The sequence below is a fragment of the Methylobacterium frigidaeris genome, from assembly GCF_022179185.1.
Classification (GTDB): Bacteria; Pseudomonadota; Alphaproteobacteria; order Rhizobiales; family Beijerinckiaceae; genus Methylobacterium; species Methylobacterium frigidaeris.
Window position 1 is genome coordinate 57,672 of record NZ_BPQJ01000010.1, and the last position, 57,671, is coordinate 115,342.

Genomic DNA, 57,671 nt, shown 5'->3' on the forward strand with positions numbered 1-57,671 from the left:
GCTCCTTCTCGGCCATGGACTGGATCCTCAGCCCGGACGCCTGGGCGGTGGCGACCGCGATCCGGCTCGGCGTCGCCCTCCTGGTCCTGCTGCCGGCGACGCTCCTGCTCACCCGGCCGGGCGCCCGCCCCTTCGCGGAGCGGATCTACCTCGTCTACTGCGTCGTGCCGGGCTGCATGCTCAGCGTGATCTACGTCTTCCTGCGCCCGAGCTTCGACCACGGCGCCGCCGGCATGATCGTGGTGATCCTGTTCGTGTCCACGCTGCTGCCCCTGCGGGTGCCCTCCTTCGCGATCTTCGCCGTCCTGACCTGGACCTGCTTCGCCCTGTTCGAGACGATCGCCACGCACGACAATCCCGGCCTGACGCTGGTGAACAACGCCGAGATCGGCGCGGCCTACGCGCTCTCGCTCTACGGGGTCGGCGCCCGGGAATTCCGCGCCCGACGCCAGTTCCGCACCACGCAGGACCTCCAGGTCGAGACGGAGCGCTCGGAGGCCGCGTTGGCCGAGCTGCGTGCAGCGCAGGCGCACCTGGTCCAGGCCGAGAAGCTCGCGGCTCTGGGCCAGTTGGTGGCGGGGGTCGCGCACGAGATCAACACGCCGATCGGCCTCGCGCTCACCACTTCGACGGCGTTCGACCACCACCTCGGGGAGTTGCGCCGCAGCGTCGCCGCGGGACAGATCAGCCGGTCGCAGCTGACGCGAAGCGTCGAGCAGCTCAGCGAGGGGACGCGGCTGATCTTCTCCAACCTGACCCGGGCCGCTGACCTGGTCCAGAATTTCAAGCAGGTCGCGGTCGACCAGGCGATCGAGGACCGGCGCCGTTTCGACGTGCGCGACTGGCTCGTCGAGCTGATGAGCACGCTCGGGCCCCTGCTGCGGCGCAAGGGCCACGAGGTGCGGCTCGCCTGCGCCGAGGGGATCGTGCTCGATTCCTATCCGGGGGCGCTCGCGCAGGTCGTCAGCAACCTGGCGCTGAACGCCGTCCTCCACGCCTATCCCGACGGCCGCACCGGCACGCTCGCGATCGACGTGACCCGGCTCGACGAGGCGCGGATCCGGATCGTGTTCCGCGACGACGGCCGGGGCATTCCGGAGGAGAACCGCTTACGGATCTTCGATCCGTTCTTCACCACGCGGCGCGACAAGGGCAGCACGGGCTTGGGGCTGCACATCGTCTACAACCTCGTCACCTCGACCCTGCAGGGCCGGATCGAGCTGGAGAGCGGCGAGGAGCAGGGGACTGCCGTCACGATCGAGCTGCCCGTGGCGGTGGCATAGCGTCCGGCCTCCGAGGCTGGAACCGACTTTCCGGCGACGCGGGAACGGCCGCCTTCATCCCACGCTCACTGGATATTTTTGGAAACGATCGGTTTCGATCGTTTCTGTTTCCATCCGGAAACACCGCAGACATACTCCCCCCATCGAAACAGCGCCGCACCGGCCGCCACGATGGAGACGACCATGACGAAGCCGTACAACCGCCTCGACCTCGACCAGGCCGTCGTCCTGCTCGTCGATCATCAGGCCGGCCTGATGTCGCTGGTGCGCGACTTCGACCCCGACCGCTTCAAGAACAACGTCCTGGCGGTGGCCGACCTCGCCGCCTACTTCAAGCTTCCCACCATCCTCACCACCAGCTTCGAAGACGGGCCGAACGGCCCGATCATGCCGGAGCTGAAGGCCAAGTTCCCGGACGCGCCCTTCATCGCCCGGCCCGGCCAGATCAACGCCTGGGACAACCCCGATTTCGTCGCCGCCGTGAAGGCGACGGGCCGCAAGCAGCTGATCATCGCCGGCGTCGTCACCGAGGTCTGCGTCGCCTTCGTCGCCCTGTCGGCCATCGCGGAGGGCTACGAGGTGTTCGCCGTCACCGACGCCTCCGGCACCTTCAACCCGGTGGTGCGCGACGGCGCCTGGAACCGGATGTCGGCGGCCGGCGTGCAGCTGGTGAACTGGTTCGCGGTCGCCTGCGAGCTGCACCGCGACTGGCGCCGGGACGTCGAGGGGCTGGCGACGCTGCTCGGCGACCACATCCCGGATTACCGCAACCTGATGACGAGCTACGGCGCGCTCCGGGGCACGAGTCCGAACGCGAAATCCGGCGCCTGAGCCTATCGCGACGCGCCATGACGGTGCGGGAATTTCGTGACAGACACGGCCTCGTGCGCCGGTCCGCCCTCCCCCGTCCGGGATGGCGGACCGGCATCGGTCACGGGCTCCCGGCATGGCGAAGATCGTCGCTCTCCACTACTTCGCGGTCGTCACCCGCTGCACGTCGCTGCGCGATGCCGCCACCCAGCTCGACATCCATCCCAACGTGCTGGCGCGGCACATCTCGCAGCTCGAATACTACATGGATGCGCCGCTGCTCGAGCGCGGGCCGCTCGGCATCCGGCTGACCGCGGCGGGCGAACTGCTCGCCGCCAAGCTCGACCGGACGATCAACGAGCTCGACCACGTCGTGCGGCTGATCGACGACCTGAAGGGCCTGCGCGGCGGCCTCGTCGGCGTCCACGCCGCCGAGGGCGTCGCCTCGGCGATCCTGGTGCCGGTGCTCTCCGCCTTCGCAGCCCGCCACCCGCATGTCCGCGCCCGGTTGCGCACCGGGACCGCGAAGGACGCGGTGCGGGCGATCGAGGACGCCTCCTGCGACCTCGCCCTCACCTTCTTCGCCCCGGCCTCCGACGCGATCGCGGTGGTCAAGCGGGTGCGGCTGCCGCAATTCATCATCGCGCCGCCGGACCACCCGGTGACGAAGTCCGGCGGCGCGGCCTGCGCGGCGCTCGAGGGCTATCGCTGGGTGCTGCCGGGCCCAGAATTCGGCGTGCGTACCTTCATCGACCGGGCGGCGGCGGAGGCCGGCTGCCGGATCGTGCCGACCTTCGAGGCCGCCTCCCTCGACCTTCAGCGCACGCTCATCGTGCAGGCCGGCGCCCTCGCGGTGCTGCCGCGCGCCGCCTTCGCCGACGAGATCGCCGCCGGCACGATGGCGGCGGTGCCCTTCCCCGACACGATGCCGGTCGAGACCTCCCTCGACCTCTGCGTCCCGGCCGACCGCCAGCCGAGCTTCGCCGCCGAGCGCCTGCGTCGGGAGCTGGAGGCCGCGCTGCTTCACGTCAGAGCCTGACGGGACGGGGAGTGCCACGAAAAGCGGTGCACCCCTCGCATGATTTCGTCGTAGTCAGCCCCGCTGCCCTCCCGCATCCTGCATCGGTCTGCGGCGGCATGGTCGCGTCAAGACCTGCGCGGCCCCACCTCTGCTGTCCCGACACTTGAAGTGAGCCGAATTCTTCGGCGCAACCGACTGGCTTCGGCTTCAGCCGGGGAGCTGGTCTGTCGATTGCATACCCGGCCCCGCGGGCACCTTGAGCCCGCACCCTGATGGCATCGCCGCCCGGACGGCGAGACTGCGAGGAGACAACTTGATGGCGTTCCGTCGGTCCGTTCTCGGCCTCGTCGCCGCAACCGCGGCCCTGCTCGCCCCCGGAATCGCGCCGGCGCAGACGCTCAAGGCGGTGATGCATTCGGACGTCAAGATCGTCGATCCGATCTGGACCACCGCCTACATCGTCCGCAACCACGGCTACATGATCTACGACACGCTGTTCGCGCTCGACGGACAGGGCGAGGTCAAGCCGCAGATGGTCGACACCTATACGATGTCGCCGGACAACCTGGCCTACACGTTCACCCTGCGCGACGGCCTCAAGTGGCACGACGGCAAGCCGGTCACGGCGGAGGATTGCGTCGCCTCGATCAAGCGCTGGGGTGCCCGCGATTCGCTCGGCCAGAAGCTGATGACCTTCGTCGAGGGCATGAGCACCGACGACGCGAAGCGCTTCACCGTGAAGCTGAAATCGCCGACCGGGCTCCTGCTGTTCGGCCTCGCCAAGCCGTCCTCGAACGTGCCGTTCATGATGCCGAAGCGGGTCGCCGAGACCGACCCGAACCAGCAGATCTCGGACTTCACCGGCTCCGGCCCCTTCGTGATGAAGACCGACGAGTGGAAGCCCGGCGACAGGATCGTCTACACCAAGTTCAAGGACTACAAGCCGCGGCCTGAGCCGGCCTCGGGGCTGGCCGGCGGCAAGGTGGTCAAGGTCGACCGGGTCGAGTGGCTGGCGATCTCGGACCAGCAGCAGGCGGTGAACGCGCTGCTGGCCGGCGAGATCGACCTGATCGAGCAGCCGGCCTACGACCTGATCCCGCTGCTCAAGAGTGATTCGAGCGTCAAGCTCGTCGATTACAACCCGCTCGGCCTGCAATACGCGATGCGGCCGAACCACCTGATCAAGCCTTTCGACAACCCGAAGGTGCGTCAGGCCCTGACCTACGCCCTCAACCAGACCGACTTCCTCCAGGCGGTGGTGGGCGATCCCGACTACTACAAGACCTGCAAGGCCCTGTTCGTCTGCGGCTCGCCGCTCGCCACCGACAAGGGGATGGACGGGCTGCTCGAGTCGAACTTCGCCAAGTCGAAGCAATTGCTGAAGGAGGCGGGCTATGACGGCACGCCGATCGTCCTCCTGCACTCGACCGATCTGCAGACCCTGACCAATCTCGGCCCTGTCGCCAAGCAGCTCCTCGAGAAGGGCGGCTTCAAGGTCGATATGCAGTCGTCCGACTGGCAGACCGTGGTGTCGCGGCGGGTGCGCAAGGATCCGGCCGACAAGGGGGGTTGGAATCTGATGAACACCTCCTGGGTCTCGGCCGACATCCTGAACCCGGTGATGTCGAGCTTCATGAACATGAGCTGCGACAAGGCCCCGTTCGGCTGGCCCTGCGATGCCGAGATGGAGAAGCTGCGCGACGACTTCGCCCGCGAGGTCGACCCGGCCAAGCAGAAGGCGCTCGCGGAAGCCGTGCAGATGCGCTGGCGCGAAGTGGTGCCCTACGTCCATCTCGGCCAGTTCTACATCCCGATCGCCGCGCGCAAGAATGTCACCGGCATCCTGACCGCCGCGGCGCCGGTGTTCTGGAACGTCGAGAAGACGAAGTAGGCCGCGGGCCATGCTCGGCTACGTCCTGCGGCGGCTCCTCGCCGCCATCCCGGTCCTGGCGATCGTCGCGGTGCTGGTCTTCCTGATGCTGCGGCTCACCCCCGGCGACCCGGCGGCGGTGATCGCCGGAGACAACGCCTCGAGCGAGCAGATCGCCCAGGTCCGCAGCAAGCTCGGCCTCGACCAGCCGCTGCCGGCGCAGTTCGCGATCTGGATCGGCAACTTGGCGACGGGCAATCTCGGCGAGTCGTTCTTCTTCAAGAAGAGCATCGGCGAGCTGATCCTCGGGCGGATCGAGCCGACCCTGTCGCTCGCGGCCGCCACGATGCTGATCGCGGTCTGTCTGGCGATCCCGCTCGGGGTCGTGGCGGCCTACCGCCACGGCTCCTGGCTCGACCGGATCGTGATGGGCGTCTCGGTGCTCGGCTTCTCGGTGCCGGTCTTCGTGATCGGCTACCTCCTGATCTACATCTTCGCGATCACGCTCGGCTGGTTCCCGGTCCAGGGCTACCAGCCGCTCTCCGGGGGCCTCGGTGGCTACCTGCACCGGCTGGTCCTGCCCTCGCTGACCCTGTCGGTCGTCTACATCGCGCTCATCGCCCGGATGACCCGGGCGAGCGTGCTGGAGGTGCTGAACGAGGATTACATCCGCACCGCCCGGGCCAAGGGCCAGGTCGAGCGCAAGATCCTCTTCCGCCACGCGCTGAAGAACGCCGCGGTGCCGATCGTCACCGTGGTCGGCATCGGCATCGCGCTGCTGATCGGCGGCGTGGTGGTGACCGAGAGCGTCTTCGCGATTCCCGGCCTCGGCCGCCTTACCGTCGATGCGGTGCTGGCCCGCGACTATCCGACGATCCAGGCGCTGATCCTCATGTTCTCGGGCGTCTACGTCCTCATCAACCTCCTGATCGACCTGACCTACAGCCTGTTCGACCCGAGGATTCGTCATTGAGTGCCGAGCCGACCCTGCTGGCGCCCGCCGTCGCGGCGCCCCTGCCCCTGGGAAGGACGCTCGCCGCCCGCCTCCTGCGCAACCCCGTCGTGGCCCTGGGCGCCGGCTTCCTGCTGCTGATGGCGCTGGTCGGCGCCCTCGCGCCGGTCCTCGGCACCCTGGATCCGACCGCGATCAACCCGGCCACCCGCAACCGCCCGCCAGGCTTCGAGCGCACGATCCGGGCCGAGGACGGCACGACCACGACCTACCGCCACCGGATGGGCACCGACAGCCTCGGGCGCGACGTCTACAGCCGGGTGCTCTACGGCGCCCGGATCTCGCTCCTGATCGCCGTGTCGGTGGCGGCCCTGTCGCTCGCCATCGGCCTCCTGCTCGGGCTGGTGGCCGGGTACATCCGCCCCCTCGACGGGCCGATCATGCGGCTGATGGACGGGCTGATGGCGATTCCCGGCATCCTGCTCGCCATCGCGGTGGTGTCGCTGTTCCGGGCCGGGCTCCCGGCGGTCATCGCGGCAATCGTGGTGCCGGAGATCCCCCGGGTGGTGCGGCTGGTGCGCTCGATCGTGCTCTCGGTGCGGGAGGAGCCCTATGTCGAGGCCGCGATCATGGCCGGCACCCGCCTCCCGCTGCTGATGGCGCGCCACATCCTGCCCAACACCGTCGCGCCGCTGATCGTGCAGGGCACCTTCATCGCCGCCTCGGCGATCCTGGTCGAGGCCGTCCTGTCCTTCCTGGGCATCGGCATCCCGCCGGAGACGCCGAGCTGGGGCAACATCATGGCGGAGGGCCGCAACCTGTTCCGGGTCTACCCCCACAACATCCTGTATCCGGGGATCTTCCTCGGCCTGACGGTGCTCGCCGTGAACATGCTGGGCGACGGCCTGCGCGACACCCTCGATCCGAAGATGACCGGCCGATGAGCGACGCCACCGCCCCCGTCCTCGAAGTCGAGAACCTCGCCATCGCGCTCCCGGGCGGCGGCGACCGGCTTCGCGCCGTCGACGGCGTCTCCTTCGCGGTCGCCCCCGGCGAGATCGTCTGCGTCGTCGGCGAATCCGGCTCGGGCAAGTCGGTCACCGCCTTCTCGGTGATGGGGCTCCTCGCGAAGGTGCTGAAGCCGGTCGCCGGGTCGATCCGGCTGCTCGGCGAGGACATCCTGACGGCGAGCCCGCAGCGCCTGCGGGCGCTTCGCGGCGACCGGATGGCGATGATCTTCCAGGAGCCGATGACGGCGCTGAACCCGGTGCTGACCGTCGGCGACCAGATCGAGGAGGTCCTGCGCATCCACACCGACCTCGGGCCCAAGGAGCGCCGCGCCAAGGTGCTGGCGATGCTGGAGGCCATGCATCTGCCCGACCCCGAGCGGATGCACGCCTCCTACCCGCACCAGCTCTCCGGCGGCCAGCGCCAGCGGGTGATGATCGCCGCGGCCCTGATCCTCGACCCGGCCCTGCTCATCGCCGACGAGCCGACGACGGCGCTCGACGTCACCACGCAGGCCCAGATCCTGAAGCTCATCCGCGAGATGCAGGAGCGCCGAGGCACCGGCGTCCTGTTCATCACCCACGATTTCGGGGTGGTGGCCGAGATCGCCGACCGGGTGGTGGTGATGCAGCGCGGCCGCATCGTCGAGCAGGGGCCGGCGGCTCAGGTACTCGGCAACCCGGAGCACCCCTACACCAAGATGCTGATCGCCGCGGTGCCGACGATGACGCCCGCCCGGCGGCCTCCGGTGACCGGAGCGCTGGCGCTCGAGACCGCGGGCCTCGCCAAGACCTATCGCAGCGGCGGTCTGTTCAAGAAGGCGAGAGAGGTCCACGCCGCCGCCGACGTGGCAATCAGGATCCATCGCGGCGAGACGGTCGGCATCGTCGGCGAATCGGGCTCGGGCAAGTCCACGGTCGCGCGCTGCATCGCCCGGCTGATCGCCCCGAGCGCGGGGCAGATCATGGTCGGCGATCGGGACATCGCCCGCCTGCCCGAGCGCCGGCTCCGGCCGCTGCGCCGGACGATCCAGGTGGTGTTCCAGGACCCGTTCCGCTCCCTCAACCCGCGCCGCACCGTCGGCAACTCGATCATCGAGGGGCCGGTGAATTTCGGCGCCACGCCGGAGGCCGCGACGGCGCGGGCCCGCGAGCTGATGGGCCTCGTCGGCCTCGATCCGTCTGCACTCGCCCGCTACCCGCACCAGTTCTCCGGCGGCCAGCGCCAGCGCATCGCCCTCGCCCGGGCGCTCGCAATGGAGCCCGAGATCCTGATCGCCGACGAGGCGGTCTCGGCCCTCGACGTCTCGGTGCAGCGCCAGGTGCTGGCCCTGCTCGACGACGTGCAGCGGCGCTTCGACCTCGCCATCCTGTTCATCACCCACGATCTGCGGGTGGCGGCGCAGATCTGCGACCGGCTGATCGTGATGCAGCGCGGCCGGATCGTCGAGCAGGGCCCGACGGCGGAGGTCTTCGCCCGGCCGGATGCTGCCTACACGCGCGCCTTGATCGAGGCGGCGCCGGGACGTGAGTTCGGGCGGGGGGCGGGCCAAGTTCAGGAAGCGGCTTCCGCCTGATGAAAGCCAATACAGATGAATCGCGGGATCCCCTCTCCCACATGGGAGAGGGGAACGCGCATTGTCTTGAATCAGTATCTGTAATCACAGCAGGACCAGTACGATGACCCTCGCCATGACTTGGGAGGAATGGGCGCAGCACGATGCCTGCGCGCTCGCCGCGCGGGTGCGCGCCGGGGAGGTGACGGCGGCCGAGCTCGCCGCCCAGGCGGCGGCCGGGGTGGCGCTGACGAATCCGGCGACGAGCGCCGTGATCGAGCTGTTCGATGACGCGATCGCGGATCCGGCCCGGGACGGCACCAACCTCGACGGTGCCTTCGCGGGCGTGCCGTTCCTGATGAAGGACCTCGGGCCGACCCTGAAGGGTCGGTTGCAGGAGATGGGCTCGCTCCTGATGCGCGGCAACCGCGCCGACAGCGACAGCCATCTCACGGGCAAGATGCGGCAAGCCGGGCTCAACCTCGTCGGCCGCACCACCACGCCGGAATTCGGCGTGTGCAGCTCGGCCGAGAACCCGGCGGTCTACGTCACCCGCAATCCCTGGAACCTCGACTACACCACCTGCGGCTCCTCGGCCGGCTCGGCGGCCGCGGTGGCGTCGGGCGTGGTGCCGATGGCGCATAGTACCGATGGCGGCGGCTCGATCCGCATCCCGGCGGGCGTGAACGGCAATCTCGGGCTCAAACCCTCCCGCGGCGTGTTCTCGATCGCGCCCTACGGGTCCGACCTCACCAGCATCGTGTCGATCCAGGGCTGCCAGTCGCGGACCGTGCGCGACACCGCCACCTTCGTCGACGTGTGCCGCGGCGGGGCACCCGGCGAGTTCATGCCGTACTGGACCGCCCCCGAACCCTACGCGACGCTGATCGGGCGCGACCCGGGCTCCTTGCGCATCGCGCTGTCGCACGAATGGGGCGAGTATCGCGCCGTGCCCCACCACGTCGCCGAGCTGGAGCGGATCGGGCGCTTCCTCGAGGGCCTCGGCCATCACGTCGACTGGGCCCTGCCGGACGTCGACCTGCCCGCCGCCTTCCGGGCCCAGACCACCTGCTACATCACCAACTTCGCCCAGACCATCAACGGGCTGATCGCCGCCAAGGGTCTCGAGCGGCCGCCCGAGGACCTCATCGAGCCGATGAACATCCGGATCTGGGAGGCGGGACGTCACGCGACCTATACCGAGCGCGCGGCGATGCAGGCGGCGTTCAACACCACCGCCCGCGGCTTCGGCGCCTTCTTCGCGGAGTGGGACATCATCCTGACGCCGATCACCGCCCTGCCGACGCCGCGCGTCGGCACGACCGAGTACCTGACGATCAGCGACAACCCGTCGGTCCATGGCTGGTTCGAGAACCTGTGGCGCAACTTCGCCTACACGCCGCTCGCCAACCTGTGCGGCATCCCGGCGCTCTCGATGCCGCTGGCGTGGAACGAGCACGGCCTGCCGCTCGGCATCCAGGCCCAGGCGCGCCAGGGCCAGGACGGCCTGCTGCTGCAGCTCGCCGCGCAGGTAGAGAGGGCGATCGGGGGGAAGTGGAACGATGGTCGGCGGCCGGGGGTGCATGTGACGGCGGCCTGAGGTCCGGGAGAGTCCATTCGACGGGCTCGACAGGGTTGGCACGCTTCATGTCAGTCCGGGCCGCGGAAGCGGAGCCCGGAATCCAGCACTGCATGAGGTGCACGATGAATCCGATCGCGTCGGTTCCGGATCCCGGGATCTCGCCCTCGGCAAGCTCCGGGATGACGCGGAGAGCATGAGGTGCGCCGGTTCGATCCGGCGCTCTTCTTCAAGACATCCCCCAGAGGAGAACCACCCGTGAAGCTCTTCATCGCCGCGCTCGGCACCGAGACCAACACCTTCTCGCCGATCCCGACCGGGCGCGCGGCCTTCCTGGACGACCTCTACGTCGAGACCGGCGCCTCCGGCCGCTCCGACCACTGGTTCGCCGGGCCGCTCAAGGTCTGGCGCGAGATGGGCGAAGCCGCCGGTTACGAGGTCGTCGAGAGCCTGGCGGCCTTCGCGCCGCCCGGCGGGCCGACGCGCCAGGACGTCTGGGTGGAGCTGCGCGACCGCATCCTGGCCGACCTCCGCGCCGCCGGCCCGGTCGACATCGCTCTGTTCAACCTCCACGGCGCGATGATCGCCGAGACCGAGGACGATTGCGAGGGCGAGCTCGTCGCCGCGGCCCGGGAGATCTTAGGAAGCGCGGCAACGATCGGGGTCGAGCTCGACCTGCATTGCCATCTGACCGACCGGATCGTCGCAGCCGCCGACGTGCTGCTCACCTACAAGGAGTACCCGCATATCGACGTCGACGACCGGGCGCGCGACCTTTTCCGCCTCTGCGACGACGCTCGGGCCGGGCGGACCCGGCCGACCATCGCCGTCGCCGATTGCCGGATGCTGGCGGTGTGGCGCACGCCGAACCAGCCCACCCGCGGCTTCGTCGACCGGATGAGCGCGGCGGAGGGGCGGGACGGGATCCTCTCCCTGTCGCTGGCCCACGGCTTCCCCTGGGCCGACATCCCGGATGTCGGCGCCAAGGTGGTGGCGGTCACCGACGGCGACCCGGACTTGGCCCGCCGCAAAGCCGAGGCTCTGGCCCGCGAGTTGTGGGAGATGCGCGAGGCCACCACCGACCGGCTGCTGAGCCTCGACGAGGCGGTGCGGGTGGCGCTCGAGCCCCCGGCAGGCGTGACGGTGCTCGCCGACGTCTCCGACAATGCCGGGGCGGGCTCGGCGAGTGATTCGACCTTCCTGCTGCGCGCCCTGGTCGAGGCCGGCGCGACGGCTTGCGCCATCGGCAGCTTCTGGGATCCGGTCGCGGTCCGGCTCTGCCGCGAGGCCGGCGCCGGCGCGCACTTGGCCCTGCGCATCGGCGGGAAGACCGGGCCGATGTCGGGCGATCCCGTCGACCTCACGGTGCGCGTCGTCGGTATCGTGCCCGACGCGGTCCAGACCTACGGCAACGGCAAGCAGCCGATGGGCGATTGCGTGATGGTCGAGGTGGGGGGCCTGCACATCGTGCTCAATGCCTTGCGCACCCAGGTCTTTCAGCCGAGCGTGTTCGAGCAGTTCGGCCCGCGCCTGACCGACTACGCCACCGTGTTCGTCAAGTCGGCGCAGCACTTCAATGCCGGCTTCGCCCCGCGGGCCGACCGCATCCTCCATGTCGCCGTGCCGGGCAGCGCCAATCCCGATTTCGCGCGCCTGTCCCTGCCGAAGGCCGCCCGCCCGCTCTGGCCGATCGTCGCCGATCCCTTCTGACGGGCGGGGGCGGGGCTTACGCCGCGTCGAGTCGAACCCCCTCCGGCTTCAGGGCAGAGACGAGTTTATCGAGTTGCGCCCTGACATGCGCCCGGATCTCCTCACTGGACGCGGTCGTGGCGCTCTCCGAGAAGTCGAACATGCGCCGTGCCTGAACCGTCATCGCGTTGACCCTTCTCGATACAGAGAAAACCGTTACGTCTACGCCACCCGCTACAGCACGGAAACGGATCTGTCTCATCAGAATGATGCACGCCTAATACATCAAATAAGAGACAAATGCGGTACGCTACCTTCCAGCCCCCATAGTGGCGGAGGTTTGTTGCGCCAGTATTGCGTGTATGATGACCGAAAGGACCGATCGCGCAAGGGCGATTCACCGTCGTCCGGACGAGGAGCGACGATTCCGGCCGCTGGTGTCCTGCGTTTGAAGTTTGTGGCAGAGACGTTGGCTCTGGCTCAGCTTCGAGTGCTCCCAGGCAGAAGCGTTTGACGCTGGCCAGGATGGCGTCGGCCGACTTCACCCATCGGAACGGCTTGGGGTCGGCGTTCGTCGCCTCGATGAAGGCGCGAATGTCGCGCTCAAGCTCGGCGACGGAGCAATGGACGCCACGTCGGATCGCACGCTCCGTCAGCAGGCCGAACCATCGTTCGACCTGGTTGATCCACGAGGCGGAGGTTGGGGTGACGTGCACGTGATAGTGCGGGCGCTTCGCCAGCCAGTCGCGGATCAGCTTGGTCTTGTGCGTCGCCGAGTTGGCGAGCACCAGATGCACGTCGAGGTCAGCCGGCACCGCGGCTTCGATCTCATCCAGGAAGCAGCGGAACTCGCTGGCGCGGTGACGCGGGTAGCACTGCCCGATCACCGTCCCAGCCTGCACATCGAGGGCGGCAAACAAGCTGGTGGTGCCATGCCGGGCATAGTCGTGGGTGCGCCGCTCGGCCCGTCCGGGCCGCAGCGGGAGTAGCGGCTGCGTGCGGTCGAGCGCCTGAACCTGGGACTTCTCGTCTACGCACGGCACCAGGGCGACCCGACGATCACCCTTCGCTCGCCTCACCAGCCAAGCGACCTGAGCTGCTGCATTCGCCAGCAGTATCAAAAACCGGGCAATCCCAGAGGGACGGCCTGCGCCGCTTCCGTGGCCACTACGAGAGCCAGAACACCCAGGATCAAGCACCGCATCGTCTGCCCCCGTCTCTCCGAGACCGAAGCGTAGCGCCGCGCCGCCGCCGCGCCGCCGTCTCGGGTGGTTCAGCATCGGGGGCCGTGTCGTATCCGAACGGGGTCGGCACGCCGCCGTCATGCAGCGCGTCGGCGGGGCGATCCGGTGATCGCCGTCCCGGGCTCGAAGACCGTCGGTGAACCGTCACCCGCCGCACCGCACCCCCACCACCGCCCCGGCGAAGCGCCCGGCGATCGTCCCGACGGTGAGCGGCGGGGTGCCGCCGGCGGGCGCTGTCGAGGCCTCCGGGCCGAGGAAGGCCTTGAGCGCCGCGAGGCCCACGAGCGGATGGGTGAGCGGCGGCAGCACGCCGGCGACGAGGCGGGGTTGTGCCGGCAGGCGGGCGACGAGGCCGAGGAGGCGGCCGGAGCGATCGAGGACAGGGGCACCGACGGCGCCGGGCTGGAGCGGGGCGATGAGGCCGGCTGCCGCGACCTCGCCGGTCGTCACGGTCGGGCCATCCACACCCGCCGCGAGCACGATCGTGGCCTCTCCCGGGGTGGCCGGAGCCGGCGCGAGGACGGGAGAGGGTCCGGGTGGGGTGGCGCCGTCGAGGAGCGCGAGACCGCTGGATTCGTCGCGCCGCAGTACCCGGGCCGGCTCGCCGGCCACACGGGGGGCCGGACAGGAGCCGGGCAGCACCGCGACGATCCGGCGGGGGCCGGCGACGAGGCCGGTGACGGTCGCAGGTCCGGCCGCCGGCGCAATCGGGTCCGGCACCGTCGCGGCCGGACGCGGCGGCGGCGGCATCGGGGCTTCGCCCGGGAAGGGCACGAAGCTGTTGGCGACCGCGATCACCAGCCGGTCCATCTCCCGGGACGAGGCCTTGTCGTAGGAGAGGGTGAAGCCGCGCACGCCCGCGGGACCGGCGGCGTGGCGGATGTAGAACTTGCCCGACGGCGTCTCGCCGGTGACGACCGTGAAGTCCGGGCGCTTGAGGGAATAGGTCACCTTGCGCTCGGGCGTCGTCGCGGCACTCTGCGCGAACAGGGCGTCGAGATCGGTCTCGCCGGGGGCGTAGGCCTTGGTGTCGAGGGTGACGCGCCCGTCGGTGCTCTGCCAGCGGGTGCCGCCGGCAATCCGGCTGCGCCTCGACAGCAGTCGCTCCGGCACGCCGATGACGAGGCCGGTGGCGGGGTCCGGCGCCGCGGTGAACCGGGCCGCCCGACGCGCCGCTTCGCCGGCGGCCAGCAGGGCGGCACGGGCGGGGTCGTCCAGGATCCCGGTCGCGGCGGCGCCCCCGGGCTTGCCTCCTTCCTTCACCTGCCAGGCGCTGATCGCCTCGTATGTGCGCCGGCCGAAGGCGCCGGTGACGACGCTGTTGTAGCTGCCCGCCCAGACCAGGGCGTCCTGCACCGCCCTGCGCTCCGCCTCGGGCCGCGCCTCGAAGGCGGCGCGGGCGGCCTCGAAGGCGGGGTCGGGCGTGGCCGGGGCCGCGGGGCGGGGTGCTGGCCCCTTCGCGGCGGGCGCGCCCGAGCCGGGCGCAGAGGGGCCGGGCATCTGCGCGATGGCCGCCGGTGCGAGGCCGCCGCAGGCGAGGAGCGGCAGCAGGCCGGCGGCGAGCAGGCGGGCGGGTCGCGGCATCGGAACTCTCCGAAGAACGGCGCCAGACCTTGGCAGAGGCGGGGCCGGACTTCCAGGCGCGTTCCGCGTCGTGCCGGATCCGGGGCTGACCGAACCGCGTCCGCACCGACGTGCAAGACGAGTCGGTGCAGGTCGGGTCGGTGCAGGACGGGGGCGAAATCGATCGCTCCGGGGCGACGTCGGATTGCACCGCGACCGGGCGCTGCTTAGGCTCCGCCCGCGCGGGGAATCGCTGCGAGGCCGGACATGTCGCTCATCACACGAGTCGGTCGCGTCGCCGTCGGCCTGGCCGGCCTCCTGGCCCTGCTCCCCGGCGCCGAGGCCCAGCAGCCCCCGAACCCGGCGCCCCGCCGCGCCGCCCTGGTGCAGCCGACGACAAAGCCCAAGAGCTTCGTGCGTCAGACCCTCGCCAGCGAGGCGGTGCGGCTCGAGGCGCGGGTGAAGGAGGAGGGCGGCGCGAGCGGGAAATCCGCCGCGCAGTGGCGCCGGGAGGCCGAGGCCCTGAAGGCCAAGGACGAGACCGACGGGGCGCTCGCCGCCTCTCGCCGCGCCGCATCGGCCGATCCGGCGGAGTGGCGCAACTGGTACGCCCTGGCGGAGACCGCCGGCGATGCCGAGAACGACGATTACGACGCCAACCAGAAGCTGAAGGCGGAGGCCCGGGCCGGCGCCTACCTGGCCTATCAGCGAGCCGTCGCCCCGGCCGACGAGGCGCGGGCACTGGCGCTCCTCGGCGCGGTCCTGGCCAAGCAGGAGAGCTGGCGCCCGGCGCTGGAAGCCTACGCGGCGAGCCTCGCGCTCGCGGGCGATGCGGAGATCGCCAAGACCTACGAGGCCTTGCGCGACGCGCACGGCTTCCGGGTGCTCGACTACAAGGTCGATTCCGACGCACCCGCCCCGCGGGCCTGCTTCACTCTCTCGGAGGCGGTCGACCCGAAGGCGGACGTGGCGCCCTTCGTCGCCGTCTCGGGCGCCGCCGGCACGGCCGTGACCGCGCAAGGCCAGCAGGTCTGCGTCGACGGCCTGCGCCACGGCGAGCGCTACGGGGTGGTGCTGCGCCAGGGCCTGCCCTCCAGCGTGGGCGAGTCTCTCCGCAAGGCGGCCGATTACGAGATCTACGTCCGCGACCGCAGCCCTCAGGCGCGCTTCACCGGCCGCAACTACGTGCTGCCCCGCACCGGCCAGGCGGGCGTGCCGCTGGTCTCGGTCAACGCACCGAAACTCGACGTCGAGGTCGTGCGCATCGGCGACCGCGGGCTGCTGCCGGCCCTGCGCACCGACGAGTTCCTGTCGCAGCTCTCCGGCTCCGGCCTCCGCACCATCGCCCGCGAGCGCGGTGTCCAGGTCTGGAAGGGGACGCTCGACACGGCGCCTGCGGAGATCAACCGTGAGGCGGTGACGGCCTTCCCGGTGCTCCAGGCGGTCGGCAAGATCGAGCCCGGCCTCTACGTGATGACGGCGCGGCCGAGCGGCAGCGCCTCGCTGGCCGACGAGGAGGGCGGCTACGAGAGCGAGGCGACGCAGTGGTTCGTGGTCTCCGACCTCGGGCTCACCGCCTTCAAGGGCCGGGACGGGATTCACGTCCTCGCCCGCTCCCTCGCCTCGGCTTCCGTGCTGAAGGGGGCGGAGATCCGGCTCGTCGCGCGCAACAACGAGGTGCTGGCGACCCGCAGCACCGACGGGCAAGGCCACGCCGCCTTCGATCCCGGGCTCGCCCGCGGCGAGGGCGGTGCGGCGCCGAGCCTGGTGGTGGCGCGCCTCGGCGACGATTACGGCTTCCTCGACCTGTCCCTGAGCGCCTTCGACCTCGCCGATCGCGGCGTGAAGGGCCGGCCGGCGCCGGGCGGGGCGGAGGCCTACCTGTTTCCCGAGCGCGGGGTCTACCGCTCCGGCGAGACGGTACAGCTCACCGCGCTCCTGCGCGACGCCAAGGGCGCGGCGATCCCGACCCTGCCCCTGACCCTGGTGGCCAGGCGCCCGGACGGGGTCGAGTATCGCCGGGCGCAGGTGCCCGATGCGGGCTTGGGCGGCCGCGCCTTCTCCCTGCCGCTCCTGCCCGGGGCCCAGGCCGGGACCTGGCGGGTCACGGCCTATACCGACCCGAAGGCGCCGTCGGTCGGCGAGGCGACGTTCCTCGTCGAGGACTACGTGCCGGAGCGCCTGGACGTGACCCTGACGCCGGCCGAGGCCGCCTTGAAACCGGGCGAGCCCGCGACGGTCGCGGTCGCGGCGCGCTACCTGTACGGCGCCCCGGGGGCGGGCTTGAGCGTCGGCGGCACGGTGGCGGTGCAGCCGGCCGCCCGCAGCGGCATCAAGGGCTTCGAGGACTTCTCCACCGGCCTCGACGACGAGCGCGTCGAGCCGGCGACGGCGGAGCTGGACACCGCCGTCACCACCGACGCGCAAGGCCGCGCCACCGTGCGGGCGCCAGTGCCGGGGGTCAGCGGGCCGCGGCCGTTCGAGGCCAAGGTCTCGCTCCAGGTCGGCGAGCCGGGCGGCCGGGCGGTGCAGCGCAGCCTGACCCTGCCGATCCTGCCGGCCGGCCCGGTGATCGGAATCCGCAAGACCTTCGGCGAGCTGCGCGAGGGCGCGACCGCGAGTTTCGAGGTGGCGGCGGCGCGGCCCGACGGCACGCGGCTCGCGGGCGAAGCGACCTGGACCCTGCTGCGGGTCGACCGGCGCTATCAATGGTACCGGGCCGACGGGCGCTGGTCCTACGAGCCGGTCAAGACCACCGCCAAGGTCGCCAATGGCCGCGTCGCGCTGGAGGCCGGTGCGCCGGCCAGGGTTGCGATGCCGGTCGAGCTCGGCAACTATCGCCTGGAGGTGCGGGCCCCCGGCTTCGAGGCGGCGAGCCTGTCGTTCAACGTCGGCTGGAGCGGATCGGAGAGCGCCGACGCGCCCGACCTCCTCGACCTCACCCTCGACCGCGACGCCTACGCGTCGGGCGACACGCTGAAGGCAAGCTTGCGCCCGCGCTTTGCCGGCACCGCCACCGTCGCGGTGGTGAGCGACCGGGTGCACGAGATCCGCACCCTCGACCTGCCGGCGAACGGCGCCACCGTCGAGATCCCGGTGAGGCCGGATTGGGGCGCGGGCGCCTACCTCGTCGCCACCGCCTACCGGCCCCTCGACCAGGCGGCCAAGCGCCTGCCGGGCCGGGCGATGGGCCTCGCCTGGTTCGGGATCGACCGCGACGCCCGCACCCTCGGCGTCACCGTGGACGCTCCGGCGAAGGTCCGGCCACGGGGCGAGCTGCGCCTGCCGATCCGCGTCGCGGGGCTGAACGCCGGCGAGGAGGCGCGGGTGACCGTGGCGGCGGTCGATGTCGGCATCCTGAACCTCACCCGCTACGCCAACCCGGACCCGTTCGGGTTCTTCTTCGGCCAGAAGGCGCTCTCGGCCGAGATCCGCGACCTCTACGGCTACCTGATCGACGGCATGCAGGGCACGCTCGGCGCGATCCGATCCGGCGGCGATGCCGGCGGGGCGGAGCTGGAGGGCGCGCCGCCGGCGCAGGAGCCCCTCGCGCGGTACTCGGGCGTCGTCACGGTCGGGCGGGACGGCCGAGCCGAGGTGAGCTTCCCCCTGCCCGCCTTCAACGGCACCGCCCGGGTGATGGTGACGGCCTGGAGCGCGGCGCGGGTCGGGGCGGCCTCGGCCGACGTGGTGATCCGCGATCCGGTGGTGGCGAGCGGCACCCTGCCCCGGTTCCTCGACGTCGGCGACCGCTCGCGCCTGCACGTCGCCCTGGACAACGTCGAGGGGCAGGCCGGCGACTACGCGGTCGATGTCGACCTCGCCGGGCCGGTCCTGGTGCCGGCCGGCGCGCTCAGCCGCACCTTGCGCCTGGAATCCGGTGGGCGCGGCGCGGTCGAGATCCCGCTCACCGCCGCCGGCCCGGGCCTCGCCCGCATCGACCTTCGGCTGACCGGCCCGGGGCTCTCCGAGCCCGCCGGCCAGAGCTTCGCCCTGGGGATCCAGCCCGGCACAGGGGCGCTGCTGCGCCGCGAGGTCCGCACCCTCGCGCCCGGCGCGAGCCTGACCGTGTCGAACGACCTCCTCGCCGACGTGATCCCGGGCACCGGTTCCGTCACGCTGGCGGCCTCGCCCTTCGGGGGCATCGACGTGCCGGCCCTGCTCCAGGCCCTCGACCGCTATCCGTATGGCTGCACCGAGCAGGTGGTGAGCCGGGCCCTGCCGCTCCTCTCGGTCAACCGCCTGGCGGCACTCGCCCAGCTCGGCCTCGACGGCAGCGCCGACGAGCGGGTGCGGGGCGCCATCGACCGGGTGCTGTCCCGCCAGGATGCGAGCGGCGCCTTCGGGCTGTGGTCGGCGGGCAACGCCGAGGATCTGTGGCTCACCGCCTACGCGACCGACTTCCTGACCCGGGCACGGGAGCGCGGCTTCTCCGTGCCGCCGACCGCGCTCTCCCTCGCCCTCGACCGGCTGCGCAACAGCGTGGCGAACGCCAACGAGGTCACCGATGGCGGCCTCGACCTCGCCTACGCGGCCTACGTGCTCGCCCGCAACGGCCGGCCGGTGATGGGCGACCTGCGCTACCTCGCCGATACCAAGCTCGCCTCCTTCGCGACACCGCTCGCCCGCGGCCAGATCGCCGCAGGCCTGGCGCTCCTCGGCGACCGGGCCCGGGCCCGCACCGCCTTCGAGGCCGCCGTGGCGGCGCTCCGGGCCGAGCGCGACAGCGGCGCCTACCGGGCCGATTACGGCTCGCGCCTGCGCGACGGCGCCGGGCTGATCGCGCTGGCCGCCGAGACCGGGGTGGCGCGGGACGCCCTCGGCTCCCTCGGCACGGTGGTGGGCGAGGAGCGCGAGTCCGGCCGTCCGACCAGCACCCAGGAACAGGCCTGGATGGTGCTGGCGGCGGCCGAGCTCGCCAAGGACGCGGGCAAGGACGCGGGCAAGGATGCGCCATCGCTCGCCCTCGACGGCACACCGGTTCCGGGGACGCTCTACCGCACGTTCCCGGGCGCCGCCCTGGCGGCGAAGCCGGCGACGGTGACGAATCGCGGCACCGCCCCGGTGCAGCTCGCCCTCGGCGTCTCGGGCAATCCGGCGGTGCCGGAGCCGGCGGACGCGAAGGGCTACACGCTCGAGCGCAGCTACCACCGCCTCGACGGCAGCCCGGCCGATCTCGCCGCCTTGCGCCAGAACGATCGTCTGGTGGTGGTGCTGAAGGTGACCGAGGCCAAGGCCAGCGCCGGCCGCCTGCTCCTCGTCGACCGCCTGCCGGCCGGGCTCGAGATCGACAACCCGAAGCTCCTCGACGCCGACGCGACCGCCGGCCTCGCCTGGGCGAAGTCGGACGTGAAGCCCACCCACACCGAGTTCCGCGACGACCGCTTCGTGGCGGCCTACGACCGGGATCCCAGCCAATCCGCCTTCTTCAGCGTCGCCTACACGGTGCGGGCGGTGACGCCCGGCCGCTACGTCCACCCGGCGGCGACGATCGAGGACATGTACCGGCCGGAGCGCTACGGGCGCACGGCGTTCGGGACGCTGGAGGTGGGTGCGGCGCGGTAGGAGGTGACCGACGACGCGACTGTGAGAGCCTGTGCGACTCGACGATCGAGTCGGTCTGCCGCACGGACCGACCACTCTCCCCGTCATTCCGGGGCCGCGCAGGGGAGCCCGGAACGACCCTGCACGCGTCTACGACTTCACCGATGAAAGGTCCTGCGCGAGACCGGCTCCACCCCGGCGCGCCGACACCGGCCGCCTCGCATCGTGCCAGCGGCGATGACCGCGGCGATGACCGCGGCGGCGCGTGCCTCCTGCCGCAGAGAAAGAACCGCATTCGTCGCAGAGGAGCAACAGATCTCCTGTGGAGCACGGCTGGCCCGACGCGTAGAACAGGCTCGTCCGTGCCGTCGACCTCGCGATGTTCCCTGTCCTCCGCAGCTCATCCGCATCCCGGGCTCTGCCCGCCGTCGCGCAGGACGGGCGCCTTACGGCCCTCGACCGGCTGCGGGGCGCCCTCGTCGGACTCGTCGTCCTGCATCACGCCGTCCTCGCCTACTGCACCTTCGGGCACATCAATCGGGCCCATTACGCCCTGTCGACCGCGCCGATCGTCGATGCGCAGCGCTGGCCCGCCTTCGATGTCCTCGTGCGGCTCGATGACGGCTTCTTCATGCCGCTGCTGTTTCTGCTGTCGGGCCTGTTCGTCCGGGAGGGGTTGAGCCGCAAGGGGGCCGGCCCCTACCTGCGCGGCCGGATGCGGCGCCTCGGCCTGCCCTTCGCCGTCGCCGTGCTGACCCTGATGCCGCTCGCCTATTACCCCTCGTTCCTGCAAGCCGGCGGCCGGGCCGGCTTCGCGGCGTTCTGGATCCGGACGGTGACGACCGGACCCTGGCCGAGCGGGCCGCCCTGGTTTATCGGCGTGCTCCTGGCGTTCGACACGGCCGCCGCCCTCCTCTTCGTCCTCGGCGCCCGCGACCGGCCGGAGCCGGGCCGGTCCCCCGCGCCGGGCAGCGGCTTCCTCCTGCTCGTCGCCCTCTCCGGCCTCGCCTACCTCCCCCTCCTCCTCGCCGTCGGCCCGACGCGCTGGGTCGGCCTCGGACCGCTCGCGATTCAAGCCAGCCGCATCGGGCTCTACGCGGCCTATTTCACCGCCGGCGTCGCGCTGGGACGGAGCGGGACGCCGGCCGTTCCTGCGCTTCGGTCGAGCCCTCGTCCCGCGCTGGCGGCTCTGGGGCCTCCTGGCCCTGCTCTCGGGCGCAGCCCTCGTCGCCGCGGGGGCAGTCGGGGGCCGGCTGCCCCCGCGGGACGCGCTCGCCCTGGAGGGCGCCGCCAGGACGATCCTCTGCGCCGCCGCAGCCTTCGCGCTTCCGGCCCTGGTCCTCCGTTTCGGCGGGGGCCGCTCCGGCGCCTGGGACAGCCTGTCGGCGAACGGCTTCGCCATCTACCTGCTTCACTACCCGATCGTGACCTGGGCGCAGGCCGGCCTCCTGGCCGTGCCGCTCGGCGCCCCGCTCAAAGGCGCGATCGTGTTCGCCGCCGCATTGTCGGTGAGCTGGGCCGGCGCGTGGGCGTTGCGCCGTCTTCCTCCTGTCCGGAGGGTGCTCTGAGCGATGCCACGGCGTGATCCGGGCGCGCCCGGCCCGGGCGTGACCCGGCGATGGTCGACCCTCCTCGACGGATCGGCCGTCCGGCACGACGGCGCGCGATTGCCTGCCCACCCCCGAGGCCGCCGGCTGCCGCGCTATCCGTCGACCTGCATCGAGGTCGCCGCCGCGTTGCCGGTGAGATGAGGGCCGCCCTGGCTTGATGGCGCAACCCCAGACCCCGTCGCGCCGGGTCCGGCGGTCCATGCCGCAGGAGCGGGCGGCGCTGGTGCGATCGACGCTCTCCAGCGCCTGGGCGAGCGCCAGCCTGCGCCAGGCCGCGGGAACACTGGCCGCCTTGGAGGCCGCACGCAACCCGTCGGCGGTCAGATCGGGGCGGGTCATTGCGATCCCGCCTGATCCGCCAAGCGAGTCGGGAGCCAAGCCCCTCCGCGACCCGCCGAGTCAGCCTCAGCGGCCGCGGGTATCATACCGCCGCGCCTTCGAACGGACGCGTTCGACGGTGCCAGGCAAGCCCGAACGGGCGCCGGCGCTGATGCGCCGGTCGCCTTCGCGTCGACGTGTCGATGCGAAGACGCGAAGGTATCAGACGTCGTAATCCCCCGGCGCGATATCGGCGCTGCGCATGAAGATCTGCAAAGCCGGCTGCATCGACCGGTGCAGGTGGGACATGTCCTCGCGCGGGCCGCCGAGCACGCGGCCCATCGCCTGCTCCACGCTACCGGGGCCGTAAGGCGCCTGCGCATCCACCGCCGGCACCCCGCGCGCCTCGTCCCATCCCACCGCCAGGTGGCGGATCAGGGCGATGTGCTCCGGCCCCACCTCGAACACGATCTGCTCGGGCGCCGTGCCGGCGGCCTCATCGCGAAACACGTCGGAGACGTGGGACAGGTCGAGCTTCGTCAGCGGGTTGTGGTAGCTGTAGCGACCGGGCTTGAGCTCGGCGTGGCGCAGGAAGGCGACCAGCGCCTCGCCCACCGCCCGGTGCTCCTCCGCCGCGCCCTCGTCGTCGCCGGTGACGTTGGCGATGTCGCCGTCGCGGTCGAGGCTGCCATAGGGCGCGTCCGGATGGATCACCGGAGCGCCCTGCCCCGCCGGGTCCCAGGCCACGACCAGCCGCCGGATCAGGGCGATGCGCTCAAGCGTGATCTCGGTGGTGCGGCTGGTCATCAAGGGGCTCTCCGTGAGGCCCCTCTGTAGAGCATCGGTGCGGGCGACGGGAGTCTCGGGACCGGATCAGTTTCCCAAGGGTCAAATCCCGAGATAAGCCCGCCGCACCTCCGGATCGTCCCGCAAGGTCGCCGCCGGGCCGGCGAGCATCAGACGGCCGGTCTGGAGCACGTAGGCGCGATCGGCGATGCTGAGCGACTCGGCGAGGCGCTGCTCGACCAGCAGGATCGTCGTGCCCGAAGCGCGGATCGCCTCGACGGCGGAGAAGATCTCGTCGACGAGCTTGGGCATGATGCCCTGCGAGGGCTCGTCGAGCATCAGGAGCCGCGGCCTCGTCATCAGGGCGCGGCCGATGGCGAGCATCTGCTGCTCGCCGCCGGAGAGGGTGCCGGCGCGCTGCGGCAGGCGCTCCTTGAGGCGGGGGAACAGGGAGAAGACCCGCTCCAGCGGTGCCTCGCGGTCGGCGGCCTTGCGGTGGAGGTAGCTGCCGAGGCGCAGGTTGTCGGAGACCGACAGGCGCGGAAACAGCCGCTTGTTCTCCGGCACGTAGGCGATGCCCTTGGCGGTGATGGCGTGGCCCGGCAGGCCGTCGAGGCGGGCGCCGTCGAACACCACCTCGCCGGATTTCGGCCGCTCCATCCCGGCGATGGACTTCAAGAGCGTCGACTTGCCGGCGCCGTTGGCGCCCGCCACCACGACGATCTCGCCGGTGTCGACCTCGATCGAGACGCCCTGGATGGCGAGCAAGCCCTGGTAGGCGGTGGAGAGCCCGCGGACCTCAAGCAGCACGGTGGCGCTCCCCCAGATAGGCCGTGATGACGCCCTCGTGGCGCACCACCTCGGTCGGGTGGCCCTCGGCCAGCACGCGGCCGAGATGCAGCACCATGGCACGGTCGACGAGCGGCATCACCACCTCCATCACGTGCTCGACCATGATGACGGTGACGCCCCGCGCCGCGACCTTTCGGATCAGCTCGACGCCGGCCTTGGCCTCGCTCGGAGTGAGTCCCGTCAGCACCTCGTCGAGGAGGAGGAGTTTCGGCTCGGTGGCGAGCGCCCGGGCGACTTCGAGGCGGCGCTTCTCAGGGGGAGTGAGTTCCCCCGCCACGGCCTCGGCGCGGTGACCGAGCCCGGCGAAGTCGAGGGTCTCGAGAGCGACGCGGCGGGCCGCGGCGGCGCTGGCGTGGCGGGCGAAGCCGCCGACGATGACGTTCTCGATCACGTTCATCGAGTCGAAGGAGCGCGGCACCTGGAAGGTGCGGGCGATGCCGCGCCGGCAGCGCTCGGGGGCGGAGAGAGGCGTGATGTCCTCGCCCTTGAAGACGATTTTCCCTTCGCTCGGCTGGTAGGTGCCGGAGATGAGGTTGAACAGGGTCGACTTGCCGGCGCCGTTCGGCCCGAGCAGCCCGAGGATCTGGCCCTCCGGCACGTCGAGGCTGACATCGGCGTTGGCGACGAGGCCGCCGAAGCGGAGCGTCACGTGGTCGATGTGCAGCAGGGGCGGAGTCGTCGCAGGCATGCTCACGGGGTCGCCTCCTCGTTGCGGGCCTTGCGGGTGCGGCGGAACAGGCTGAGCACGCCCTCGGGCCGGGCGAGCGCCACCACCATCACGAGCACGCCGTAGAGCATCAGGTCGAGGCCGTTGCCGCTGCCGCCGAGATACGAGCGACTGATCTCGGTGAGCGGGATCAGGATCGCGGCGCCGACGAGCGGGCCCCACAGGGTGCCGATGCCGCCGAGCACCGCCGGCAGGGCGAAGAGCAGCGAGAAGCGGAAGCTCATCACGCTCTCGGGGTCGATGTAGGAGACGTAAGCGGCGTAGAAGCCGCCGCCGATGGCGGTGAAGAAGGCCGAGACGGCGGCCGCCGCCATCTTGGAGCGGAAGACCTCGACGCCGAGGCTCTCGGCGGCCTGGGCGTCGTCCTTGACCGCACGCCACCAGTAGCCCCAGCGCGAGCCCTCGATCAGCCAGGTCACGAACCAGACCACCGCCAGGAAGCCGACCGCGAAGTGGACGTACGGGATCTTGTCGCGGGCGAACTGGAGCGTCCACCACGAATCCGGGTTGAACGGCCACTGGATGCCCATCGCACCGCCGACGAAGTCCCAGTTGTGGACCAGCAGCAGTCCGATCTCCGCGATCACGATGGTGGCGATCGAGAAGTAGTGGCCGGCCAGGCGAAAGCACGGGTAGCCGAGGACGAGGGCCACCGCGGCCGAGAGAGCCCCGCCTGCCAGCATGCCGAACCACGGCAGCACGCCGTAATTCACGAACAGCACGGAGGTCGCGTAGGCGCCGAAGCCGAAATACAGCGCGTGGCCGAGCGAGACTTGGCCGCAATAGCCGCCGAGGATATTCCAGCTCTGCGAGAGCGCGGCGTACATCAGGGTCAGGATCAGGACGTTCTGCAGGTAGACGTCGCGAACGCCGTAGGGCAGCGCGGCGAGGCCTGCGAAGACCAGGGCGGCAACGATTAGCTTGCGCCGGCGCTTCGCTGCGTAGCTCGCCTCGGCCCGGGCGGGGGCGGAGCCCGGCGCGAGGGCGGTGGTCAGCGTGGTCATCTAAAGCCTCCCGAACAGGCCTTGCGGCCGCGCGAACACCACCGCGAGGTAGAGGGCGTAGACGCCGACGGATTTGAGCGCCGGCGGCAGGATCACCGCCGTGAAGGCCTCGACGAGGCCGACGATGATCCCGGCGACGAGCGCGCCGCCGACGCTGCCGAAGCCACCGAGCGCCACCGTGACGTAGGCGATGAGGGCGAAGCTCGCGCCGACCTGGGGGTGGATGTAGTAGAAGATCGCCAGCACGGCGCCGGCGAGGCCGACCAGCGCCGCGCCCAGGCCCCAGCCGAGGGCGAAGACCCGGTTGCGGTCGATGCCGACCAGCGCCACCGCCCCCTGGTCCTCGCGCGTCGCCTCCAGCGCGCGGCCGAAATCGGTGCGGCTCATCAGCAGGTGCAGGCCCCCGAAGGCGGCGAGCGACACCAGCGCCCCGAAGATCTGCGGCCAGGGCAGGAAGATGCCGCCGAGGTCGAGGGTGCGCCCGCCGAGCCAGGTGTTCTGGACGTTGCGGTAATCCGGCGTGAACAGGTACTGGGCGGCGCCCTGGAGCAGGATCGCGAGCCCGAAGGTCGCGAAGATCTGCACCATGCCCTGGTTGGCCTTGGCCCGCATGGCGAAGCGCACCACGCCCATATAGGCGGCGGCCCCCAGCATGAAGAGCAGGGCGGCGACCAGCGGCATCAGCACCACCGGATCGAGCTGGGTGACCAGCACCAGCCCGAAGGTCGCGTACATGGCGAGCATCAGGAACTCGCCATGGGCGAAGTTCACCACGTCCATGAGGCCGAAGATCAGCGAGAGTCCGACCGCGATCAGGGCGTAGATCAAGCCCATCAGGAGGCCGCTCGCCAGCACCTGCACCAGGGCTTGCGTCGTCATGGGGGTTGGGGCTCCGGTGAGCGGTGCATGAGAGCTGTTCGATCGTCGCCGGAAGGCGCGCGGGATCCCCTCTCCCGTGTGGGAGAGGGGTGGGGGTGAGGATGCTACGGTGCTGAGCCCAGCTCCGATGGTCCCGCTGCCAGCACGACGGTTCGAGCTTTACCCAGAACCGTAGCACCCTCACCCCCGGCCCCTCTCCCACACGGGAGAGGGGAGGCGTGCTTCACCTCACCCGTTCATCGGCCACTTGGCCGGCGCGACCGCGGCGGATTCCGGGAAGATCGTGATGAACTTGTCGCCGATCCATTGCAGCAGCACCGGGTCGGCGTGGGTGTTCTGCCCGTCTGGGCCGAACGCCACCTTGGTCCAGGGCATCACCGTGCGGGTGCCCGGGATGTCGGTGGCGGCGAGCGCCGCGCGGATCTTCTGGCCGTCGGTCGAGCCGGCGCGGTCGAGGGCGTCGGCGAGCACGATCAGCGCCATGAACTGGCGCGAGGAATTGTCGTTGAGGTCGCGGCCGGCGCGGGCCTTGTACATGGTGTTGACGGTGGCGACCATCGGGCGCTTGGCGGCGAGGTCGAGGGAGAAGCTGCCGCGGGAGATCAGGCCCTGGAGCTTGTCGCCGACCGCGTCGTAGGTGACCTTCTCGGAGAAGCCGGCCGCCTGCGCGATGATGCTCTTCGGCTTGTAGCCGAGTTCGGCCATGGTCTTGGTGAGCAGGATCGCGTCGGTGGTGTAGCTCGTCGGCAGGAGCACGTCGGCGTTGGCGGTCTTGAGCTGCTGCACCTCGGCGGTCAGCGAGGGCGAGTTGCTCTTGTACTTCACGTCGGCGACGAGCTTGTAGCCGCGCTCGGCCGCCAGCTTGCGCTGCACGGTCGAGGAATCGACGCCGTAGATCGTGTCCTCGAAGAACAGGGCGACCGAGTCGATCTTCTGGCCCTGCTTGCGCTGGGCATCCAGGAAGTCGAACATCGCGGTCGAGAACATCTCGTCGTGGGCGGCCGGGCGGAAGAAGTACTTCAGGCCCTTGCGGTGCAGGCTCGGCGACGAGGAATCGGCGCAGACGAAGGGCACGCCGTAGCGCTCGGCGGTGGCGCTCACCGTGGCCGAGACGGCCGACTGGTAGCAGCCGACCAGGGCCGAGACCTTGTCCTGGGTGATCAGGCGCTCGGCCTCTGCGCGGCCCTTCTGCGGGTCGGCCTGGTGGTCGGCGAAGACGAGGCGGATCTTGGCGCCGCCCATGCCGGACAGCCCTACGCCCTTGGCGCCCGGCAGGTCGAGGTCGTGATCGTTGTTGATGATGTCGAGCGCCGTCTCGATGGCGTGGCGGGCGTCCACGCCGACCTGCGCGCTCGCCCCCGACATGGCGTAGAGCACGCCGACCACCACCTCCGGCGCCGCGGCGTGGGCCGGTGCGCCCCGCAAGGAGGCGAGCGAGAGGGCGCCAGCCCCGACCAAGAGTTCTCGACGACGGATCATGCGCTGGCCTCCAGGGGGCTTCAGATGTCCTCTAAGCCTCATTCCGCATCCTTTGAACAGCCGGCGCGACGCGACCATCGCGCCGGCTGTGACATGATGCACGAACAAGACCCGAAGGTGGGCTCAAGACACTCTCAAGACGAATGGACCGGTCCAATCTTCTCAGAGCACCGCATACTCGTTGTTGCGCCGGTCGGTGATCAGCATGCAGCCCGGCGCGTGGGTGATGGCGAAGGCCGGCCGCACGGCGGCGATCACCGATTGCGGGGTCACGCCGCAGGCCCAGAAGACCGGGATCTCGTCGTCGCGGATTTCGACCGGGTCGCCGTAATCGGGGGCGTGGATGTCCTGGATGCCGATCAGGTCCGGGCGGCCGAGATGCACCGGCGCACCGTGGACGGAGGGGAAGCGCGAGGTGATCTGCACCGCGCGGATCGCCTGGGCGGGCGTGAGGGGCCGCATCGACACCACCATCGGCCCGGAGAACCGGCCGGCCGGCGCGCAAGCGATGCTGGTGCGGTACATCGGCACCCGCACCCCCATCTCGACGTGGCGCAGGGGCAGGCCGTCCTCGGCCATCGCGGCCTCGAACGAGTAGGAGCAGCCGATCACGAACGCCACGAGGTCGTCGCGCCACAGATCGGCGACGGAATCGCGCTCCTCCACCACCTCGCCGTCGCGCCAGACCCGGTAGCCGGCCACGTCGGTGGCAATGTCGAGGTCGAGGCCGAGTTCGGGAATCGTGCGCTCTCCCTTCGCCGAGACGCCGATGATCGGGCAGGATTTCGGGTTGCGCTGGGCGAAGAGCAGGAACTCGTCGGCGAGGTCGGCGGGCAGGACCGCGAGGTTGCCCTGCACGTAGCCGTCGGCGATGCCGGCGGTGCAGCCGGTGATGGCGCCGCTTCGGCAGGCGAGCCGGGCCGCCTCGCCGCTCATCCGCGCTCGATCGAAGGGAAGGGTCATCACCGCTCCTCTGCTCAAGGATACGCCATGATCACATCGTGGGCAGGTAAGCGCCAATCGTCATTTCGCATCGGTTTCAATAAGCGTGCGTTATCGGTGGCCTCCCGGGATCATCGGCGCCACTCCGGTGACGCCGCGACCTCGCAGGCGAGCCGCGCCGCCGTTGCGGCAAGTCCGCAATCGGGTGCGTTGGCGTAGGTGGCGGTGAAGCTGATATCCGGCAGGGCCGGCGCCGGGGCGATGATCCGCAGCGAGCCCTCGTCGAGGTCCCGGCGCACCACCTCGGGCGGGATCACCCCGATGCCGATCCCCTCCCGCGCCATCCGGACGATGGTGGAGAGCGAGGCGTTGCTGTGCAGGCGCGGCGGCGGCAGGTTCGATTGCGCCAGCATCTCGCGCAGCGACACGTAGGGATTGGTGTTCTTCGGATAGGTGATGAGCGGATGGCGCAGCAGGCTCGCCAGGCTCACCTCGCCGGGGCCGAGATCGAGGCCCGGCGCGGCGATCCAGGCCAGGGACACGCTGCAGAGCGGCAGGTTGACCAGGCTCGGCATGGTGATCGGCCCGACCAGGAAGGCGAGGTCGAGGTCCCGGTTCAGGAGCGCGTCGCGCATGTTGGGCGAGATGTCGACCGCGATGTCGACGGTGACGCCCGGATAGGCCTCGTTCATCCGGGCGATGAAGCGCATCAGCCAGGTATGGACGATGGTGTCCGACACGCCGAGGCGCAGGACGCCCCGCATCACCCCGGGCCCGGCCACCGCCTGCATCATCTCGGTGCGCAGGCGCAGGAAGCGCTCGGCGTAAGCCAGAAGATCGCGTCCCTTCGCGGTCAGTACCACCGAGCGGGCGCGCCGCTCGAACAGCCGCACGCCGAACTCCTCCTCGAGCGCCGCGATGCGCTGCGACACCGCCGGCTGCGAGGTGTTCATCCGCTCCGCCGCCTTGCGGAAGCTGCACAGCGAGGCGGTCCAGTAGAAGATCTCAAGGCTTCTCAGTTCCGCCATGCCCCGTCCCGGATCGCGCCGGGGCATAGTGGAGCAAGGTTCGTACCGGGGGCAAATCCGGGCGCGGCGCTCCGCCCGAAGGGATCAGGTCGAAGGAATCAGGCCGAAGGGATCAGCCCGGCGACGTGGCGCTCGGTCGGATCGCCCGCGGCGAGCCCCGCCGCCACCCCGGCGCGGTCCGCCGCAGGGCGGTTCTGGCTCATCTTGCGCTTGCCCTCGAGGCGGGTGATCGGCAGCCGCAGTCCGACGATGCCGCGCAGCTGGGCCGCGATGAACTCCGCCGGCGCGTCCGCGACCGCCCAGGGGTCCGGCCGCGCCCCCTCGTGCCGCTCGGTGAGCCGGGTGACGACGGCGAGCAGGCGATCCGGCTCGTCGAAGAACTCCGCCGGCCCGTAGGCATGCACCGCGACGTAGTTCCAGGTCGGCACCACCTTCCCGGTCTCGCGCTTGGTCGCGTACCAGGACGGCGTCACGTAGGCGTCGGGCCCCGAGAAGATCGCCAGGGTCTCGGCCTGAGCGGGCTCGCGCCAGTGCGGGTTGGCCCGGGCGAGATGGCCGTAGAGCACGCCCCGCTCCCCCTCCTCCGGCTCCAGCAGGAGCGGCAGCGGCGTGCACAGGAGCCCGGCCGCCGTCGCGGTGACGAGGCTCGCCAGCGGGGCGGCCCGCATCGTCGCGTGCATCGCAGCCTCGTCGGTCTCGCGGAAGGCGGGCGGGATATACATCGGGGAACTCCGGAAGCGGCTGCGGGGCCGCGGGTGCTGGTCGTCGCCGTCTGGTCCTTCGCCCGGAACTGGCCCATGGTGAACGTCCAGTTCAGGCCGAAAGGACCAGGCCAGTTTGGACGGACGCTCTCCCCGCCCCCTGCCCGTCAGCGCCCAGATCGGCACCGACCTGAAGGCGCAGATCGCCCAGGGGGTCTACCCGCCGGGGGCGGCCCTGCCCTCGACCCGGGCGCTCGCGGTCGAGCTCGGTGTCTCGCGCACCACCGTGACGGCCGCCTACGACCAGCTCATCGCCGAGGGCTACCTCGAGACGCGCCCGGGCGCCCGGGCGCGGGTCGCCGCCGGCCTCCGGGCGGGGCAAGCGCCGGCCGCGGCCGCCCCAATGCCGCCGCATCACCTCTCCGCCTTCGGGCGGCGCCTCCTCGCCGAGCCCGCGCCCGCGGCGGCGCCGGGGCCGGCAATCGATTTCCGCTACGGCGACCTCTCGGGCGACGACTTCCCGGTCCTCGCCTGGCGGCGGGCGCTCAGCGCCGTCCTGCTGCGCCGGCCGGCCCGGCTCGGCTACGGCGATCCGCGCGGGCTGCCCGAGCTGCGCGCGGCGCTCCAGGCCTATCTCTGGCGCGCCCGGGGATTGAGCTGCAGCCTCGATCAGATCGTCGTGGTCAACGGCTCGCAGCAGGGGATCGACCTCTGCGCCCGGCTCCTCGTCGATCCCGGCGACCGGGTGGTGATGGAGGATCCGGGCTACGGCGCGGCACGCCGGGTCTTCGCCGCCGCCGGCGCCGCGATCCAGCCGGTCCCGGTCGATGCGGAGGGCCTGCAGACCGGGCGTCTCGCCGGAATCGGCCCCGCGCGGCTCGCCTATGTCACGCCCTCGCACCAGTTCCCCCTCGGCGGGGTCTTGTCCGCCGCCCGCCGGCAGGCGCTGCTCGCCTGGGCGGAAGCCTGCGGCGCGACGGTCGTCGAGGACGATTACGACGGCGAGTACCGCTTCGACGCGCGGCCGGTGGAGGCGCTGCTCAGCCTCGATCGGGCGGGGCGCGTCGTCTATGTCGGTACGGTCTCCAAGACCCTCTCGCCGCAGCTGCGCCTGGGCTACCTGGTGGTGCCGCCGGCCTTGAGCGACGCCTTCACGGAAGCCAAGCGCCTCGCCGACCGGCAGGCACCGGGGCTGGAACAAGCCGCCCTCGCAGGGCTCCTGGCCGGGGGCGGCTACGAGCGCCACCTGCGCCAGGCCCGGCGGCGCAATGCCGGCCGGCGCGCCGCCCTGCTCGCCGCCCTGGCGGACAGCTTCGGGGGACAGGTGCGCGTCGAGGGCGCGGCGGCGGGCCTGCACCTCGTCGCCTGGTTCGACCGCGTGCCGGCCGCCGCCGAGATCGAGATGGCGGCGGCGGCGCGGGCGGCGGGTGTCGGAATCTACCCGGTCGGCCCGCTCTACCACGACGCGCAGGCGCGGCCGGACCGGGCCGGGCTGCTCTTGGGGTTCGCCGGCAGCGAGCCCGACACGATCCGCGCCGGCATCCGCCGCCTCGCCGCGGCGCTCACGACCGGCGCCTCCGCGGGCAGTTGATCGAATCGCGGGAGGCGGTCGGATCGGCTCCGCCATCATCCCGGCCGTCGCCGTCCACCATCCCGCGACAGCCGCCAGCTGACCGGCGCCACGAGGATGCGGGGCCGCATCCTGGAGCTGCGGCGGTGGCTGGCACGGCCGGGCGGCGTTCGGGTCCGGACATCCCCTGGAGGGCTGTCCCGCGAGGTCGAGGAGATCGGGGCGACGATCGCGGAGGGCCGCGCCTCCGGGGGCCAAGGGCCGCCTCGGTTCCGTCCGGCCCCCCGGCGTGGTAGCGAGGCTCCTCCTCGTTCTCGAACCCGTCCATTCCCGCATGAACCCCATCTTCGCCGACCTGCCGACCACCGTGTTCGAGGTGATGTCGGCGCTCGCCCGTGAGACCGGCGCCGTGAACCTCGGCCAGGGCTTCCCGGACGATCCGGGCCCGGCCGACGTGCGCGCCAAGGCCGCCGAGGCGGTGGTGGAGGGCTGGAACCAGTACCCGCCGATGATGGGGCTGCCGGAGCTGCGCCGGGCGGTCGCGGCGCACTACGCCCGCTGGCAGGGGCTCGACCTCGATCCCGAGTCCGAGGTGATGGTGACCTCGGGCGCCACCGAGGCCCTGGCCGGCGCCCTGATGGCCCTGATCGAGCCCGGCGACGAGGTGGTGCTGTTCGAACCGATGTACGACGCCTACCTGCCGCTGGTGCGCCGGGCCGGCGGCGTGCCGCGCTTCGTCACCCTGACGCCGCCGCACTTCCGGCTCACCGAGGAGGCGCTCGCCGCCGCCTTCTCGCCGCGCACGAAGGTCGTGCTGCTCAACAACCCGCTCAATCCCTCGGCCACGGTCCTGCCCGAAGAAGACCTGGAGCTGCTCGCCGGCTTCTGCCAGCGCTACGACGCCGTGGCGCTCTGCGACGAGGTCTGGGAGCACGTGGTGTTCGACGGCCGCCGCCACCGGCCGCTGATGGCGTTTCCGGGCATGCGCGAGCGCACGGTGAAGATCGGCTCGGCGGGCAAGATCTTCTCCCTCACCGGCTGGAAGGTCGGCTTCGTGATGGCGCCGCCCCACCTCATGAAGGGCCTCGCCAAGGCGCACCAGTTCCTCACCTTCACCACGCCGCCGAACCTTCAGGCGGCGGTGGCCTACGGATTGGCCAAGGACGATTCCTACTACGAGGGAATGCGGGCCGACTTCGCCCGGGCCCGCGACCGGTTCGCCGGCGGCCTCAAGGATCTCGGCTTCAGCGTGCTGCCCTCCGCCGGCACCTACTTCCTCAACCTCGACATCGCGCCCCTCGGCGAGAGCGACGACGTCGCCTTCTGCGAGCGGCTGGTGCGTCAGCACGGCGTCGCGGCGATCCCCGTTAGCGCCTTCTACGCTCACCGGCCGGTGCGCAACGTGGTGAGGTTCTGCTTCGCCAAGCGCGACGACACCCTCGACCGCGCCCTCGAGCGCCTGCGCGGCCTCGCGCCGGGGCGCGCGGCCTGATGCGGGGCCTCCTTGCTGAACCGGGCGGCCGGGGCCACATCCTGGAACATGAGCACCACGCACACGCTCCGGAGCCCCGGGATGACCTCTTCGCAGACGGCCGGCCGCGTCCCGCCCTTCGGGGCCGGCTCCTTCGGCAACGGAGCCGAAGCCAAGGACAGCCGCTTTCCGCAGGACGATCCGTTCGGCCTGCGCGCCAAGGCGGGCAAGGCCCTGGAAGGCTCCGCGCCCGAGCAGGTGATGGCGCGGCTGGAACTGCTCGCCCACATCCTCGACACCGCGATCCTGCTGCCGGGCAACCGGCGCATCGGCCTCGACGCGATCGTCGGCTTGATCCCGGTGATTGGCGACGCGATCACCACGGCGATCTCGTCCTACATCGTCTGGGAGGCGAGACGCCTCGGCGCGCCGCGCTGGCTGATCGCCCGCATGGCGGCGAACGTGGCGATCGACGGCGTGGTCGGCGCGGTGCCGCTGGTCGGCGACCTGTTCGACGCCGCCTTCAAGGCCAACCGCCGCAACGTGCAGCTGCTGCGCCGGCACCTCGAGCGGAGCGGCGCGCTGAAGCCCAGCGTGATCGACGTCACCGCGACCCGCATCGACTGACGCGCGATGCCCGACTGGGGGACGCGGCATGAACGAGCGCCCTCCAGCCCCTGAGCTCGACGCGGTCCCGGTCACCTCGCCGGCGGCGGGCCCGGTGAGCCTGCCGCTGCCGGGTCCCATCGGCACCGGCCGGCTGTCGCCGTTGAACCGCCGGCGGCTGGCGAACTTCAAGGCGAACCGCCGCGGCTACTGGTCGTTCGTGCTGTTCTGCCTCCTGTTCGTCACGAGCCTCTTCGCCGAGTTCATCGCCAACGACCGGCCGATCGTCGCCTCCTACAAGGGCGCGATCCTGTTCCCGATCGTGGTCGATTATCCGGAGGAGACGTTCGGCGGCTTCCTCGCCCGCACCGACTATCGCGATCCGGTGATCGCCAAGGAGATCGCGCAGAACGGCTGGGCCGTCTGGCCGCCGATCCGCTTCTCCTACAACACCCACAACCTCGACCTGCCGGTGCCGGCCCCCGCCCCGCCGACCTGGCTCCTCTCGGATGCCCAGTGCAAGACCGTGGCGGAGAAGACCGGCGGCACGACCTGCAGCGACATCGAGTGGAACTGGCTCGGCACCGACGACCAGGGCCGCGACGTCGTCGCCCGTCTGCTCTACGGCTTCCGCCTCTCGGTGCTGTTCGGCCTGACCCTGGCGCTGGTCTCCTCGGTGGTCGGGGTGCTGGCCGGCGCGGTGCAGGGCTATTTCGGCGGCTGGGTCGATCTGGTGTTCCAGCGGGTGATCGAGATCTGGACCGCGATCCCGTCGCTCTACCTGCTCATCATCATCTCGTCGATCATCACGCCGAGCTTCTTCGTGCTGCTCGGGATCCTGCTCCTGTTCTCGTGGGTGTCGCTGGTCGGCGTGGTGCGGGCGGAGTTCCTGCGCGCGCGCAACTTCGAATACGTGCGGGCGGCGCGGGCGCTGGGGCTTTCCAACGCCCGCATCATGTTCCGCCACCTCCTGCCCAACGCCATGGTGGCGACGCTCACCTTCCTGCCCTTCGTGCTGAACGGCTCGATCACCACGCTCACCTCCCTCGACTTCCTCGGCTTCGGCCTGCCCCCGGGCTCGCCGTCGCTCGGCGAGATGCTGGCGCAGGGGAAGGCCAACCTGCAGGCGCCGTGGCTGGGGCTGACCGGCTTCGCGGTGATCGCCGTGACCCTGAGCCTGCTGATCTTCGCGGGCGAAGCGGTGCGGGACGCGTTCGATCCGCGGAAGACGTTCCGGTGAGGAGGGTTTGCTGACGGATCCCGTTCGCCTGAAGCGGGATTGAACAGCCTCCGCGTCATTCCGGGGCCGCGCAGCGGAGCCCGGAATCCAGAACCGCAGGTGTTTCAAGACGAGGCGGATCACGCTCCGCTGGGTTCTGCACCGCCTGAGTGTCTGGATCCCGGGCTCCGCTTTCGCGGCCCCGGGATGACGCGGAGGTTAAAGAAGACCCGGGAGAGCAAATCGCCCCTGAAAGCTTACTTCGCCGGATCGACCAGCGTCAGCTTGCCCTCGAACGGCTTGTCCTGCTTCGACGTGGCGGTGCAGCCATATTTGTACTCGCCCGGCGCGATAGTGCGCAGGCGGATCTCGCCCTTGCCGTTGGCCTTGACCAGGTAGGCGTCGTTGCTCGCCACGTGCACCACGTCGCCGTCGTGGTGCAGCACGTTCTTGTTCTGGAAGATCTGCGGCGCCGTGAGCGAGACCTGCTCGTTCGACTGGTTGGTGACGTGCAGGTCGACGTTGGTCTGGGCCGGCAGGCGCAGCTCGGCGGGGGCGCAAGCCGGCACGCCGTTCTCGGTGGTGATCGTCACCTCGACCGGGGGCATCGCGTCGGTCTTGGGCGGCGGCAGGTCGTTGGCGGCGCGGGCCCCGCCCGACAGGGCGACGGCGAGAAAGGCGGTGGCCGCGGCGGCGCGGAGGGAGATGGTCATCGGGGTCGGGCTCCTCTCGGAGGTCAGAACGAGGTCGAGGCCAGAACGCCAGGTTGCGCCCAATGTTTCCTCGCGCATGCCGATCATCCCGCGACCGATTCCCGCCGGGGTGGCTGCCGAGGCCGGCAGTCTCGCGCAGAGCGGGCAAGCGACGACAATCCTCTTCGCTCCGGGCCGATCGGAGACGAAGCATCTCCGGACGAAGCGGAAATTGCCACGCTTCCTCCATTGCGCCGGCGCTGCGTTGCAGCAAGGATGGCGCCCGAACGACGACAGGGATGCCCCGATGATCATCGACCGCCGCGACGCCCTCAAGCGGGCCGGCCTCCTCGCGCTCGGCACCGCGGCCTGGAGCCCGGCGGCCCTGACGCGGGCGCTCGCCCAGGGTGCCGCGGCCCAGGGCGCCTCTCCTCGGCGCGGCGGCGTGCTGACGGTGCAGCTCAACGGCGAGCAGCGCGTGCTCAACCCGGCGATCCGCGCCTCGACCGGCGTCTACGTCATCACCTCGAAGATCGTCGAGCCGCTGGTCGACCTCGACCAGGACGGCAAACCCGCAGGCGTGCTCGCGACCGCGTGGGAGGCGGCGCCCGACGGCAGGACCGTGACCTTCCGGCTGCGCCAGGGCGTGACCTGGCACGACGGCAAGCCCTTCACCTCCGCGGACGTGCAGTACACCGCGATGGAGATGTGGAAGAAATACCTGAACTACGGCACCCAGCTTCAGCTCTACCTGGAGGCCGTGGACACCCCCGATCCCCACACGGCGGTGTTCCGCTACGCGCGGCCGATGCCGTTGAACCTCCTGCTGCGGGCGCTGTGCGATCTCGGCTACGTCGCGCCCCGGCACGTCTTCGAGGGCACGAACGTCCTCGAGAACCCGGCCAACACCGCGCCGATCGGCACCGGGCCGTTCAAGTTCGTCAGCTACGAGCGCGGCCAGCACGTCATCGCGGAACGCAACCCGACCTACTGGCGCGAGGGTTTCCCCTATCTCGACCGGATCGTCTGGCGCTTCATCACCGACAAGGCGGCGGCCTCGGCGGCGCTCGAGACCGGCCAGGTCCAGCTCTCGACCTACAACGCGCTCGCCCTCGCCGATCTCGACCGGCTGAAGTCGGACAAGCGCTTCACCGTGTCGAGCAAGGGCCTGGAGGCCAACGCCTTCAACAACACGCTGGAATTCAACACCCGGCGCAAGGAACTGGCCGACGTGCGGGTGCGCCGGGCGATCGCCCACGCCATCGACGTGCCGTTCTTCATCGAGAACTTCATCTACGGCCTCGGCCAGCCGGCGACCGGGCCGATCCCGTCCTCCTCGACCGCCTTCTACCCGAACAATCCACCGCCCTACGCCTTCGACCCGAAGAAGTCGGCGGCGCTCCTCGACGAGGCCGGCTTCAAGCGCGGGGCGGGCGGCACCCGCTTCTCGCTCAAGCTCGTGCCGATCATGAACGGCGAGGACGTGCCCTTGCTCGCCACCTTCATCCAGCAATCGCTCCAGGCGGTCGGGATCAAGGTCGACATCGTCAATCTCGACACGGCGGGCGCCCTCTCCACGGTCTACCGCGACTGGAACTTCGACCTCGCCACCGGGTGGCACCAGTACCGGGGCGATCCCGCGGTCTCGACGACGGTCTGGTACCGCTCCGGCTCGCCGAAGGGCGCGCCCTGGACCAACCAGTACGGCTGGCAATCCGACCTCGTCGACCGCCTCACCGACGAGGCCGCGAGCGAGCTCGATCCGGAGAAGCGCAAGGCCCTCTACGCCCAGTGGGTGAAGGCGGTGAACGACGAGATCCCGGTCTGGATGATGACCGAGCGCACCTTCCTGTCGGCGACGAGCAAGCGCGTGCACGGCGACCACAACACCCCGCGCTGGGGCTCGGGCGACTGGCACGACGCGTGGATCGAGGGGTGAAGCCTTTGTTCATGAGGCGCGAGGCCCACCGATGACCATCCTCCTCCTCGCCCTCCGCCGCCTCGCCGCCAGCCTGCCGACGCTCCTCGTCATCCTGGCGGGGCTCTTCCTTCTGCTCCAGCTCGCCCCCGGCGACACCGTCGACGCGCTGATGGCCCAGATGGGCGGCGGCGACCCGGCGACCGCCGACGAGCTGCGCCGCTATTACGGGCTCGACCTGCCGGCAGCGGCCCAGCTCGCCCGCTACCTGTGGCGGCTGGTGCAGCTCGACCTCGGCCAGTCGGCGATCTACGGCAAGCCCGTCGCCACGGTGATCGCCGAGCGGCTGCCCGTGACCCTGCTCCTGATGGGTGCCTCCCTCACCCTGGCCTTCGCCGGCGGCACGCTGCTCGGCATCCTGGCGGCGCGGCGGATCGGGCAATGGCCCGACACCCTGATCTCGACCCTCGGCCTGATGTTCTACGCCACACCCTCGTTCTGGTTCGGGCTGATGGGGATCGTCTTGTTCGCGATCCGCCTCGGCTGGCTGCCCGCCGGCGGCTTCGAGGAGGTGGGCGCCGGTTATACCGGCCTCACCCGGATCCTCGACATCGCCCGCCACCTCGTGCTGCCGACCCTGACGCTCGCGCTGGTCTTCCTCGCCACGTACCTGCGGATCATGCGCGCCTCGATGCTGGAGGTGATGAGCCTCGACTACGTCCGCACCGCCCGGGCGAAGGGCCTCGGCGAGACCGGCGTGATCGTGCGCCACGCCTTGCGCAACGCGCTCCTGCCCATGGTGACCCTGGTGGGGCTCCAGGCCGGCACGATGCTCGGCGGCTCGGTGGTGGTCGAGAGCGTGTTCGCGCTGCCGGGCCTCGGGCGGCTCGCCTACGAATCGGTGGTGCAGCGCGACCTCAACACCCTGCTCGGCATCGTGTTCGTGTCGGCGCTCCTCGTCATCACGGTCAATTTCGTGGTCGATCTGGTCTATGGCCGGCTCGATCCGCGCATCGCGGCGGGGCGCTGACGCGATGGCGGCCGTGACACGCTACCTGCGCAATCCGGCGGCCTTGCTCGGCGCCGTGCTGCTGCTCCTCGTCGTCGCGGTGGCGCTCGCCGCCCCCGTGCTGTTTCCCAAGGACCCGCTCGGCCTCGCCGGCCGGCCGCTGCAATGGCCCTTCGTCAATCCGAAGGTCTGGCTCGGCACCGATGCGAGCGGGCGCGACATCGCCGCCCAGGTCTTCCATGGCGCCCGGGTGTCGCTGCTGATCGGTCTCGTCGCCACGGTGATCGCCATAGCGATCGGCATCGCGGTCGGGGCGGTCGCGGGCTTCTACGGCGGGATCGTCGACGACGCCCTGATGCGGGTGACGGAGGCGTTCCAGACCCTGCCGAACTTCCTGCTGCTCCTCGTGCTCGTCGCGGTGTTCGGCTCGGACATCACCACCGTCACGGTGGCGATCGGCCTCGTCTCCTGGCCGGCCCCGGCCCGACTGACGCGGGCCGAGTTCCTGACCCTGCGCAACCGGGAATTCGTGCAGGCCTGCCGGGTGCTCGGCATGGGCGACGCCCGGATCATCGCCCGGGAGATCCTGCCCAACGCCCTGCCGCCGGTGATCGTCTATGCCAGCGTGGTGATGGCGGTGGCGATCCTGCTCGAGAGCGCGCTCGCCTTCCTCAACCTCTCCGACCCGAACGTCGCCTCCTGGGGCAACCTGATCGGGGCCGGGCGCGGCGTGCTGCGCACGCAATGGTACGTCTCGGCGATCCCCGGCGTCGCGATCCTGGTGACGGTGCTCGCGGTGTCGCTGGTCGGCCAGGGCCTCAACGACGCCCTCAACCCGCGCCTGCGCGGCCCTGCCCCGGTGAAGGCCGCGTCATGAGCGAACTCCTCACGGTCCGGAGCCTCTCGGTCCGCCTGCCGCCGGGGGCCGACCGCAGCCACGCGCTCACCGATGTCTCCCTGTCGCTCGCAGGAAACGAGATCCTGTGCGTCGTCGGCGAGTCCGGCTCGGGCAAGTCGGTCCTCGCCAACACGGTGATGCGGCTGCTGCCCGCGGGCGTGCGGCCCGATGCCGGACAGGTGCTGTTCCGGGGCCGCGACCTCGTCGGGGCCTCCGAGGCCGAGATGCGGCGTCTGCGGGGTGCTGCGATCGGCATGATCTTCCAGGAGCCGATGACGGCCCTGAACCCCCTGCGCCGGGCCGGCGACCAGATCGCCGAGACCTTCCGCATCCACACGACGCTCAGCGCCCGCGCGATCCGCGAGAAGACCCTGGCGCTGCTGACGGAGGTGCGGATGCCGGATCCGGCGGCGGCGCTCCGGGCCTATCCGCACGAATTGTCGGGCGGGCAGCGCCAGCGGGTGATGATCGCGATGGCGCTGGCCCTGGAGCCGGCTCTCCTCATCGCCGACGAGCCGACCACGGCGCTCGACGTGACGACGCAGGGGCGCATCCTGGCGCTGATCCGCGACATCCAGCGGCGGCGCGGCATGGGCGTGCTGTTCATCACCCACGATTTCGGGGTGGTGGCGGAGATCGCCGACCGGGTCGCGGTGATGCAGGCCGGTCGCCTCGTCGAGGAGGGGCCGGCCGACGCCGTGCTCAACCGGCCGCAGGCACCCTACACGAAGGCGCTGATCGGTGCGGTGCCCCCGCTGCTGCCGCGCCCGCCCCGCCCGGCTTCCGGGCCCGCGATCCTGTCGCTCTCGGGCGTCTCGAAGACCTACCGCAAGGGCGGCGGCTTGCTGCCGGGCCGGGCCCGAGTCACCCACGCCGTCAGGGACGTCAGCCTGTCGCTGCCGCGGGGCACCACCCTCGGCATCGTCGGCGAATCCGGCTCCGGCAAGTCGACGCTCGCCCGCTGCATCGTGCGCCTGCTCGATCCCGACACCGGCACGATCCGCCTCGGCGATACCGACCTGGCAGGCCTGTCGCGCCGGGCGATGCGGGCCGAGGCCCGCCGGGTGCAGATGGTGTTCCAGGACCCCTTCGCCTCGCTCAACCCGCGCCGGCGGGCCGGCGAGCTGGTGGCGCAGGGGCCGATGCTGCACGGCGTCTCCCGCAGCGACGCCCTGGCGAAGGCGCGCGAGCTGTTCGGCCTCGTCGGGCTCGATCCGGTGGCGATGGACCGCTTCCCGCATGAATTCTCCGGCGGCCAGCGCCAGCGCATCGGGCTCGCCCGGGCGCTCGCCCTCGAACCGGAGGTGCTGGTCGCGGACGAGCCGGTCTCGGCCCTCGACGTGTCGGTCCAGGCCCAGGTGCTGGCGCTGCTCGATTCCTTGCGCGACCGGCTCGGACTCTCGATGCTGTTCATCACCCACGACCTGCGGGTCGCCGGGCAGATCTGCGACCGGATCGCCGTGATGAAGGACGGCGCCGTCGTCGAGGCCGGCCCGACGGCGGAGGTCTTCGCCGCCCCGCAGGCCGCCTATACCCGCGCCCTCCTGGAGGCGGTGCCCGGCCGCTCCTGGATTCCCGGCCGCCCCCACGCTCCCGCCGCCTGAGCGCCGGCGGCCTGAAGAGGAAACCCCATGCCCCTCACCCTCGACCATCTCGTCATCGCGGTCGCCGATCTCGACGCGGCCTTCGCGGATTATGCCAGCCTCGGCTTCACGGTGATCCGCGGCGGCGAGCACCAGAACGGCATCACCCACAACGTGCTGGTGGTGCTGGAGGACGGCGCCTACCTGGAACTGATCGCCTTCAAGGCGCCGGAGCCCGGCAACCGCTGGTCCGAGGTCTACCACCGCGCCGGCGAGGGCTTCCTCGACCACGCGCTTCTGCCCTCCGACATCGAGGCCGACGTGAAGGCGGCGCAGGCGCGCGGGCTCGACATCGCCGATCCTCAGCCCGGCGGCCGCTTCCGGCCGGACGGCGCCCGCCTCGACTGGAAGACCGCCCGGGCGCCGGGCTCGGACGTGCCGTTCCTGTGCGGCGACGTCACCCCCCGCGCGCTTCGCGTGCAGGAGGGCGACGTGCGCCGCCACGACAACGGCGTCACCGGAATCACGTCCGTCACGGTAGCAGTGCGCGACGTCGAGGCCTCCCGCACCCGCTACGCCGCCCTGCTCGGCACCGGGGCGGAGGCGCCGGTCGTCGAGGCCGAGATCTTAGGCGGCCCGGCCCGCGCCGTGACCCTGCCGCTCGGCCCGGCCACCACCGTCACCCTGGCGAGCCCGGCGGGAACGGACGGGGCGCTGGCCCAGGCGCTCGCGGCCCGGGGCGAGGGCCCGGTCGCGGCCGTGTTCCGGGCCGCCGCGGGCGCCGGCGACCTCGACCTGCGCCTCACCCACGGGGCGCGGCTCGCGATCGTGGCGGGCTGATGCTCCCGATTGGGTGATGCCTTCGGCGGCATCCGTCACTATACCCTGGTGCTGCGCTGCAAGGGCAGGATCCGGGATCGGCCCGTCCGCCGCACCGCAGCGCTCGCGCGGCGTGATGCCGTTCCGCCGCGATGCCCTATATCGGGTCGGGCGCGGGATCGGGCGCCGCGTCCCGCGCGGACGGCCACGCCCTCGCGAACAGGGCGGATCCGCCCGCTCGTCCTCGCTCCGATCCCGCATGATCCCCTCCGCCGATCCGTCCCAGGTCGACTCGACCGCCCACATCATCCAGGTGGCGCTGACGCCGGTCTTCCTGCTCTCCGGCATCGCGACGCTGCTCAACGTCTTCTCGACCCGCCACGCCCGCGTCGCCGATCAGGTCGAGAAGCTCTCCGACCGCGCGAGCGAGCGGCCGGGCGACCAGGCCCGGCTCCGGGACCTGCGCCGGCGCAGCCTCGCCCTCGACGTGGCGGTGGTGATCGCGGCCCTCGGCGGCGCCGCGATCTGCGGCGCGGTGCTGACCCTGTTCCTCGGTACCCTGCGGGACGCCGCGGTGGCGAGCGTGCTGTTCTTCCTGTTCGGCACCGCGATCGTCTGCACGCTCGCCTCGCTCACCGCCTTCGCGGTCGAGATGACGCTGGCGAGCCGCACGGTGCGCACCGAGGTGGCCGAGCAGCAGCAGGAAGACGAGGAGACCACGCCGGAGCGCGCGACGCGCTGAAGGCGCGGAACCGTCGCGGACGAGCCCGGTTCCCCCGAGGAACCCCCTCCCCCGCCCCCGGAGCCCGCCATGCCGACCGAACTGCCTAACGAGCGCACCTTGCGCGAGCCCGGTACGATGGAGCTCGATCCATCTGGCGACGGCGTCGCCCTCGACGAGACTCGCCGGCTGATCGCCTCGAACAAGGTCGAGGGCACCGCCGTCTACGACCGCAAGGGCGAGCATCTCGGCAGCGTCTACAACTTCATGGTCGACAAGGTCACCGGCCAGGTCGCCTACGCTGTCCTGTCCTTCGGCGGCTTCCTCGGCTTCGGCGAGAGCTACCATCCGGTACCCTGGAAGGCCCTGACCTACGACCTGCGGCTCGGCGGCTACGTCATCGACATCGACGCCGGCACCCTGGCGGAAGCGCCGCGCCACGGCCCGGACGAGGACCCGTTCACCGATCCCTCCTATGGCGGGCGCCTCGACGATTATTACGGCGGACGTGCCCCGACGATCTGACGATCTGTTCGTCCCCCCGCGACCTCACCCTGAGGCGCGACCGGAGGGAGCCTCGCAGCAGGCCTCCAGGAACCTCCGAGACTTCTGAAGCCCTCCTTCGATCCTCGATCGTGCGCGATCTCCGATCGCTGACACCTCAGGATGAGGTCGAGGGTGGGATGGGCGACATAGGACGAGTCAACGAGCGTCGAGGCGGCTGTGACGGAGGTGGCAAGAGACGAGCAGGAGGCGCCCGCCGGCGAGGTCGCCCGCGGGGCGGGCTTCGCGGTGGCGCCCGGCACCGCCAAGCGCCCCGGGGTGCTGGTGGCGATGCCGTTCGACCGCGCCCTGCTGGCCCGCTTCAAGGAGAATTTTCCGACCGCCCGCTGGCGGCGCAAGATCCGGCGCTGGTTCGTGCCCGGCACCACCGCCGAGCAGCGGGCGGATGCCTGGATCGCCCGGGAGATCTCCGCGCTCGATGCCTACGGCGACGACAAGGGCCGCGACGCCTACGCCTTCGAGCCGCTGGAGAGCCCCTACCTCGCGGCTGAGACCGACGCGCTGGTGGTCCGCACGCCCTATTCGCGCGTCGTCGTCGACACCCTGCGCACCATCCCGTTCGCCGCCTGGGCGCCGGAGATCCGGGCCTGGCGGGTGCCCTGGCGCTCCTACGAGGTGCTGAAGGAGGCGTGGCCCGTGATCGAGGCGGCGGCGGCCGCGAACGAGCCGGCGGCGCGGCGCGCCCGGCGCGAGGCCGCCCGCGACCCCGCCGCCGAGGCGGAGCGCCGGCGCCGACGCCACCCGGTGCCGCGGAGCGATCCGCCGCCGCTCGGTGCCGCGGTGGAGGTGGCGGAGGCCGGAATCGTGGTGTTCGAGGCCCTCGACGATGCCCCCATCGCCGAGACCGGGGCGCTCGCCCATTACCCGGCGATCACCGCGCCGGGGCCCCTGGTCTGGGGCTGGTGGCGAATGCCGACATTCGGAGAGATCGCCGAGGTGGTGCCGGCGGCGGCGCCCGACGCGCCCGGCCGCGGCTGGTGGCCGGCGACCCGCGCCGGCCTGGAAGAGCGCCTGCGGCGCCTGCGCGAGACCGCCCGGGCTCAGGAGACCCGGGCCGCGAAGGCGCGCGCGAAGCAGGGCGCCGCGGAACCCGAACCCCGCTAGAACTTGGCCGCTAGAACTTGCCGCCGAGGCCGACCGAGCCGCCCGACCCGATGGTGGGCGACAGGCCGCCGCCGCCGCTGCTGGCGCCGCCCTCGCCCTCGATCTCCTCGCGGCGGATGCGCCGGGGCGGGGCGCTCAGGGTGTCGCCGCTCGCGCGGGAGTTGGTCGGGACGTTGAGGCGGCGGGTCGGCTCGGTCGCGGCCTGGGCGAGGTCGCCGCTGCTGCGGGCTGGCAGCTTCACGTCGCCGCGCAGGGACGGCGGCGGGCCGACGTCGCCCGCCGGGAGCACGCCGCCGACCTGGCCGAGGGGATTGTTGATGCAGCCGCCCGCGAGCGCGGCCACGGCCGCGACGAGGCAGGCTCTGGACAGGACGGACATCGGCACTTCCCGGGTTCCTTCAGGACCGCCCCGCCGGCCGGCGGGGAACGGCGTTGACGAACCTCTAACGGCCGAGGCGCTCGAAGGCCAGCCGCACCGCTCAGCCAGCACGGAACCCCGGCGCTTTGCCCGGCTTTCGTGCTCGGCTGCAACAGACGAGACTCCCGCCATGATCCGCCACCTGATCTTCGACATCGACGGGACCCTGCTCGACAGCGTCGACCTGCACGCCGAGGCCTGGGCGGAGGCGTTCGCCGCCTTCGGGATCACGGTCTCGGCCGAGGACGTCCGCAGCCAGATCGGCAAGGGCGGCGACCAGCTGATGCCGGTCTTCGTGCCGAAGGAGCGCCTGGAGCGCGAGGGCGAGAAAATCGAGAAATTCCGCTCCGAACTCTTCGCCGAGACGTACCTGCCGAAGGTGAAGCCGTTTCCCGGCGTGCGGGCCCTGTTCGAGCGCCTGAAGGCGGAGGGGCACGTCCTGGCGCTCGCCTCCTCCGGCAAGGCCGAGGAGGTGGAGCGCTACCAGGAGATCGCCGGCATCCGCGACCTCGTCGATGTGGCAACCAATTCCGACGAGGCCGAGCGCTCGAAGCCGCATCCGGACATCTTCGAGGCGGCGCTCGATCGGCTCGGCCGCCCGCACCGGGGCCAGGCGGTCGTGATCGGCGATTCGCCCTACGACGCCGAGGCCGCGGTGAGGGCCGGGCTGCCGGTGATCGGCGTCCTGTGCGGCGGCTTCCCGGAGGCGCGGTTGAGCGAAGCCGGCTGCACCGCGATCTACCGCGACCCGCAGGACCTGCTCGACGGCTACGCGAGCTCGCCCCTGCGGCGCGGGATGCCGTAACGCAGCACCATCTTGCCGGATGGGAACGGGCATGCGAATCGTGCGGCGCTCCACGCCGACAGGATTGCGTCCATTGCCCGGCCCGCGCCGCCTCGCCGCCCTGCCCTTGGCCGCCGCGCTGCTCTTGGCCGCCGCGCTGCTCTTGGCCGCCGCGCTGCTCTTGGCCGCCGCGCTGCCGCTGGCCGTCGCGCTGCCGACGACCGCCCTCGCGCAGCAGCCGGCGGCGGCGGCGAACGCCGACGCGTCGGATTTCGCCCGCCTCGAGGCGGCTCAGAACGCCGCCAATGCCGCACCCGGCCCGCGCACCGTGCCGGGCCGGCGCATCCCGGTGCCGGGCACGGTGAGCCCCGAATTCCAGGCGGCGATCGCGGCGCCCTACCGGAGCCCGGCCTGGAACGCCGATCCGGGCAGCGCGGCGGAGTGGAAGGCGCTGGTGGCCAAGCTCGCGGCCCAGACCGCCGCGCCCCTTCCGGCCCTGCGCGAGCGCCTCGGCGTCGTCTCGACTCCGGAGGTGATCGGCGGGGTCAAGGCCTGGATCATCGCGCCGAAGACGGTGCCCGAGCGCAACCGCCACCGGCTGCTCGTTCACATCCACGGCGGCGGCTACGTCTACAACCCGGGCGAGGCCGGCACCCTCGAGGCGGTGCTGATGGCGGCCTTCGGCGGCTTCACGGTGATCTCGTTCGATTACCGCATGCCCCCGGACGCGCCCTACCCGGCGGCGATGGACGACGCCATGGCGGTGTGGAAGGCGGCGCTCGCCCTGCAACCGGCCGAGAACATGGCGGTGTTCGGCACCTCGACCGGCGGCGGCATGACGCTCGCCCTGATGCTGCGGGCCAGGCGCGAGGGCGTGCCGCTCCCGGCCGCGATCGCGCCCGGCACGCCGTGGTCCGACCTGACCGAGACCGGCGACAGCTACAAGGCCAACGAGTGGCTGGACAACGTGCTGGTCTCCTATGACGGCGTCCTGACCCGGGCGGCGAGGCTCTACGCCGCCGGCCACGACCTACGCGACCCCCAGCTCTCGCCGATCTACGGCGACCTGCGCGGCCTGCCCCCCACCATCCTGACCACCGGCACCCGCGACCTCTTCCTCTCCAACACCGTGCGCACGCACCGCAAGCTGCGCCAGGCCGGCGTCGACGCCTCGCTCCAGGTGTTCGAGGGCATGAGCCACGCCCAGTACCTGTTCGACCCGGACGCGCCGGAGACCCGCGAGGTCTTCACCGAGATCGCCGCCTTCCTCGACAAGCACCTGGGCACGGCGGCAAAGAAGCCGTGACGGGACGCCCCCTCGAGCCCCGCCCGGACTGCACGGACGCGGCATGGACCGTGACCTCGAAGGGAGCGGGCCACCGCGGCCGGGAGAGGCTCGGACCGGGAGGGCGCTCCCTCGGGCAGATCGCGCCCGGCGTTCCCGGGGCTCGCTGACGAGACCCCCATCCGCGACGATCGAGCGGAGATGCGCCGGCTCGTCCGGTACGCGCCGAGAGGCCCTGCCGTCACCAGCGTAAAACAGATCTAACATCCTGTCCGGCCATGAGCGCGACAGCTGGAATATGCGCTCAGAAGGACGAAGCAGGGCGAAGTGCGGGACTATTTTCCTGTTACGTCTTGCATCCGCATGGTCTCTCACGTCTCCAAGGCCGATGGAATGGCCGAAGATGGTATTGATCTTATATAATATAATACCGATTATTTTTCGTCGGCAACGGTAGAACCAAAACAGCCACTCCCTCTCTTGCGGCCTCTCGCGTACCTGAGCAAGCCAAAGCACCGATCGTGGAGCGCCGGAGGGTCATTCCTACGACACGCAGAACGCAAGAATCCTCGCTTTGGAGGACTTCATTATCAAAAAAATAGCAAATGCCTGCGCAATTTATTTAGCGAGCCATTCTTTGGATCGTTTCATGTCATTGACTGACGAGAGCGGCAGCGTCGCGGTCATCATCGCGGTCGCGTTACCGGCCCTCCTGATCGGAGTTGGTGGAGCGATCGAGGCATCCCGTGCCGTTGCTTATCGGCAGCGCTTGACGAGCGCCGCTGAACTGGCTTGCCTCCAGGCGCAGGCCTATATCAACGCCCGTAAACCGCAGGACACGAGATCGACCGATACGGCAAAGCTGTATCCGGCCTCCGACATCCAACCGATCGCCGATCGCGTCAAGGTCGCCAAGCAGCTCAATGCAAGCGACGCTCTTATCGCCACCAACAACTCAGACATCAATGTCCATGTGTCGGCAACGGGCAAGATGGACGTCATATTCAGTTCAATCCTGAACATGAAAACGACGAACTTCGCAGTCTCCAGGGATTGCCCGGTCGTATCCGTGACCAGTGCGCTGAGCGCCAGCAACACGCCGCAACTCTTGTTCACCGAATCGTTTGAGAGACCAAACCATAGCGTACAATACAATAACTGGAGCGTTCTCGGCGGAGTCAAAAATAATAACAGCTGGAATGGCTGGACAACGCAAAATGCCGGGATCGAAATCAACGGTCAGCGCGAGTTGGCGAGCAACGTCATCCGCTTCGGAGATTTCTTCGCGGAACTGGATAGCGACTGCAATACATCGGCGAATGCGGGAAACAAGAATTGCCGCTCGAACTCGACAATGTCGCGCACCATGGATCTGACGCCAGGCAACTATCAGGTCAGGTACTGGTACATCGCGCGACAGAGAGATCCGAGCCAGCCAGGAAGAGTCATCTGCGGCTCGAAGGATAGCGACGTGTCGTGGTATCAGGTCGACGGACAGACCAATCGCATCGAGGTCTACATCGAAAAATCCGGCAATTATACCTTTGCTTCCTCTTCCATGGTCGATGTCTGCGTGCAGTCGGATGCGTGGACGGAACGGGTCATCAATTTCGTCGTTCCAGGCAACCCGACATCGAACGCGGTCGAATATCGGATCAGCTGGAGAGCAGCCGGCAGGGAGGACACTTACGGCGGCTTGATCGACTACTTGCGCATCTGCCGCAATTCCTGTCCCAGCTGAGGCGCAGGATGATGTCGCGTCATCAACTCCGCATGCTGCTCGAAGGTCAGCACGGGGTCGCCTCGGTCGAGATGGCCTTCCTGGCCTGGCCGACGATCTTCATGATCATCGGCGCCCTGCAATTCGTCATTGCCCAATACACGCAGATGCTGCTCACGAATGCCTTGTACGACTCGGCCTCCACTCCCGAGCTGGAACTTCTGCTTGGCAACGCGGACATGTACAAGTCAACGTTGTGCGGAAAGATCCGCATCATGCCATCGCAATCGTGCAAGTCGCAAATCATCGTCGAAATGATGCGACTGTCCGATGCGCCGACCGCGGCAACGAGCATCACCGGCGCGACGTTCAGCGCGGGCTCGGCCAACGACGCCCTGCTGTTGCGGGCGGCGTTGCCGACTTGGCGCATTCTGCCGCTCATTCCCGCAATCACGGCGCAGTCTTCGGTCGTGTTCCGGCGATGACGGCGACTCATCGCATGCGGGGATTCCGCCTCGTCGACCGTTTCTGCAGAAGCAGGGACGCAGCGATGGCCGTGGAATTCGCCCTCCTGGCGACGGTCCTTCTGACGTTGTTCGCAGGATTGATCGATCTCATCCAGATATCGGCGATCACCCGCGATATCGAACGCTCATCGACGCAGATCGGCACCTTGATCGCCAGCTGCTCCAGATCGAGCGATCAGAGCTGCACGACCAACACGATGAACACCTACATGGCGAGACAAGCCAATGCCTTGATCAGGTATAGCCAGAACCAGCCAACCGTGAGCATGGCGCAAATCAGCGAGAGCAACAACACGCTCAAGATATGTGCCGGCAACATGACGTATCTCGAATCCGACATCCTGGCCAGCGCCCTTGCCCTCATGGCGGACAAGGACAACGCCATCGTCGTCGTCATTCAAATCAAATATGCCGCTCTATTTCCGTTGATTTCGCGGTATTTTACAGGCAGCACCGGTTACACCATACGCGGATGGACGACGACCGTTCATTCGAGCGGATCGAACGTCTGCTGAGGCGGGACCATGCCTGCGTCGATGGCGGCGGCAGAAGAGGGGTGCGCGTCCCCTCGCCCAACCGCCCTGCACGTGCCGGCGGAACCGACCCACGTCGCTTCGGGTTGGGAAGCGGAATGAAGTGGTCGTGAAGCGAGCCAATCTGCTGACTCGCAGCCGTGACGGCCCGGGCATCGCTGATCCGCGGCTGCGACGACGCCCGGACGCCTCGCGGCGATCACGGGGGTGAGCATGATCCAACAAGGTTTCGCACGTCCCGTCTCACGAATGATTCTGTCATCCTGGTCGGGTCGCCGCACCGCACCGATTCGCGGCAACGCACACTAGATCATCGTGCATTGCACAAGCCCCGACGTGCGCTGGCGCACGTCGACCGTGTGGTCACGCGGCTAGAACCTCCGGCACTGGTGTGGGAAGCGGCCACCGTCTTTGGGTGGTAGGCCGAAACTTTTTCTTGCACGGTGCTGCGCGGTACGGAACTGTACGAGTTCTTCACCGTTACTGGTTCTCAAGCGTGAGTATGCGTACCCCCCACCAGCCACGGGCTCCGCGCCCGGGGGACAATCATGCCCGATTTCGAGTCACGGAACCTCGACGACGCCGAGAGCCTCGCCCGCCTCGCCGAGCTTCTTCACCCCACCAAGGTCGCCCGCACCGAGGCCAAGGCCCGCGGGCGCCGGCGCGCTGCGGCCGGTTTCCTGCCGACGCAGGGCCCCACCCCCACCGGGCAGACGGTACCGGCCCTGCAGGACGCCTGAGCGCAACACCTACCAGGCCTGCGCGGTGATCACCCCTTTGCTGGTCACCACGACCCACGTCCTGCCGCGGCGCTCGATCGCCTCGACCCGTCCGGCACCCGGCAGCGTGTCGCCCGGGCCGACCTCCACGAGGCGTCGGTTGCGATTCTCGATCATCGCCACCCCGTCATAGACGTCGCGCAGCACCCAGCCCTCGATGGTGGCCGGCTTGGCCGCTGCCGGCTTGTCGGGGAGGCTGCCGGTCAGGGCCGGCTCCGCCGCAATGGGCTTCGGGGTCGCCACGGGCGCCGCCGCAACCGGTGCCACGACCGGCGCAGCCGCGACCGGAACTGCCCCCTGACGCTTGTCGAGCTTGTCCATCAGCGCCGCGAGGCGGGCCGCCTGCTCGCGGTCGGCATGGTCCTGACGCTCCGCCATGGCAGTCAGGCGCTCGGCCAGAGCCGCGACCTTGGCCGTCAGGTCGCCGTCCTGTCGCTGCAGCCGCTCGAGGCGTTCGGAGACTTGGCCCAGGCGGGCGCCGGCCTCGGCGCGGCCCTTGTCGGCGGAGTCGTGAGCCTGGATCGTGCGGTCGCGCAGGAGCGACAGATCGGTGGCGAGCCGCGCGGATTCGGCGGTGCCGGCCTCGATCCGGCCGCTGAGCCGCGTCCATTCGGCCTGCGGGATGCCGGTCCCGCCGCCCTGGACGGCTCCCATCAGCGCCACCGTGGCGCCGCCCGCCAGCGCGCCGACGCAACCGGCACAGAGGAGCCCCGCCAGAGTCGTCGTCTTCAGCTTCGGCCACCCGGACAGGCCTGCAAGCTTGCTCCTGGTTTGGCTCTTGGCCTGGCCGGGCGCAGCGCCGTCCGGGACAGCCGCCGTACCGGCCGGAGCCGGCGCACCGGCGACGTCGTTCTGATCCACCATGACCCGAGCTTCCCAGAAATCCAGGAAGAATTGGGTAACCATGTTTGCTTAACCGATGGTTACCACGCGCGCACCGCCCGCGTGGTCTGGCCCGGGCCTCGACGGCCCGGGCCTTCTCTTCGGCTTATGCCAGCACCGGCAGCACCCGCTCGATCTCGGCCCGGTGCGGCTCGAGGAAGGCCGGGAGCTTCAGGGCCTCGCCCAAGGCCTCCGCCGGCTCGTCGGCGGCGAAGCCGGGCGCGTCGGTGGCGATCTCGAACAGCACGCCGCCGGGCTCGCGGAAATAGACCGAGCGGAAGTAGTTGCGGTCGCGCTGCTCGGTCACCTGCAGGCCGAGCGCCCCGGCCCGCTCCGCCATCTCGGCTTGCGCCGCGTCGTCGGCGGCCCGGAAGGCGACGTGGTGGACGGAGCCGCCGCCCGAGCGGCCGGGCAGGAAGTCGCCGACCTCCCGCAGGGTGACGTGGCCGCCGAGCCTGGCCGTGCCGCCGTAGCGGGTGAGTGAGCCCTCCCGCCCCGTCTCCTCGAACCCGAAGACCTCGGTCAGCACCCGGGCGGTGGGGGCGCTCCCTCGCAGCATCAGGGTCACGCCGTGGAAGCCCCGCACCGCGTGCTCGGCCGGCACCTCCGATCCGCCCCAGGCCGGCTCGGCCTCGGCGCCGGCAACGCCGACCAGGGCGAGGCGCATCCCGTCAGGATCGCGGAACGGCAGCACCGTCTCGCCGAAGACCTTGGCGGGCGCCTCGAAGGCGATGCCGGCCGCGACGAGCCGGTGCGTCCAGTAGCCGATCGAGCCCGCGGGCACCCGGAACGCCGTCTCCTCGGTCTGCCCGACCCCGACCCGGCCGGGGGCGACGTGCTCCCAGGGGAAGAAGGTCAGGATCGTGCCGGGTGCGCCGTCCGCGTCGCCGTAATACAGGTGGTAGGTGCCGGGATCGTCGAAGTTGACGGTCTTCTTGACGAGCCGCAGCCCGAGGACGCGGGTGTAGAAGTCGACGTTCCGGCGCGCCGGCCCCGAGATGGCGGTGACGTGGTGCAGGCCGGCGGAGGCGGGGGTGGTTGTGAGGCTCATGGCCGAGAACTCCCGGTGGGCGGGCCGACGGGGGAAGCCGTCGGGATCGCCGCGATGGAGGCAATCTAGGGGTTGCCCCGGCAGCCAGAAATAGAAACAATAGAAATCCATCGTTTCCGGACACGGACCATGCCGCTGCCCGATTTCGAGGCCTGGGCGATCTTCGCCCGGGTGGCGCAGACCGCCTCGTTCTCCCGCGCTGCCACAGAGCTCGGCCTGTCGAAGGCGACGGTGTCGAAGGCAGTGAGCCGGCTCGAACGGCGCCTGGGCGCCTCCCTCCTGCACCGCACCTCCCGACGCCTCGCCCTCACCGAGGCCGGGCGCCTCGCCCTCGACGGCGCCGCCCGCATCCTGGCGGCGGGCGAGGCGGCGGAGGCCGAGGCCCTGGCGCAATCGGCGACGCCCCGGGGCCTGGTGCGCCTCGCCGCCCCGATGTCGTTCGGCCTCGCCCACGTGGCGCCGCTCCTGCCCGATTTCCTCGCCGCGCATCCGGAGGTCGCCGTCGACCTGCACCTGAGCGACGCGCAGGTCGACCTCGTCGGCGACGGATTCGACATGGGGCTTCGCATCGCGGCGCTCGCCGATTCGAGCCTGCGCCTGCGCCGCCTCTGCGCCGTCGGCCGCTCGCTGGTGGCCGCCCCCGCCTATCTCGACCGGGCCGGGCGGCCGGAGCACCCGCGCGACCTCGGGGGCCATGCCTGCCTCGGCTACGCCTACCTGCCGAACCCGGAGCGCTGGCACTTCCACGACGCGACCGGCGCCGAGGCGACCGTGACGCCCGCCGGGCGGCTCAGAGCGAACAACGCCGACGCGCTGACGCCGGCCCTGAGGGCGGGCCTCGGCCTCGCGGTGCAACCGGACTTCCTGGTCTGGGACGACCTGCACGCCGGGCGGCTCGAGCGGGTGATGCCGGGCTGGTCGCCGCCACCGGTCGGGCTCAACCTGCTGATGCCGCCGGGCGCGGCCCGTCCGGCCCGGGTCACGGCCCTGGTGGCCTTCCTGGAGCGCCGACTTGCGGCAGCACCTTGGGCGACCGGCCCCCGGGTCGCCGAACCCTTGGCGACCGACTCGTTCACCAACCCGGGTTACAGAATGCCAAACCCGTAACAATGTAGCTTTACAAGACCGTCGGAATCGCCGAGGGGGCGCATACGACCTTCGTCGTATGCTCCAGGGCGGTGGCAATGCACGCGGCCGTCCCCGTCTTGTTAGACTAGGTCCTTGATTTCACCGCATTTTTTGCATCCGGCCCGGTTCCCACACGGGCCAAAAGGTGCTCTAAGCTCGGTGCGGGGGCCGAGAAGGAAGAATGCGATGAAGTTCCGCGTCGAGGTCGATTGCACCCCGGTCGAGGCACGCCAGTTCGTGGGTCTTCCCAATGTCGAGCCGCTGCAGGCGGCGGTGATGGCCGAGGTCGAGCGGCGCATGATGGCCGAGATGGACCGTTTCTCGCCCGACGCGATCATGCGCAGCTGGTTCACGGCCTTTCCTCAGGGGGCGGACCAGATGCAGAACATGTTTCTCAAGATGTTCCAGCAGGGCTTCGGCGCTTCCCCGACCCCGTCGACCAAGTCCGAACCTTGAACCAAGTCGGAGCCCTGATTTTTTCCGGCCCGGAGACGGTTCCGGGTTTCCGCACTGCAACGACGCGGAGGATGCGGATGCTCAGAACCCCGATCGCTGCCGGATGAGCTAAACCCTTGTAATACCAGTCGGGTTGCGAAAGCATAGCGGTGGCACGAAGGATGCTGACGCCTGCGGCAGCTCGACCCGCCGATCGAGTATGACCTTAGGGAGGACAACGTGGAACGCAGTCGCGATCTCGACCCGATCGAGACCCAGGAGTGGCTCGACTCGCTCGACGGCGTGCTGGAGGTCGAGGGCCCGGAGCGGGCGCACTTCCTCATCGAGCAGGTCATCGAGGGCGCCCGCAAGAAGGGCGCGCCGGTCCCGTACTCGGCCAACACCGCGTATCTGAACACGATTCCGGTCGACAAGCAGGACCCCCATCCGGGCGACCGGGCGATCGAGCACCGCATCCGCTCGGCGATCCGCTGGAACGCCATCGCGATCATCTTGCGCAACAACAAGGACTCGTCGGAGCTCGGCGGCCACATCGCCAGCTTCCAGTCCGCCGCGACGCTCTACGACACCGGCTTCATGCATTTCTGGCACGGCGCCGAGGGCGACCGTGGCGGCGACCTGATCTACGTCCAGGGCCATTCCTCGCCGGGGATCTACGCCCGCGCCTACCTGGAAGGCCGCCTGACCGAGGAGCAGCTGCTGAGCTTCCGCCAGGAAGTCGGCGGCAACGGCCTGTCCTCCTATCCGCATCCCTGGCTGATGCCGGATTTCTGGCAGTTCCCGACCGTCTCGATGGGCTTAGGGCCCCTGATGGCAATCTACCAGGCCCGTTACCTCCGCTACCTGCACCATCGCGGCCTCGCCAACACCGACGGCCGCAAGGTCTGGGCCTTCATGGGCGACGGAGAGATGGACGAGCCGGAGTCGCTGGGCGCGATCTCGCTCGCGGCGCGAGAGAAGCTCGACAACCTGGTCTTCGTCATCAACTGCAACCTGCAGCGCCTCGACGGCCCGGTGCGCGGCAACGGCAAGATCGTCCAGGAGCTGGAGGCCAATTTCCGCGGCGCCGGCTGGAACGTCATCAAGGTCCTGTGGGGCTCCGGCTGGGACCAGCTTCTCGCCCGCGACACCTCCGGCATGCTGGCGCGCCTGATGGAGGAGTGCGTCGACGGCGAGTACCAGGACTTCAAGTCGAAGAACGGCGCCTACATCCGCGAGCACTTCTTCGGCAAGTATCCGGAGACCGCGGCGCTGGTCGCAGACTGGAGCGACGACGACATCTGGCGCCTGACCCGCGGCGGCCACGACCCGAGCAAGGTCTTCGCGGCCTACAGCGCGGCCGTGAAGCACAAGGGCCAGCCGACCCTCATCCTCGCCAAGACCGTCAAGGGCTACGGCATGGGCGAGGCGGGTGAAGCGCAGAACATCACCCATCAGCAGAAGAAGATGGGCGAGGCGGTGCTCAAGCAGTTCCGCGACCGCTTCGGCATCGACCTCAACGACGACCAGATCGCCGAGATCCCGTTCATCCGCTTCCCCGAGGGGTCGCCGGAGCACCAGTACCTGATGGCCCGGCGCAAGGCGCTCGGCGGCCCGCTGCCGGCGCGCCGGCAGACGTCGCAGGCCCTGCAGGTACCGCCGCTCGAGGCCTTCTCGGCGCAGCTGAAGGAGACCGCAGGCCGCGAGATCTCCACCACCATGGCGTTCGTGCGGGTGCTCAACACCCTGCTGCGCGACAAGAACATCGGCAATCGCATCGTGCCGATCGTGCCCGACGAGAGCCGGACCTTCGGCATGGAAGGCATGTTCCGGCAGTTCGGCATCTTCAGCCAGGTCGGCCAGCTCTACCGGCCCGAAGACGCCAACCAGCTGATGTACTATCGCGAGGACGAGAAGGGCCAGATGCTCCAGGAGGGCATCAACGAGGCCGGGGCGATGTCGTCCTGGATCGCGGCCGCGACCTCGTACTCGCATTCCGACGCGCCGACGATCCCGTTCTACATCTACTACTCGATGTTCGGGTTCCAGCGCATCGGCGACCTCGCCTGGGCGGCCGGCGACATGCGCGCCCGCGGCTTCATGATCGGCGGCACCGCCGGCCGCACGACGCTGAACGGCGAGGGCCTGCAGCACGAGGACGGCCACAGCCACCTGATCTCGGCCACCATCCCGAACTGCGTCTCCTACGACCCGACCTTCTCCTACGAGGTGGCGGTGATCGTGCAGGACGGCCTGCGCCGGATGTATGCCGAGCAGGAGGACGTGTTCTACTACATCACGGTGATGAACGAGAACTACGAGCATCCCGGCATGCCCGACGGGGCCGAGGCCGGGATCCTCAAGGGGATGTACCTGTTCCGCGAGGGCAAGGCGGGCGCCAGGAACCGTGTCCAGCTGATGGGCTCGGGCACGATCCTGCGCGAGGTCATCGCCGGGGCCGAGCTGCTGGAGCAGGATTTCGGCATCGCGGCCGACATCTGGTCCTGCCCGAGCTTCACCGAACTCCGCCGCGAGGCGATGGCGGTGGAGCGCTGGAACATGCTCCACCCGACCGAGCCGCAGAAGACGTCCTACGTCGAGACCTGCCTGTCGGGCCGTCAGGGCCCGGTGATCGCGGCGACCGACTACATGCGGCTCTTCGCCGACCAGATCCGCCCCTACGTGCCGGGGCGCTACAAGGTGCTCGGCACCGACGGCTTCGGCCGTTCGGATTACCGGGTGCGCCTGCGCGAGTTCTTCGAGGTCAACCGCTACTGGGTCGCCGTCGCGGCGCTCAAGAGCCTGGCAGAGGAGGGCGCCGTGCCGGCCGCTAAGGTGGCCGAGGCGATCGCCAAGTATGGGCTGAACCCGGAGAAGCCGGCCCCCTGGACGGTGTGAGAACCAAGACGCGCGAGGCCCCTCTCCCGGATGTCCGGGAGGGGACGGCCTCGCGCGCGCCGAGCCATCCGTCTGCGTAAAGTTGCATAAGCGAAGAATTTGGGAGAGTGCGCAGTGTCGATCGAGGTCAAGATCCCCGATATCGGTGATTTCAAGGACATCCCGATCATCGAGATCCTGGTGAAGGAGGGCGACACCATCGGGGCCGAGGACCCGATCGTCTCGCTCGAATCCGACAAGGCGACGATGGAGGTGCCCTCCCCGTCGGCCGGCGTGATCGAGAAGATCCTGGTCAAGGTCGGCGACAAGGTGAGCGAGGGCAGCGCGGTCCTGCTGCTGAAGGGCGAGGGCGAGGAGAAGGCCCCGGCCGCAGCCTCCGCCTCGACCCCGAATGGCGGCGCGCCGCCCGCCGCCGACACCGCCGCCCTGATGCCGAAGCAGGAGCCGGATCCGGCCAAGCCCGCCGCTCCCCCGGTCCCGGCAGCGCCCGCCTCGTCCGCGCCGGACTTCTCGAACGTGCATGCCAGCCCCGCCGTCCGGCGGCTCGCCCGCGAACTCGGCGTCGATCTCACCGCCATCAAGGGCAGCGGCGAGAAGGGCCGGATCACCAAGG

At 70.5% G+C, this 57,671-nt stretch carries 47 protein-coding genes and 1 pseudogene (2 of these 48 cut by a window edge); 33 read left to right on the forward strand and 15 right to left on the reverse strand.

Features of this window, described 5'->3' with window-relative positions:
- From MFF64_RS12700 to MFF64_RS12740, 9 genes are all read left to right on the forward strand, one after another.
- A protein-coding gene (locus MFF64_RS12700) for a sensor histidine kinase (protein WP_099899768.1) crosses the window boundary here: on the forward strand, window positions 1-1,283 show its 3' portion. The gene continues 133 nt to the left of window position 1, outside the view; only the last 1,283 of its 1,416 coding nucleotides appear in the window; the start codon falls outside the window, past its left edge; the stop codon is at window positions 1,281-1,283.
- A 183-nt stretch (window positions 1,284-1,466) separates the two neighbouring features.
- Window positions 1,467-2,114 carry an isochorismate family cysteine hydrolase YcaC gene (ycaC, locus tag MFF64_RS12705; RefSeq protein ID WP_099899770.1) on the forward strand — a complete coding sequence of 216 codons (648 nt, stop codon included), beginning with the start codon at window positions 1,467-1,469 and terminating at the stop codon, window positions 2,112-2,114.
- Between the two features lie 115 nt (window positions 2,115-2,229).
- The gene (locus MFF64_RS12710) at window positions 2,230-3,132 is read left to right on the forward strand and encodes a LysR family transcriptional regulator (protein ID WP_238191051.1); all 903 of its coding nucleotides are present in this window, start codon (window positions 2,230-2,232) and stop codon (window positions 3,130-3,132) included.
- 298 nt (window positions 3,133-3,430) lie between these two features.
- Window positions 3,431-5,005 carry an ABC transporter substrate-binding protein gene (locus MFF64_RS12715; RefSeq protein WP_099902802.1) on the forward strand — a complete coding sequence of 525 codons (1,575 nt, stop codon included), beginning with the start codon at window positions 3,431-3,433 and terminating at the stop codon, window positions 5,003-5,005.
- A 10-nt stretch (window positions 5,006-5,015) separates the two neighbouring features.
- Window positions 5,016-5,957: an ABC transporter permease gene (locus tag MFF64_RS12720; protein ID WP_238191053.1), complete on the forward strand. Its 942-nt coding sequence runs from the start codon at window positions 5,016-5,018 to the stop codon at window positions 5,955-5,957.
- Window positions 5,954-6,880 carry an ABC transporter permease gene (locus MFF64_RS12725; RefSeq protein ID WP_238191056.1) on the forward strand — a complete coding sequence of 309 codons (927 nt, stop codon included), beginning with the start codon at window positions 5,954-5,956 and terminating at the stop codon, window positions 6,878-6,880. Before MFF64_RS12720 ends, MFF64_RS12725 begins: the two co-directional genes overlap by 4 nt.
- Entirely contained in the window at window positions 6,877-8,520 is a 1,644-nt protein-coding gene (locus MFF64_RS12730; RefSeq protein WP_099908004.1) for an ABC transporter ATP-binding protein, read from the forward strand. The genes MFF64_RS12725 and MFF64_RS12730 overlap by 4 nt, the downstream gene beginning before the upstream one ends.
- Window positions 8,521-8,623: 103 nt before the next feature.
- Window positions 8,624-10,099 (forward strand): amidase, encoded by a 1,476-nt coding sequence (locus MFF64_RS12735; protein ID WP_099908002.1) that lies wholly within the window; start codon window positions 8,624-8,626, stop codon window positions 10,097-10,099.
- A 237-nt stretch (window positions 10,100-10,336) separates the two neighbouring features.
- Entirely contained in the window at window positions 10,337-11,788 is a 1,452-nt protein-coding gene (locus tag MFF64_RS12740; RefSeq protein ID WP_099908000.1) for a M81 family metallopeptidase, read from the forward strand.
- Window positions 11,789-12,267: 479 nt separating this feature from the next.
- On the opposite strand, the pseudogene MFF64_RS12745 reads toward MFF64_RS12740, so the two are convergent.
- Window positions 12,268-12,816: pseudogene (locus tag MFF64_RS12745) on the reverse strand (IS630 family transposase); the annotation flags it as partial.
- A 339-nt stretch (window positions 12,817-13,155) separates the two neighbouring features.
- Entirely contained in the window at window positions 13,156-14,595 is a 1,440-nt protein-coding gene (locus MFF64_RS12750) for a peptidoglycan-binding protein (protein ID WP_165795870.1), read from the reverse strand.
- 246 nt (window positions 14,596-14,841) lie between these two features.
- On the opposite strand from MFF64_RS12750, the gene MFF64_RS12755 reads away from it, so the two are divergent.
- Window positions 14,842-20,139 (forward strand): alpha-2-macroglobulin family protein, encoded by a 5,298-nt coding sequence (locus tag MFF64_RS12755; RefSeq protein WP_238191058.1) that lies wholly within the window; start codon window positions 14,842-14,844, stop codon window positions 20,137-20,139.
- 358 nt (window positions 20,140-20,497) lie between these two features.
- A complete protein-coding gene (locus tag MFF64_RS12760) occupies window positions 20,498-21,703 on the forward strand; it encodes an acyltransferase family protein (RefSeq protein ID WP_238191060.1) in 1,206 nt (401 codons plus the stop codon).
- Between the two features lie 565 nt (window positions 21,704-22,268).
- Here MFF64_RS12760 and MFF64_RS12765 read toward each other — a convergent pair.
- The 9 genes from MFF64_RS12765 to MFF64_RS12805 form a co-directional block, all read right to left on the reverse strand.
- Window positions 22,269-22,856 carry a hypothetical protein gene (locus MFF64_RS12765; protein WP_425324419.1) on the reverse strand — a complete coding sequence of 196 codons (588 nt, stop codon included), beginning with the start codon at window positions 22,854-22,856 and terminating at the stop codon, window positions 22,269-22,271.
- A gap of 78 nt (window positions 22,857-22,934) precedes the next feature.
- Entirely contained in the window at window positions 22,935-23,639 is a 705-nt protein-coding gene (locus tag MFF64_RS12770) for an ABC transporter ATP-binding protein (protein WP_165795877.1), read from the reverse strand.
- Window positions 23,632-24,372 (reverse strand): ABC transporter ATP-binding protein, encoded by a 741-nt coding sequence (locus MFF64_RS12775; protein ID WP_099908180.1) that lies wholly within the window; start codon window positions 24,370-24,372, stop codon window positions 23,632-23,634. Before MFF64_RS12775 ends, MFF64_RS12770 begins: the two co-directional genes overlap by 8 nt.
- Before the next feature lie 2 nt (window positions 24,373-24,374).
- Window positions 24,375-25,415, reverse strand: a complete 1,041-nt coding sequence (locus MFF64_RS12780; RefSeq protein WP_099908182.1) for a branched-chain amino acid ABC transporter permease — start codon at window positions 25,413-25,415, stop codon at window positions 24,375-24,377.
- Window positions 25,416-26,294, reverse strand: a complete 879-nt coding sequence (locus MFF64_RS12785) for a branched-chain amino acid ABC transporter permease (RefSeq protein WP_099908184.1) — start codon at window positions 26,292-26,294, stop codon at window positions 25,416-25,418.
- A 228-nt stretch (window positions 26,295-26,522) separates the two neighbouring features.
- Complete coding sequence (locus tag MFF64_RS12790) at window positions 26,523-27,773, reverse strand: ABC transporter substrate-binding protein (RefSeq protein WP_099908186.1); 1,251 nt, start codon at window positions 27,771-27,773, stop codon at window positions 26,523-26,525.
- Between the two features lie 162 nt (window positions 27,774-27,935).
- The gene (locus MFF64_RS12795; protein ID WP_099908188.1) at window positions 27,936-28,736 is read right to left on the reverse strand and encodes a putative hydro-lyase; all 801 of its coding nucleotides are present in this window, start codon (window positions 28,734-28,736) and stop codon (window positions 27,936-27,938) included.
- A gap of 110 nt (window positions 28,737-28,846) precedes the next feature.
- The gene (locus MFF64_RS12800) at window positions 28,847-29,743 is read right to left on the reverse strand and encodes a LysR family transcriptional regulator (protein WP_099908190.1); all 897 of its coding nucleotides are present in this window, start codon (window positions 29,741-29,743) and stop codon (window positions 28,847-28,849) included.
- Between the two features lie 98 nt (window positions 29,744-29,841).
- Window positions 29,842-30,465 (reverse strand): FMN-binding negative transcriptional regulator, encoded by a 624-nt coding sequence (locus MFF64_RS12805; protein WP_099908192.1) that lies wholly within the window; start codon window positions 30,463-30,465, stop codon window positions 29,842-29,844.
- 115 nt (window positions 30,466-30,580) lie between these two features.
- On the opposite strand from MFF64_RS12805, the gene pdxR reads away from it, so the two are divergent.
- The 4 genes from pdxR to MFF64_RS12825 all read left to right on the forward strand — a co-directional run bounded on the left by pdxR (window position 30,581) and on the right by MFF64_RS12825 (window position 35,331).
- Window positions 30,581-32,035 carry a MocR-like pyridoxine biosynthesis transcription factor PdxR gene (gene pdxR, locus MFF64_RS12810; protein ID WP_099908194.1) on the forward strand — a complete coding sequence of 485 codons (1,455 nt, stop codon included), beginning with the start codon at window positions 30,581-30,583 and terminating at the stop codon, window positions 32,033-32,035.
- 313 nt (window positions 32,036-32,348) lie between these two features.
- On the forward strand, window positions 32,349-33,506 hold the full coding sequence (locus MFF64_RS12815; protein ID WP_099908196.1) for an aminotransferase: 1,158 nt from the start codon (window positions 32,349-32,351) through the stop codon (window positions 33,504-33,506).
- A gap of 81 nt (window positions 33,507-33,587) precedes the next feature.
- Window positions 33,588-34,112, forward strand: a complete 525-nt coding sequence (locus tag MFF64_RS12820) for a DUF4112 domain-containing protein (RefSeq protein WP_099908198.1) — start codon at window positions 33,588-33,590, stop codon at window positions 34,110-34,112.
- A gap of 28 nt (window positions 34,113-34,140) precedes the next feature.
- A complete protein-coding gene (locus MFF64_RS12825; RefSeq protein WP_238191070.1) occupies window positions 34,141-35,331 on the forward strand; it encodes an ABC transporter permease in 1,191 nt (396 codons plus the stop codon).
- A gap of 236 nt (window positions 35,332-35,567) precedes the next feature.
- Here the strand turns inward: MFF64_RS12825 and MFF64_RS12830 are convergent, their stop codons facing one another.
- On the reverse strand, window positions 35,568-36,023 hold the full coding sequence (locus MFF64_RS12830; RefSeq protein WP_238191072.1) for a cupredoxin domain-containing protein: 456 nt from the start codon (window positions 36,021-36,023) through the stop codon (window positions 35,568-35,570).
- A gap of 286 nt (window positions 36,024-36,309) precedes the next feature.
- On the opposite strand from MFF64_RS12830, the gene MFF64_RS12835 reads away from it, so the two are divergent.
- From MFF64_RS12835 to MFF64_RS12870, 8 genes are all read left to right on the forward strand, one after another.
- Complete coding sequence (locus MFF64_RS12835; protein WP_238191075.1) at window positions 36,310-37,941, forward strand: ABC transporter substrate-binding protein; 1,632 nt, start codon at window positions 36,310-36,312, stop codon at window positions 37,939-37,941.
- Between the two features lie 31 nt (window positions 37,942-37,972).
- A complete protein-coding gene (locus MFF64_RS12840) occupies window positions 37,973-38,950 on the forward strand; it encodes an ABC transporter permease (protein WP_099902103.1) in 978 nt (325 codons plus the stop codon).
- Between the two features lie 4 nt (window positions 38,951-38,954).
- Window positions 38,955-39,806 (forward strand): ABC transporter permease, encoded by an 852-nt coding sequence (locus tag MFF64_RS12845; protein WP_238191077.1) that lies wholly within the window; start codon window positions 38,955-38,957, stop codon window positions 39,804-39,806.
- Window positions 39,803-41,431: an ABC transporter ATP-binding protein gene (locus MFF64_RS12850; protein ID WP_099903415.1), complete on the forward strand. Its 1,629-nt coding sequence runs from the start codon at window positions 39,803-39,805 to the stop codon at window positions 41,429-41,431. The genes MFF64_RS12845 and MFF64_RS12850 overlap by 4 nt, the downstream gene beginning before the upstream one ends.
- Window positions 41,432-41,458: 27 nt before the next feature.
- Window positions 41,459-42,250: a VOC family protein gene (locus MFF64_RS12855; RefSeq protein WP_099903413.1), complete on the forward strand. Its 792-nt coding sequence runs from the start codon at window positions 41,459-41,461 to the stop codon at window positions 42,248-42,250.
- A 238-nt stretch (window positions 42,251-42,488) separates the two neighbouring features.
- On the forward strand, window positions 42,489-42,971 hold the full coding sequence (locus MFF64_RS12860; RefSeq protein WP_238191079.1) for a DUF2721 domain-containing protein: 483 nt from the start codon (window positions 42,489-42,491) through the stop codon (window positions 42,969-42,971).
- 69 nt (window positions 42,972-43,040) lie between these two features.
- Complete coding sequence (locus MFF64_RS12865) at window positions 43,041-43,475, forward strand: PRC-barrel domain-containing protein (RefSeq protein WP_238191081.1); 435 nt, start codon at window positions 43,041-43,043, stop codon at window positions 43,473-43,475.
- A 207-nt stretch (window positions 43,476-43,682) separates the two neighbouring features.
- Entirely contained in the window at window positions 43,683-44,618 is a 936-nt protein-coding gene (locus tag MFF64_RS12870; RefSeq protein ID WP_099901316.1) for a hypothetical protein, read from the forward strand.
- 10 nt (window positions 44,619-44,628) lie between these two features.
- Here the strand turns inward: MFF64_RS12870 and MFF64_RS12875 are convergent, their stop codons facing one another.
- The gene (locus MFF64_RS12875; RefSeq protein ID WP_238191090.1) at window positions 44,629-44,997 is read right to left on the reverse strand and encodes a hypothetical protein; all 369 of its coding nucleotides are present in this window, start codon (window positions 44,995-44,997) and stop codon (window positions 44,629-44,631) included.
- A 169-nt stretch (window positions 44,998-45,166) separates the two neighbouring features.
- Between MFF64_RS12875 and MFF64_RS12880 the strand changes: the two genes are divergently transcribed.
- The 6 genes from MFF64_RS12880 (at window position 45,167) to MFF64_RS12905 (ending at window position 50,625) form a co-directional block, all read left to right on the forward strand.
- Entirely contained in the window at window positions 45,167-45,841 is a 675-nt protein-coding gene (locus tag MFF64_RS12880; RefSeq protein WP_238191092.1) for an HAD family hydrolase, read from the forward strand.
- 136 nt (window positions 45,842-45,977) lie between these two features.
- Complete coding sequence (locus MFF64_RS12885) at window positions 45,978-47,126, forward strand: alpha/beta hydrolase (RefSeq protein ID WP_425324364.1); 1,149 nt, start codon at window positions 45,978-45,980, stop codon at window positions 47,124-47,126.
- 553 nt (window positions 47,127-47,679) lie between these two features.
- Window positions 47,680-48,846: a TadE/TadG family type IV pilus assembly protein gene (locus MFF64_RS12890; protein WP_238191095.1), complete on the forward strand. Its 1,167-nt coding sequence runs from the start codon at window positions 47,680-47,682 to the stop codon at window positions 48,844-48,846.
- 8 nt (window positions 48,847-48,854) lie between these two features.
- Window positions 48,855-49,310 (forward strand): TadE family protein, encoded by a 456-nt coding sequence (locus MFF64_RS12895; protein ID WP_238191097.1) that lies wholly within the window; start codon window positions 48,855-48,857, stop codon window positions 49,308-49,310.
- A gap of 65 nt (window positions 49,311-49,375) precedes the next feature.
- Entirely contained in the window at window positions 49,376-49,867 is a 492-nt protein-coding gene (locus MFF64_RS12900) for a hypothetical protein (protein WP_099901359.1), read from the forward strand.
- 566 nt (window positions 49,868-50,433) lie between these two features.
- Window positions 50,434-50,625, forward strand: coding sequence for a hypothetical protein (locus MFF64_RS12905; protein WP_099901357.1), 192 nt, complete (start codon window positions 50,434-50,436; stop codon window positions 50,623-50,625).
- Between the two features lie 9 nt (window positions 50,626-50,634).
- On the opposite strand, the gene MFF64_RS12910 is transcribed toward MFF64_RS12905, so the two are convergent.
- Both MFF64_RS12910 and MFF64_RS12915 read right to left on the reverse strand, forming a co-directional pair.
- Window positions 50,635-51,528, reverse strand: a complete 894-nt coding sequence (locus MFF64_RS12910; protein WP_238191099.1) for a hypothetical protein — start codon at window positions 51,526-51,528, stop codon at window positions 50,635-50,637.
- A gap of 124 nt (window positions 51,529-51,652) precedes the next feature.
- Window positions 51,653-52,597, reverse strand: coding sequence for a ring-cleaving dioxygenase (locus MFF64_RS12915; protein WP_099907397.1), 945 nt, complete (start codon window positions 52,595-52,597; stop codon window positions 51,653-51,655).
- A 129-nt stretch (window positions 52,598-52,726) separates the two neighbouring features.
- Here MFF64_RS12915 and MFF64_RS12920 point away from each other — a divergent pair, with 129 nt between their 5' ends.
- From MFF64_RS12920 to aceF, 4 genes are all read left to right on the forward strand, one after another.
- Complete coding sequence (locus tag MFF64_RS12920) at window positions 52,727-53,704, forward strand: LysR family transcriptional regulator (protein ID WP_099907388.1); 978 nt, start codon at window positions 52,727-52,729, stop codon at window positions 53,702-53,704.
- A gap of 207 nt (window positions 53,705-53,911) precedes the next feature.
- Window positions 53,912-54,181 carry a DUF6489 family protein gene (locus tag MFF64_RS12925; protein ID WP_099907390.1) on the forward strand — a complete coding sequence of 90 codons (270 nt, stop codon included), beginning with the start codon at window positions 53,912-53,914 and terminating at the stop codon, window positions 54,179-54,181.
- Window positions 54,182-54,400: 219 nt separating this feature from the next.
- Entirely contained in the window at window positions 54,401-57,058 is a 2,658-nt protein-coding gene (gene aceE / locus MFF64_RS12930) for a pyruvate dehydrogenase (acetyl-transferring), homodimeric type (protein WP_099907392.1), read from the forward strand.
- 114 nt (window positions 57,059-57,172) lie between these two features.
- Window positions 57,173-57,671, forward strand: the 5' portion of a protein-coding gene (gene aceF / locus MFF64_RS12935; protein WP_099907393.1) for a dihydrolipoyllysine-residue acetyltransferase. 812 nt of this gene lie beyond the right edge of the window; the window shows 499 of its 1,311 coding nt (coding positions 1-499); it begins with the start codon at window positions 57,173-57,175; its stop codon lies off the right edge, out of view.

Coding starts and splice junctions, on each gene's coding strand:
- MFF64_RS12755 (WP_238191058.1), top strand. CDS start 14,842: ATGTCGCTCATCACACGAGTCGGTCGCGTCGCCGTCGGCCTGGCCGGC.
- MFF64_RS12925 (WP_099907390.1), top strand. CDS start 53,912: ATGAAGTTCCGCGTCGAGGTCGATTGCACCCCGGTCGAGGCACGCCAG.
- MFF64_RS12735 (WP_099908002.1), top strand. CDS start 8,624: ATGACCCTCGCCATGACTTGGGAGGAATGGGCGCAGCACGATGCCTGC.
- MFF64_RS12865 (WP_238191081.1), top strand. CDS start 43,041: ATGCCGACCGAACTGCCTAACGAGCGCACCTTGCGCGAGCCCGGTACG.
- MFF64_RS12920 (WP_099907388.1), top strand. CDS start 52,727: ATGCCGCTGCCCGATTTCGAGGCCTGGGCGATCTTCGCCCGGGTGGCG.
- MFF64_RS12820 (WP_099908198.1), top strand. CDS start 33,588: ATGACCTCTTCGCAGACGGCCGGCCGCGTCCCGCCCTTCGGGGCCGGC.
- MFF64_RS12730 (WP_099908004.1), top strand. CDS start 6,877: ATGAGCGACGCCACCGCCCCCGTCCTCGAAGTCGAGAACCTCGCCATC.
- MFF64_RS12780 (WP_099908182.1), bottom strand. CDS start 25,415: ATGACCACGCTGACCACCGCCCTCGCGCCGGGCTCCGCCCCCGCCCGG.
- MFF64_RS12750 (WP_165795870.1), bottom strand. CDS start 14,595: ATGCCGCGACCCGCCCGCCTGCTCGCCGCCGGCCTGCTGCCGCTCCTC.
- MFF64_RS12905 (WP_099901357.1), top strand. CDS start 50,434: ATGCCCGATTTCGAGTCACGGAACCTCGACGACGCCGAGAGCCTCGCC.
- MFF64_RS12790 (WP_099908186.1), bottom strand. CDS start 27,773: ATGATCCGTCGTCGAGAACTCTTGGTCGGGGCTGGCGCCCTCTCGCTC.
- MFF64_RS12840 (WP_099902103.1), top strand. CDS start 37,973: ATGACCATCCTCCTCCTCGCCCTCCGCCGCCTCGCCGCCAGCCTGCCG.
- MFF64_RS12795 (WP_099908188.1), bottom strand. CDS start 28,736: ATGACCCTTCCCTTCGATCGAGCGCGGATGAGCGGCGAGGCGGCCCGG.
- MFF64_RS12875 (WP_238191090.1), bottom strand. CDS start 44,997: ATGTCCGTCCTGTCCAGAGCCTGCCTCGTCGCGGCCGTGGCCGCGCTC.
- MFF64_RS12855 (WP_099903413.1), top strand. CDS start 41,459: ATGCCCCTCACCCTCGACCATCTCGTCATCGCGGTCGCCGATCTCGAC.
- MFF64_RS12915 (WP_099907397.1), bottom strand. CDS start 52,597: ATGAGCCTCACAACCACCCCCGCCTCCGCCGGCCTGCACCACGTCACC.
- MFF64_RS12720 (WP_238191053.1), top strand. CDS start 5,016: ATGCTCGGCTACGTCCTGCGGCGGCTCCTCGCCGCCATCCCGGTCCTG.
- MFF64_RS12760 (WP_238191060.1), top strand. CDS start 20,498: ATGTTCCCTGTCCTCCGCAGCTCATCCGCATCCCGGGCTCTGCCCGCC.
- MFF64_RS12785 (WP_099908184.1), bottom strand. CDS start 26,294: ATGACGACGCAAGCCCTGGTGCAGGTGCTGGCGAGCGGCCTCCTGATG.
- MFF64_RS12835 (WP_238191075.1), top strand. CDS start 36,310: ATGATCATCGACCGCCGCGACGCCCTCAAGCGGGCCGGCCTCCTCGCG.
- MFF64_RS12880 (WP_238191092.1), top strand. CDS start 45,167: ATGATCCGCCACCTGATCTTCGACATCGACGGGACCCTGCTCGACAGC.
- MFF64_RS12800 (WP_099908190.1), bottom strand. CDS start 29,743: ATGGCGGAACTGAGAAGCCTTGAGATCTTCTACTGGACCGCCTCGCTG.
- MFF64_RS12850 (WP_099903415.1), top strand. CDS start 39,803: ATGAGCGAACTCCTCACGGTCCGGAGCCTCTCGGTCCGCCTGCCGCCG.
- MFF64_RS12845 (WP_238191077.1), top strand. CDS start 38,955: ATGGCGGCCGTGACACGCTACCTGCGCAATCCGGCGGCCTTGCTCGGC.
- ycaC (WP_099899770.1), top strand. CDS start 1,467: ATGACGAAGCCGTACAACCGCCTCGACCTCGACCAGGCCGTCGTCCTG.
- MFF64_RS12830 (WP_238191072.1), bottom strand. CDS start 36,023: ATGACCATCTCCCTCCGCGCCGCCGCGGCCACCGCCTTTCTCGCCGTC.
- MFF64_RS12775 (WP_099908180.1), bottom strand. CDS start 24,372: ATGCCTGCGACGACTCCGCCCCTGCTGCACATCGACCACGTGACGCTC.
- MFF64_RS12910 (WP_238191099.1), bottom strand. CDS start 51,528: ATGGTGGATCAGAACGACGTCGCCGGTGCGCCGGCTCCGGCCGGTACG.
- MFF64_RS12900 (WP_099901359.1), top strand. CDS start 49,376: ATGGCCGTGGAATTCGCCCTCCTGGCGACGGTCCTTCTGACGTTGTTC.
- MFF64_RS12860 (WP_238191079.1), top strand. CDS start 42,489: ATGATCCCCTCCGCCGATCCGTCCCAGGTCGACTCGACCGCCCACATC.
- MFF64_RS12825 (WP_238191070.1), top strand. CDS start 34,141: ATGAACGAGCGCCCTCCAGCCCCTGAGCTCGACGCGGTCCCGGTCACC.
- MFF64_RS12805 (WP_099908192.1), bottom strand. CDS start 30,465: ATGTATATCCCGCCCGCCTTCCGCGAGACCGACGAGGCTGCGATGCAC.
- MFF64_RS12895 (WP_238191097.1), top strand. CDS start 48,855: ATGATGTCGCGTCATCAACTCCGCATGCTGCTCGAAGGTCAGCACGGG.
- MFF64_RS12710 (WP_238191051.1), top strand. CDS start 2,230: ATGGCGAAGATCGTCGCTCTCCACTACTTCGCGGTCGTCACCCGCTGC.
- MFF64_RS12715 (WP_099902802.1), top strand. CDS start 3,431: ATGGCGTTCCGTCGGTCCGTTCTCGGCCTCGTCGCCGCAACCGCGGCC.
- MFF64_RS12815 (WP_099908196.1), top strand. CDS start 32,349: ATGAACCCCATCTTCGCCGACCTGCCGACCACCGTGTTCGAGGTGATG.